This is a genomic window from Microbispora sp. GKU 823, from assembly GCF_002027145.1.
Lineage (GTDB): Bacteria > Actinomycetota > Actinomycetes > Streptosporangiales > Streptosporangiaceae > Microbispora > Microbispora siamensis.
Genome location: NZ_MWJN01000060.1, coordinates 1 through 53,869, shown reverse-complemented (window position 1 = coordinate 53,869; position 53,869 = coordinate 1). Strand labels below are relative to the sequence as shown.

General features: G+C 72.7%; 51 protein-coding genes and 4 pseudogenes. 28 read left to right on the top strand and 27 right to left on the bottom strand.

From position 1 onward, the window contains the following. Positions 1-109: 109 nt before the first annotated feature. Complete coding sequence (locus B1L11_RS27615) at positions 110-835, top strand: CoA ester lyase (protein ID WP_256862936.1); 726 nt, start codon at positions 110-112, stop codon at positions 833-835. A 6-nt stretch (positions 836-841) separates the two neighbouring features. Here B1L11_RS27615 and B1L11_RS27610 read toward each other — a convergent pair whose 3' ends face one another. From B1L11_RS27610 to B1L11_RS27600, 3 genes are all read right to left on the bottom strand, one after another. Further along, positions 842-1,570: a class I SAM-dependent methyltransferase gene (locus B1L11_RS27610; RefSeq protein WP_079317522.1), complete on the bottom strand. Its 729-nt coding sequence runs from the start codon at positions 1,568-1,570 to the stop codon at positions 842-844. Between the two features lie 48 nt (positions 1,571-1,618). Further along, positions 1,619-2,512: a LysR family transcriptional regulator gene (locus B1L11_RS27605; protein WP_079317520.1), complete on the bottom strand. Its 894-nt coding sequence runs from the start codon at positions 2,510-2,512 to the stop codon at positions 1,619-1,621. Between the two features lie 188 nt (positions 2,513-2,700). Further along, positions 2,701-3,447, bottom strand: a complete 747-nt coding sequence (locus B1L11_RS27600) for a helix-turn-helix domain-containing protein (RefSeq protein WP_079317518.1) — start codon at positions 3,445-3,447, stop codon at positions 2,701-2,703. Positions 3,448-3,510: 63 nt separating this feature from the next. Between B1L11_RS27600 and B1L11_RS55210 the strand changes: the two are divergent. The 7 genes and pseudogenes from B1L11_RS55210 (at position 3,511) to B1L11_RS27570 (ending at position 9,571) form a co-directional block, all read left to right on the top strand. Then, a pseudogene (locus B1L11_RS55210) lies at positions 3,511-4,937 on the top strand (serine hydrolase domain-containing protein). Between the two features lie 105 nt (positions 4,938-5,042). Next, positions 5,043-5,459 carry a hypothetical protein gene (locus B1L11_RS27590; RefSeq protein WP_079317516.1) on the top strand — a complete coding sequence of 139 codons (417 nt, stop codon included), beginning with the start codon at positions 5,043-5,045 and terminating at the stop codon, positions 5,457-5,459. Positions 5,460-5,643: 184 nt separating this feature from the next. Beyond that, complete coding sequence (locus B1L11_RS55205) at positions 5,644-5,721, top strand: putative leader peptide (RefSeq protein ID WP_357052223.1); 78 nt, start codon at positions 5,644-5,646, stop codon at positions 5,719-5,721. Positions 5,722-5,911: 190 nt separating this feature from the next. Next, the gene (locus B1L11_RS27585; protein ID WP_079317538.1) at positions 5,912-6,760 is read left to right on the top strand and encodes an ABC transporter permease; all 849 of its coding nucleotides are present in this window, start codon (positions 5,912-5,914) and stop codon (positions 6,758-6,760) included. A gap of 51 nt (positions 6,761-6,811) precedes the next feature. Further along, positions 6,812-7,870: an ABC transporter substrate-binding protein gene (locus tag B1L11_RS27580; protein WP_079317514.1), complete on the top strand. Its 1,059-nt coding sequence runs from the start codon at positions 6,812-6,814 to the stop codon at positions 7,868-7,870. After that, complete coding sequence (locus tag B1L11_RS27575) at positions 7,854-8,669, top strand: ABC transporter ATP-binding protein (protein WP_079317512.1); 816 nt, start codon at positions 7,854-7,856, stop codon at positions 8,667-8,669. Before B1L11_RS27580 ends, B1L11_RS27575 begins: the two co-directional genes overlap by 17 nt. Positions 8,670-8,698: 29 nt before the next feature. Continuing rightward, positions 8,699-9,571: a TauD/TfdA family dioxygenase gene (locus B1L11_RS27570; protein ID WP_079317536.1), complete on the top strand. Its 873-nt coding sequence runs from the start codon at positions 8,699-8,701 to the stop codon at positions 9,569-9,571. Positions 9,572-9,642: 71 nt separating this feature from the next. On the opposite strand, the gene B1L11_RS27565 is transcribed toward B1L11_RS27570, so the two are convergent. Both B1L11_RS27565 and B1L11_RS27560 read right to left on the bottom strand, forming a co-directional pair. Continuing rightward, positions 9,643-10,560 (bottom strand): threonine/serine dehydratase, encoded by a 918-nt coding sequence (locus B1L11_RS27565; RefSeq protein WP_256862938.1) that lies wholly within the window; start codon positions 10,558-10,560, stop codon positions 9,643-9,645. A 157-nt stretch (positions 10,561-10,717) separates the two neighbouring features. After that, the gene (locus tag B1L11_RS27560; protein ID WP_079317508.1) at positions 10,718-11,428 is read right to left on the bottom strand and encodes a TetR/AcrR family transcriptional regulator; all 711 of its coding nucleotides are present in this window, start codon (positions 11,426-11,428) and stop codon (positions 10,718-10,720) included. 114 nt (positions 11,429-11,542) lie between these two features. Between B1L11_RS27560 and B1L11_RS27555 the strand changes: the two genes are divergently transcribed. Next, positions 11,543-12,766, top strand: coding sequence for a saccharopine dehydrogenase family protein (locus B1L11_RS27555; protein ID WP_079317506.1), 1,224 nt, complete (start codon positions 11,543-11,545; stop codon positions 12,764-12,766). A 23-nt stretch (positions 12,767-12,789) separates the two neighbouring features. Here the strand turns inward: B1L11_RS27555 and B1L11_RS27550 are convergent, their stop codons facing one another. Next, positions 12,790-13,056 carry a hypothetical protein gene (locus B1L11_RS27550; RefSeq protein ID WP_143737598.1) on the bottom strand — a complete coding sequence of 89 codons (267 nt, stop codon included), beginning with the start codon at positions 13,054-13,056 and terminating at the stop codon, positions 12,790-12,792. Positions 13,057-13,260: 204 nt separating this feature from the next. Here B1L11_RS27550 and B1L11_RS27545 point away from each other — a divergent pair, with 204 nt between their 5' ends. Next, complete coding sequence (locus tag B1L11_RS27545) at positions 13,261-13,977, top strand: hypothetical protein (RefSeq protein WP_079317502.1); 717 nt, start codon at positions 13,261-13,263, stop codon at positions 13,975-13,977. A 3-nt stretch (positions 13,978-13,980) separates the two neighbouring features. Here the strand turns inward: B1L11_RS27545 and B1L11_RS27540 are convergent, their stop codons facing one another. From B1L11_RS27540 to B1L11_RS27510, 7 genes and pseudogenes are all read right to left on the bottom strand, one after another. Then, positions 13,981-14,790, bottom strand: coding sequence for a S9 family peptidase (locus B1L11_RS27540; protein ID WP_079317500.1), 810 nt, complete (start codon positions 14,788-14,790; stop codon positions 13,981-13,983). Between the two features lie 61 nt (positions 14,791-14,851). Beyond that, positions 14,852-16,627 (bottom strand): FtsX-like permease family protein, encoded by a 1,776-nt coding sequence (locus B1L11_RS27535; RefSeq protein ID WP_079317498.1) that lies wholly within the window; start codon positions 16,625-16,627, stop codon positions 14,852-14,854. A gap of 2 nt (positions 16,628-16,629) precedes the next feature. Beyond that, complete coding sequence (locus tag B1L11_RS27530) at positions 16,630-17,472, bottom strand: ABC transporter ATP-binding protein (protein WP_256862934.1); 843 nt, start codon at positions 17,470-17,472, stop codon at positions 16,630-16,632. Then, the gene (locus B1L11_RS27525) at positions 17,469-18,011 is read right to left on the bottom strand and encodes a PadR family transcriptional regulator (RefSeq protein WP_079317496.1); all 543 of its coding nucleotides are present in this window, start codon (positions 18,009-18,011) and stop codon (positions 17,469-17,471) included. The genes B1L11_RS27530 and B1L11_RS27525 overlap by 4 nt, the downstream gene beginning before the upstream one ends. Positions 18,012-18,155: 144 nt before the next feature. After that, positions 18,156-20,239: pseudogene (gene fusA / locus B1L11_RS27520) on the bottom strand (elongation factor G). A 504-nt stretch (positions 20,240-20,743) separates the two neighbouring features. Further along, positions 20,744-21,211 carry a diol dehydratase reactivase ATPase-like domain-containing protein gene (locus tag B1L11_RS27515; protein WP_079317494.1) on the bottom strand — a complete coding sequence of 156 codons (468 nt, stop codon included), beginning with the start codon at positions 21,209-21,211 and terminating at the stop codon, positions 20,744-20,746. Beyond that, positions 21,175-22,380: a diol dehydratase reactivase ATPase-like domain-containing protein gene (locus B1L11_RS27510; RefSeq protein ID WP_079317492.1), complete on the bottom strand. Its 1,206-nt coding sequence runs from the start codon at positions 22,378-22,380 to the stop codon at positions 21,175-21,177. Before B1L11_RS27510 ends, B1L11_RS27515 begins: the two co-directional genes overlap by 37 nt. 161 nt (positions 22,381-22,541) lie before the next feature. Here B1L11_RS27510 and B1L11_RS27505 point away from each other — a divergent pair, with 161 nt between their 5' ends. Beyond that, entirely contained in the window at positions 22,542-23,744 is a 1,203-nt protein-coding gene (locus B1L11_RS27505; RefSeq protein ID WP_079317490.1) for an RNA-guided endonuclease TnpB family protein, read from the top strand. Between the two features lie 19 nt (positions 23,745-23,763). Here the strand turns inward: B1L11_RS27505 and B1L11_RS27500 are convergent, their stop codons facing one another. The 4 genes from B1L11_RS27500 to B1L11_RS27485 all read right to left on the bottom strand — a co-directional run bounded on the left by B1L11_RS27500 (position 23,764) and on the right by B1L11_RS27485 (position 29,124). Continuing rightward, a complete protein-coding gene (locus tag B1L11_RS27500; protein WP_079317488.1) occupies positions 23,764-24,138 on the bottom strand; it encodes a diol dehydratase small subunit in 375 nt (124 codons plus the stop codon). A gap of 64 nt (positions 24,139-24,202) precedes the next feature. Continuing rightward, positions 24,203-26,446, bottom strand: coding sequence for a propanediol/glycerol family dehydratase large subunit (locus B1L11_RS27495; RefSeq protein WP_218671351.1), 2,244 nt, complete (start codon positions 26,444-26,446; stop codon positions 24,203-24,205). Continuing rightward, the gene (locus tag B1L11_RS27490) at positions 26,443-27,450 is read right to left on the bottom strand and encodes an acetamidase/formamidase family protein (RefSeq protein WP_079317486.1); all 1,008 of its coding nucleotides are present in this window, start codon (positions 27,448-27,450) and stop codon (positions 26,443-26,445) included. The genes B1L11_RS27495 and B1L11_RS27490 overlap by 4 nt, the downstream gene beginning before the upstream one ends. Before the next feature lie 171 nt (positions 27,451-27,621). Beyond that, the gene (locus B1L11_RS27485) at positions 27,622-29,124 is read right to left on the bottom strand and encodes an APC family permease (RefSeq protein ID WP_204048196.1); all 1,503 of its coding nucleotides are present in this window, start codon (positions 29,122-29,124) and stop codon (positions 27,622-27,624) included. A gap of 223 nt (positions 29,125-29,347) precedes the next feature. On the opposite strand from B1L11_RS27485, the gene B1L11_RS27480 reads away from it, so the two are divergent. Genes B1L11_RS27480 through B1L11_RS27470 form a run of 3 tightly spaced genes read left to right on the top strand, consistent with a single transcriptional unit; the run spans position 29,348 to position 32,722 of the window. Then, entirely contained in the window at positions 29,348-30,616 is a 1,269-nt protein-coding gene (locus B1L11_RS27480) for an aspartate aminotransferase family protein (protein WP_079317484.1), read from the top strand. Beyond that, positions 30,613-32,106, top strand: a complete 1,494-nt coding sequence (locus B1L11_RS27475) for an aldehyde dehydrogenase family protein (RefSeq protein ID WP_218671350.1) — start codon at positions 30,613-30,615, stop codon at positions 32,104-32,106. Before B1L11_RS27480 ends, B1L11_RS27475 begins: the two co-directional genes overlap by 4 nt. 1 nt (position 32,107) lies before the next feature. Further along, positions 32,108-32,722: a BMC domain-containing protein gene (locus B1L11_RS27470; protein ID WP_079317482.1), complete on the top strand. Its 615-nt coding sequence runs from the start codon at positions 32,108-32,110 to the stop codon at positions 32,720-32,722. 98 nt (positions 32,723-32,820) lie between these two features. Here B1L11_RS27470 and B1L11_RS27465 read toward each other — a convergent pair whose 3' ends face one another. Then, positions 32,821-33,168, bottom strand: coding sequence for a hypothetical protein (locus B1L11_RS27465; protein WP_079317480.1), 348 nt, complete (start codon positions 33,166-33,168; stop codon positions 32,821-32,823). Positions 33,169-33,310: 142 nt separating this feature from the next. On the opposite strand from B1L11_RS27465, the gene B1L11_RS27460 reads away from it, so the two are divergent. The 10 genes and pseudogenes from B1L11_RS27460 (at position 33,311) to B1L11_RS27420 (ending at position 41,245) form a co-directional block, all read left to right on the top strand. Further along, entirely contained in the window at positions 33,311-33,556 is a 246-nt protein-coding gene (locus B1L11_RS27460; protein ID WP_079317478.1) for a EutN/CcmL family microcompartment protein, read from the top strand. Between the two features lie 15 nt (positions 33,557-33,571). After that, a complete protein-coding gene (locus tag B1L11_RS27455; RefSeq protein ID WP_079317476.1) occupies positions 33,572-33,856 on the top strand; it encodes a BMC domain-containing protein in 285 nt (94 codons plus the stop codon). Beyond that, on the top strand, positions 33,849-34,553 hold the full coding sequence (locus B1L11_RS27450) for a hypothetical protein (RefSeq protein WP_256862933.1): 705 nt from the start codon (positions 33,849-33,851) through the stop codon (positions 34,551-34,553). Before B1L11_RS27455 ends, B1L11_RS27450 begins: the two co-directional genes overlap by 8 nt. 193 nt (positions 34,554-34,746) lie before the next feature. After that, positions 34,747-35,748, top strand: coding sequence for a phosphotransferase enzyme family protein (locus B1L11_RS27445; RefSeq protein WP_079317474.1), 1,002 nt, complete (start codon positions 34,747-34,749; stop codon positions 35,746-35,748). Between the two features lie 9 nt (positions 35,749-35,757). Further along, a pseudogene (gene fabG / locus B1L11_RS52085) lies at positions 35,758-36,521 on the top strand (3-oxoacyl-ACP reductase FabG). Between the two features lie 61 nt (positions 36,522-36,582). Beyond that, positions 36,583-37,278: a GntR family transcriptional regulator gene (locus tag B1L11_RS27435; RefSeq protein WP_218671349.1), complete on the top strand. Its 696-nt coding sequence runs from the start codon at positions 36,583-36,585 to the stop codon at positions 37,276-37,278. Then, the gene (locus B1L11_RS55200) at positions 37,184-37,378 is read left to right on the top strand and encodes a UTRA domain-containing protein (protein ID WP_372974735.1); all 195 of its coding nucleotides are present in this window, start codon (positions 37,184-37,186) and stop codon (positions 37,376-37,378) included. The genes B1L11_RS27435 and B1L11_RS55200 overlap by 95 nt, the downstream gene beginning before the upstream one ends. 445 nt (positions 37,379-37,823) lie before the next feature. Beyond that, positions 37,824-38,384: a sugar phosphate isomerase/epimerase gene (locus B1L11_RS48670; RefSeq protein ID WP_218671347.1), complete on the top strand. Its 561-nt coding sequence runs from the start codon at positions 37,824-37,826 to the stop codon at positions 38,382-38,384. Between the two features lie 105 nt (positions 38,385-38,489). After that, positions 38,490-38,870, top strand: a complete 381-nt coding sequence (locus B1L11_RS27425) for a hypothetical protein (protein WP_256862930.1) — start codon at positions 38,490-38,492, stop codon at positions 38,868-38,870. Between the two features lie 47 nt (positions 38,871-38,917). After that, positions 38,918-41,245, top strand: a complete 2,328-nt coding sequence (locus B1L11_RS27420) for a DUF4132 domain-containing protein (RefSeq protein ID WP_143737597.1) — start codon at positions 38,918-38,920, stop codon at positions 41,243-41,245. A gap of 1 nt (position 41,246) precedes the next feature. Here the strand turns inward: B1L11_RS27420 and B1L11_RS27415 are convergent, their stop codons facing one another. Next, entirely contained in the window at positions 41,247-42,623 is a 1,377-nt protein-coding gene (locus B1L11_RS27415; protein WP_218671346.1) for a cytochrome P450, read from the bottom strand. Between the two features lie 162 nt (positions 42,624-42,785). Between B1L11_RS27415 and ligD the strand changes: the two genes are divergently transcribed. Next, positions 42,786-43,985, top strand: a complete 1,200-nt coding sequence (gene ligD, locus B1L11_RS27410) for a non-homologous end-joining DNA ligase (RefSeq protein ID WP_079317466.1) — start codon at positions 42,786-42,788, stop codon at positions 43,983-43,985. Here ligD and B1L11_RS52075 read toward each other — a convergent pair. The 8 genes from B1L11_RS52075 to B1L11_RS27380 all read right to left on the bottom strand — a co-directional run bounded on the left by B1L11_RS52075 (position 43,970) and on the right by B1L11_RS27380 (position 50,628). Next, entirely contained in the window at positions 43,970-45,187 is a 1,218-nt protein-coding gene (locus B1L11_RS52075; protein ID WP_256862929.1) for a GMC family oxidoreductase, read from the bottom strand. The genes ligD and B1L11_RS52075 overlap by 16 nt on opposite strands. A gap of 44 nt (positions 45,188-45,231) precedes the next feature. After that, positions 45,232-46,473, bottom strand: a complete 1,242-nt coding sequence (locus tag B1L11_RS52070) for an FAD-dependent oxidoreductase (protein WP_256862928.1) — start codon at positions 46,471-46,473, stop codon at positions 45,232-45,234. 20 nt (positions 46,474-46,493) lie between these two features. After that, a complete protein-coding gene (locus B1L11_RS27400) occupies positions 46,494-47,615 on the bottom strand; it encodes an alpha/beta fold hydrolase (protein ID WP_079317464.1) in 1,122 nt (373 codons plus the stop codon). A gap of 80 nt (positions 47,616-47,695) precedes the next feature. Then, the gene (locus B1L11_RS52065; RefSeq protein WP_256862927.1) at positions 47,696-47,848 is read right to left on the bottom strand and encodes a response regulator transcription factor; all 153 of its coding nucleotides are present in this window, start codon (positions 47,846-47,848) and stop codon (positions 47,696-47,698) included. Next, positions 47,821-48,171 carry a hypothetical protein gene (locus tag B1L11_RS52060; RefSeq protein ID WP_256862926.1) on the bottom strand — a complete coding sequence of 117 codons (351 nt, stop codon included), beginning with the start codon at positions 48,169-48,171 and terminating at the stop codon, positions 47,821-47,823. The genes B1L11_RS52065 and B1L11_RS52060 overlap by 28 nt, the downstream gene beginning before the upstream one ends. After that, complete coding sequence (locus tag B1L11_RS52055) at positions 48,111-49,169, bottom strand: tetratricopeptide repeat protein (protein ID WP_079317462.1); 1,059 nt, start codon at positions 49,167-49,169, stop codon at positions 48,111-48,113. The genes B1L11_RS52060 and B1L11_RS52055 overlap by 61 nt, the downstream gene beginning before the upstream one ends. Further along, on the bottom strand, positions 49,169-49,432 hold the full coding sequence (locus B1L11_RS27385) for a hypothetical protein (RefSeq protein ID WP_079317460.1): 264 nt from the start codon (positions 49,430-49,432) through the stop codon (positions 49,169-49,171). Before B1L11_RS27385 ends, B1L11_RS52055 begins: the two co-directional genes overlap by 1 nt. Next, positions 49,399-50,628 (bottom strand): AAA family ATPase, encoded by a 1,230-nt coding sequence (locus tag B1L11_RS27380; protein ID WP_079317458.1) that lies wholly within the window; start codon positions 50,626-50,628, stop codon positions 49,399-49,401. Before B1L11_RS27380 ends, B1L11_RS27385 begins: the two co-directional genes overlap by 34 nt. A 117-nt stretch (positions 50,629-50,745) precedes the next feature. Here B1L11_RS27380 and B1L11_RS55195 point away from each other — a divergent pair. From B1L11_RS55195 to B1L11_RS27370, 3 genes and pseudogenes are all read left to right on the top strand, one after another. Beyond that, positions 50,746-51,711: pseudogene (locus B1L11_RS55195) on the top strand (molybdopterin-dependent oxidoreductase); the annotation flags it as partial. A gap of 98 nt (positions 51,712-51,809) precedes the next feature. Continuing rightward, positions 51,810-53,366: a molybdopterin oxidoreductase family protein gene (locus B1L11_RS55190; RefSeq protein WP_372974734.1), complete on the top strand. Its 1,557-nt coding sequence runs from the start codon at positions 51,810-51,812 to the stop codon at positions 53,364-53,366. A 104-nt stretch (positions 53,367-53,470) separates the two neighbouring features. Further along, positions 53,471-53,818, top strand: a complete 348-nt coding sequence (locus B1L11_RS27370; protein WP_079317456.1) for a hypothetical protein — start codon at positions 53,471-53,473, stop codon at positions 53,816-53,818. Positions 53,819-53,869: the final 51 nt, after the last annotated feature.

Here is a 53,869-nt window from a genome sequence, read left to right as displayed (position 1 = left end):
CCTGCTGCCGAGGTTTCTTCCGGGCCTGCTGCCGCCCCCCTGACGTGGTTGTACGTGCCCGCCCGACCGCCCCGACCGGATCGGCAAGGCCCTCGGCGGCGAGGCCGACATGGTCATCGTGGACCTGGAGACGCGGTCGCCCCGGAGAACAAGGGCGTCCGCCCGGGCCGGGGTCGTCGCCCTGCTGGCCACGCCGCAGCCGCGGGTGGAGGTCCGCGTCAACGACGTCCGCACGCCGTACGGCCAGGCCGACCTGCACGCGCTCGGGTCGCTGCTGCACGGCGGCGGCGGCCTGCGCATCCCCAAGGTGGAGTCGGCCGACGAGGTCCGCTGGATCGCCGACGCGGTGCCGGGCGTGCCGCTGCGCCCGATCATCGAGTCGGCCCTCGGGCTGGAGCGCGCCTTCGAGATCGCCACCGCCTCACCGGCCGTCGCCGGGATCGGCCTGGGCGAGGCCGACCTGCGCGCCGACCTCGGCGTGACCGACGAGGCGGGCCTGGCCTGGGCGCGTTCGCGTGTCGTCGTCGCGGCCCGGGCGGCGGGGCTGCCGGCCCCGGCCCAGTCCGTGTACACGAACGTGCGCGACCTCGACGGCCTGGCCGCATCCTGCGCCGCGGGCCGGGCCATGGGCTTTCGCGGCCGGGCGGCCATCCACCCCATCCAGCTTCCGGTGATCGCGGCGGCCTACCGCCCGACCAGGGAGGAGATCGTGGCCGCCCTGGAGGTCGTCTCCGCCGCAGACCAGGGCGCGGTCGCCCTCGCGGACGGCCGCTTCGTCGACGAGGCCGTCGTCCGCCAGGCCCGTCGCCTCCTCAGCGACGCCGGCGACCGCTGACGTGCTTCACGCCGTACGCCGCGCGACGAACACGAACTCGCGGCCCGGGCGATCGGGGGCGTCCCGCACGTCCAGCACGCGATAGCCGTTCGCGGCCAGGCTCGTCTCCACCTCGTCCCGGTCGCGGAACCGGAGGGTCGAGTCCGAGGTGACGACCGTGCCGTCCGCCAGGAAGGTGTAGGTGTAGCGGAAGGACACCAGCGGCAGGCTCACGTCGGTGACCTCGAGGCGCCGCTCCACGACCCCGGCCTCCGGAAGGTCGAGGACGACCGGACCGGGGTCGGAGGCCCACTCCTCCCACGCCCGGCGTTCGGGACGCCTGGTCTCGAAGACGAGGTGCCCTCGCGGACGAAGCGCGCCGTGGATGCCCCGGAGAGTCCGCGTCCACTCGTCGTCGGTGAGGAAGACCTGCGCCACGTTTCCCGTCATCACGGCGAGGTCGGCGCCGAACGCCGGGAGCTTGGTGGCATCGCCGTGGACCCAGGTGATGCCTCCGGTCCGATCCTTGGACCTGGCGATCCGCAGCGACGCCTCGGCGGGATCGACGCCCATGACCGTGCGTCCGCCGCCGGCCAGCAGGACCGCCAGGCACCCCGTTCCGCAGCCGACGTCGAGCACGCGCTCCGCGCCCAGTTCGTCGGCGATGTCGAGATAGGCGCCCAGATCGTCGCGGTCACCGTCGAAGGCGTCATAGACGGCGGCCAGGCGAGGGTGGGCGAAGATCGGGTCAGGCACTTCGCGACCATACCCCGCGAGCCGCGTGCCGCCACGCCCGGAGGGCGATCAGCCTCCCGAGGGGAGGGGACCGAGGTCGCGGACGACCGCGGCCAGGGCCCGGACGAGCTCGTTCTCCGTCTCGCTGCGCCACACCAGCGCGTACGGCAGCGGCCCCATGTCGGTGACCGGCAGGTAGGCGATGTCCGGCCTTACCCAGTAGCGGCTCATGTGGGCGGGAAAGAGCACGACAAGCCCGGACATACTGGCGAAAGTGATGGCCTCTTCCGCGTCCCGCACCACGGGGCCACGTTCGATCGGGCGGCCACGGCGGGTCTGGCGCGGAGCATAGGCGTCGTACCAGTAGCCGGGCCCGGTGTCGGCATGCGGATGCTGGAAATCGGCGACCATCTCCAGCGAGACCGACGTGTGCAGGGCGAGCTCGTGATCGGTGGCGACGGCCAGCACCCGAGGCTCGGCGAACAGGATCGGTCCGACGGTGAGGTCGGGCTCGTCGAGAGGCAGCCAGCTGACCAGGACGTCGACGTCCCCGCGGCGCAGCGCGGCGAAGGCGTCGCTGAACTGTGTGCTCTGGATGCGCAGCATCCACTGCGGGTGACGGTGGCGGAAGACCTCCCAGTAGTGGCGCAGGTCGTAGGCGTTGAGGGGCATCATGCCGACGCGCAGCGTGCCGGTGATGCCCTGGCCGGCCATTCGGGCGCGCTGCACGCTGTCCTGCAGCCCGGCGTAGAGAGGCTGGAGGTCGTCGCGGAGCTGCCGCCCGACCGGCGTCAGCCGTACCGCGCGATTGTTGCGCTCGAACAGCGGGGCGCCGATCTGCCGCTCCTGCTTCTGGATCGCCTGGGTGACGCGGGCGGGCGACAGGCACAGCCGGGCGGCGGTGCGGCCGAAGTGCAGTTCGTCGGCCAGGGTCAGGAAGATCTCGATGTCGCGTAGTTCCACGCCTGACCTGCTCCGTTTACTTCCACTGAAGGTGATCTTGCGGGATCCGTCGTTGTCCGGGGCGTTCACCGTACTCGATCCTCGGAACGTACGAACGGTTCGCTCGATGGAGCATGGTGATGGACATCCTCGTTTCCGGCGCCGCGTCGCAGGGCCCGCCTCGGCCTACTGGCTGCGACATCACGAGCTCAGCCCACCGTGGCCGGCGGGTCCGGGTGCCGGGCGCTGCGGGCGGCCTGGTTCTTCCGCCACTCCTCGATGACCTGCCGGAAGGCCTCGCTCACGAGGACAAGGAGTTCGGCGGAGGACTCGAAGCGGGAACCCGCGGGGGTCGTGGCCCCGAGAATCTCCGCTCCGCGCTGTGACGCGGCCGCCAGGGCGTCGTTCATCCGCAAAGACGCGAGGATCGACCGGACCCAGATCTCGTCGTCGATGACGTAGCGCTCGCGTCGCGTGCCGGGAACCCGTTCCCGCCTGAGCATTCCCTGCTGTTCGAGGTAGGCGACGGCGTGCGAGACCGACGCGGGGCTGACGCGAAGCCGCTGGACCAGTTCGGCGGCGGTGAGAGCGCCGGAGTCGGTGACGTACAGGCAGGCCAGCACTCTGGCCTCCATCCGGGGCATGCCCTGCTGGACCAGGAGAGCGATGAAGGACTCCGTGAAGTCCTCGACGGCTCGGGGGTCACGCCCGTGGCCGCCGTCGGGGGCCGGCGGGGCGGGAGGCCGAGCCTGCCCGTGCCGGCGCGCACGATGCCGCGTGGCTTCGTGCGCCCGGTCCGCCCCGTAATCGTCGGGTCCGCCGTTGCGGGTGACCTCCCGCATGATGGTCGAGGCGGGCCGCCCCAGACGCCGGCCGATCTCCGCGTATCCGAGTCCCTCGGCCAGCCCTGCGGCGATGTGCTGACGGTCCTCGCTGGTGAGTCTGCCTCCGGGCATCGGTGCTCGTCTCCTGTCTGCCGACATGCGCGGAGCCCTCCGCCCGCACACCCGCTGCACAGTATGCATTCACTCGGATCTCATTGCAATGCGTGGGCGATCGTTCATTGCGTTCAGCTTCACATTCATTGCAAAGCATGCTCCGTTGTCTCGATGTACCAGGCGAAAAGCCGTTCTTTGTCTGTTTACTGTTTTCTAAACGCAATGTACTGTCATGGACGTTCAGAGATTTCCGAACACCGAAGACTATGCGTGAGGGGATTCATGATGAACACGAGCGGCTTCTCCCCGGCAGGGCTGCGCAGGGTGCGCGAGGTGCTGGACCGGTATGTCGATTCCGGGAAGATCCCCGGGCTGGTCGCCCTGTTCAGCCGGGGCGACGAGACACACGTCGAAGCGATCGGGACGATGCGTCATGACGGTGGCGCGCCGATGCGCCGGGACACGATCTTCCGGATGGCCTCCACGTCGAAGCCGGTCACGATCGCGGCGGTGATGGTCCTGCTCGACGAGTGCCGGCTGCGCCTGGACGACCCCGTGGACCCGTGGCTGCCCGAGCTCGCCGACCGGCGGGTGCTGAAGCGGTTCGACGGCCCGCTGGACGACACCGTGCCGGCGCGGCGGCCGATCACCGTCCGGGACGTGCTGACCTCCACGTTCGGGCTCGGCATGGACATGACGTCGCTGGGCACTCCGATCATGAACGCGGTCTTCGAGCGGGGGCTCACGCCCAACCTGCCGGTGCCGATGCCCGAGCCGGACGAGTGGATGCGCCGCCTGGGCGAGCTTCCGCTGATGCACCAGCCCGGAGAGCGCTGGCAGTACCAGATCAGCAGCGACCTGGTCGGTGTGCTCGTCTCCCGGGTCACGGGCCAGTCGTTCGAGGAGTTCCTGCGCGAGCGCGTCTTCGGGCCGCTGGGGATGACCGACACCGGCTTCCACGTGCCCGCCGACCAGATCCACCGGCTGCGCCCCTGTACGCCCCCGACCCGCAGACTGGCGAGTTCCTCGTCTGGGACGAGGCCGAAGGCGGGCGCCACAGCAAGCCTCCGGCGTTCCAGGGCGGCGGCGGCGGGCTGAACTCCACCGCCGACGACTACCACGCCTACTTCCGGATGCTGCTCAACGGCGGCGTGCACAAGGGCGAGCGAATCCTGTCGCGGCCCGCCGTCGAGCTGATGACCACCAACCGCCTCACGCCCGAGCAGCAGGCCGCCCGGCACGCCATGGCCGTCGACAACGTCCACATCTCCCACGGCCAGGGACAGCACGGTGGCTGGGGCTTCGGCATGGCGGTGCGCACCTACCGCGGGGACTACGCGCCGATCGGCCAGTTCGGCTGGGACGGCGGAAGCGGCACCGCGACCTACGCCGACCCGGCCAACCGGCTCACCGGAATCCTGCTCACCCAGGTCGGGGCGTCCACCCCGGACTCGATGCGGCTCATCCACGACTTCTGGACCACGCTCTACCAGGCGATCGACGCCTGACGCCGGGCCCGCCTCCCGGTAGGCCCGCCCTCGGCCCCCGGCGGGGCGTTCCACCATTCGCCCGTTCACCCGACCCTCGGAACAGTTGTAAAGGATCACACCACCATGTCCGTCACCCTCACCGACCAGGACAAGATCACCCTGCGGACCGCCGCCTACGGCGCCGTCTCGCTGCTGGCCGCCGCCGACGCCGCCGGCAAGCCCCACAAGGTCGCCACCGAGGGCTCCATCGCCCTGGCCTCCGCGACCGGCGTGGTCGGTCACGTGCTCGCCGACAAGTCGACGGGCATGAACCTGTACGGCAAGTCCGTCGCCGAACTCGCCGACCAGGTGCTGCCGGCCCTGACGGCGGCCATGAGCCTGCTCGGGAAGCAGGATCCGGCCGAGGCCGACAACTTCCGCAGCACCGTCAACGTCGCCGTCGAAGCAGCCGCCCGGGCCCACCAGGGGGAGCCCGGACCCGTCATGGCGGAGATGGCCCGCAAGATCATCCAAGCCCTCGACGCCGCTCCGGCTCGGTAGACACGAGCACCACCGAACGGGCCACGCCAAGCTCGCCGAGCTTGGCGTGGCCCGTTCGCGTGCGCGGACGCCGGGCCGATCTCGCCGCGGACGAAGCCGAGGGGGTGCCTGCTCGGAGGCGGGACGGGCGTGTGGGGTTCGATGCCCGATTGCCATCACCCTACAAATTTGGTAGGAAATACCTGTGTATTCGGCATCGTGGTTGGTCCGGCGTCGGCACGTCGACCTGTGCCGTCTGAACGGCTCGGCCTGTCGCTCCTGAACCTCGACCTCCCGGCCTGCGCGGTCACCTTCGCCGGCCGTCCTCCCTTCCGTTGTCCCGCCGTGCCCGCGTTGGAGCGGCGCGGCCCGGCGCCCTCGCCTCCGGAGCGACCACTGTGACGTCATCCCCCTCCAGATCCGTCTCCGCCGATCCGCCCTCTCTCGCTGACGGCTCCCTCACGCCGGACGAGGTGCCCGAACCCGCCGGCGCACCGCCCGCCGAAGGGGTGCGTACCGTCTCGGCGCAGGGCCCGCGGGGCCGCAGGGCCCGCCGGATCGGTGTGCGGGTGCTGTCGCTGCTCGCCCTGCTCGCGCTGTGGCAGCTCGCGGCGGCCGCGGCGGGCAATCCGTCGTTCGTGCCCGCGCCCCGGGCCGTGTGGGACCAGCTCGTCCTGCTGTCCACCACCCACGAGGGCGTCCGCGGCTACGGCGGTCACCTGCTCGTGGAGCACCTGGGAATCAGCCTGCGCCGCATCCTCATCGGCTCGGCGCTCGGCGTGGCGGCGGGGCTCGTCCTCGGCGTCGTCCTGGGCGCCGTGCCGTGGATCCGCCTCGTGGCCGAGCCGGTCGTGACGTTCGTACGGGCCCTGCCTCCGCTGGCGTATTTCAGCCTGCTCATCATCTGGTTCGGCATCGACGAGACGCCCAAGCTGTGGCTGCTCGCCATCGCCGCGCTCCCGCCGGTCGCCGTGGCCACCGCCGCGGCCGTCCACGGCGCGCCGACCGGCCTGGTGGAGGCGGCCCGGGCGCTGGGCGCCTCGCGGTGGGACGTCATCAAGGATGTGGTGCTGCCCGCCGCGCTGCCGGAGATCTTCACCGGCGTCCGGCTGGCCGTCGGGGTCGCGTACTCCTCGGTCGTCGCGGCGGAGACCGTCAACGGCGTGCCCGGTATCGGAGGGATGGTCCGCGACGCCCAGCGCTACCTGCAGACCGACGTCGTGGTGCTCGGACTGCTCGCCATCGGGCTGTCCGGACTGCTGATCGACGGCCTGCTGCGCGCCGCGGAGACCCGGCTCATCCCCTGGCGCGGACGCGTCTGAGCCCCTGCCAAGCCTCGTCGATCCCCCCACTGCAAAAGGAACTGTCCCGCCATGTCACGACCACACCTCACGCGCCTGCTTTCCGCCGTCCTGGCCGCCGCCACGGCCGCCGTCCTGGCCGCGTGCGGCAACGGCACCGCCTCCGGCGGAGGCGGAGGCGGCGGTACGGCGGACCGCACCATCCGCGTCGCCTACCAGGCGTTCCCGAGCGGGGACCTCATCGTGAAGAACAAGGGGTGGCTGGAGCAGGCGCTGCCCGGCTACACGATCAAGTGGACCAAGTTCGACTCCGGCGCCAGCATCAACACCGCCTTCGTGGCCAAGAGCGTGGACATCGCGGCCATCGGGTCGAGCCCGGTCGCGCGGGGGCTGTCCGCGCCACTGAACATCCCCTACCAGGTGGCGTTCGTGCTCGACGTGGCCGGTGACAACGAGGCCCTGGTCGCCCGCGACGGCACCGGCATCTCCTCCGTGGCCGATCTGCGCGGCAAGAAGGTGGCGACGCCGTTCGCCTCGACGTCCCACTACAGCCTGCTCGCCGCGCTCGACAAGGCTGGGGTGCCGGAGTCGGCGGTGAACCTAATCGATCTGGAGCCACAGGACATCCTGGCGTCCTGGACCCGCGGGGACATCGACGCCGCGTACGTCTGGCTGCCCACGCTGGACGAGATCAAGAAGACCGGCAAGACGCTCATCAGCAGCCGCGAGCTGGCGACCGCGGGCAAGCCGACCCTCGACCTGGGCGTGGTGTCCACCGCGTTCATCCAGGCCCACCCCGACGCGGTCGACGCCTGGCGCAAGGTGGAGGCCAGGGCGCTCGACCTGATCGCGAACGATCCCGACGCCGCGGCCCAGGCGGTGGGCGCCGAGCTCAACCTCGGCAAGGACGAGGCCAAGGCGCAGCTCAGCCAGGGCGTCTTCCTCAAGCCGGCCGAGCTGGCCTCGCCCGAGTGGCTCGGCACGCCGGACAAGGTCGGCGGCCTGGCGCAGAACCTGGTGAGCGCGGCGCAGTTCCTCAAGGACCAGCAGAAGATCGACGCGGTGCCCGACCTCGCCACGGTGGAGCGGGCGATCTACACCAAGGGGCTTCCCGGTGTCCTCACGCCCTGACCCGGCCACCGCCCCGGCCACGGCGGACGAGGACGTCGCCGCCGTCCACCTGCACGAGGTCGAACACGTCTACGGCGGCGCGGGAGGTCCGGTCACCGCGCTCGGGCCGATCTCCCTGACCGTCCCTCCCGGCACCTTCCTCGTGCTCGTCGGGGCGTCCGGATGCGGCAAGAGCACGCTGCTGCGCCTCGTCGCGGGCTTCGAGAGGCCCACCTCCGGCACCGTACGGACCGGCGGCGCCGAGCCCGTCCCGGGCAGGGGCGCCGGGATCGTCTTCCAGCAGCCGCGCCTGTTCCCGTGGAAGACCGTGGGCGGCAACGTCGAGCTGGCCCTGCGCTACGCCGGCGTGCCCCGTGCGGAACGCGCCCGCCGGGTGCCGGAGCTGCTGGAACGGGTGGGCCTGCACGACGTGGCGGACCGCCGCGTCTGGCAGATCTCGGGAGGACAGCAGCAGCGCGTGGCGATCGCCAGGGCGCTCGCCGGCGACGATCCGCTGCTCCTGCTCGACGAGCCGTTCGCCGCCCTGGACGCGCTCACCCGCGAGCGTCTCCAGGAGGACCTGCGCCGGGTGAGCGCGCAGACCGGCCGCACGTCGGTGTTCGTCACCCACAGCGTCGAGGAGGCCGTGTTCCTCGGCAGCCGCGTCGTCGTGCTCACCCGCAGGCCGGGCCGGATCGCGCTCGACCTGGACGTCGGCCTCCCGCGCACCGGGGTGGGACCGGACGAACTGCGCGCCCTTCCCGAGTACGCCGCGCTCCGCGCCGAGGTCGGCCACGCCGTACGCGCCGCCGCCGCGTGACGCACCGCACCAACCACGAGGAGAGTGAGATGACCACAGCGACCGCCGTGAAGCTGGACCTGCGGCCCCTTGGGCCCCACTTCGGCGCCGAGGTCGAGGGACTGGATCTGGCGACCGCCACCGACGAGGAACTGGCCGCGGTGCGCGCCGCCCTGGTCGATCGGAAGGTGCTGTTCTTCCGCGAGCAGAGCCTGGACGACGACGGGCAGGTGGCGCTCGGGCGGCGTCTCGGCGAGCTGACCGCCTCCCACCCGGTCGTCGGGGGCGTCGACGAGGCGCATCCCGAGATCTACGCCCTCGACAGCGCCGACAACGGCTTCGCCGACGTCTGGCACACCGACGTCACGTTCATGCCCCGCCCGCCGCTCGGCTCGATCCTGCGCGCCGTGATCCTCCCGCCCACCGGCGGCGACACGAGCTGGGCCGACAGCCAGCTCGCCTACGACTCGCTGTCCGCCCCCGTGAAGGAGCTGGCCGACCAGCTCACCGCGGTCCACGACGGCAACCGCGAGTTCGGTTACTACCTGGCCCAGCGCCGCGGCGGCAAGGGCAACGTCTGGGACGGCGAGATCGTCACCCGGCTGGAGCCGGTGGAGCACCCCGTGGTCCGCGTCCACCCCGAGACCGGCCGCAAGGGGATCTTCGTCAACCCCGGGTTCACCTCCCACATCGTCGGCGTCTCCGAGGCCGAGAGCCGGGCCATCCTGGACCTGCTCTACGCCCACCTCACCAAGCCCGAGCACATCGTGCGTCACCGCTGGAGGGCCGGCGACGTCGCGATGTGGGACAACCGGAGCACCGCCCACTACGCCAACCGCGACTACGGTGACGCGCACCGCGTGATGCACCGCATCACCCTGCGCGGCGACCGCCCCTTCGGCCCCGGCCGTACGGACGGCTGACCGGACGCCGGGACGCGATCGGCTCAACCCCCCACAGGAGGCCCGGTCGCGGTTCCGGCCGTCCCGGCGCTTCAGGCCGCGCCGATCCAGCGGTGATAGGCGTCCATGTCGACGTTGCTGCCGCACACGATGGTGACGACGTGCCGGCCGGCGAAGCGGTCGCGGTCTTCGAGGATCGCCGCGATGCCGAGCGCGGCCGACGGTTCGACGACGAGGCCCGCGTGTTCGAGGAGCAGCCGCATACCGGCCATGATCGACGCCTCCTGCACCAGGACGGCGTCGTCGGCGACCAGGAGAAGGTCGTCCAGGACGGCCGGGATGGGACGCCGGCCGGCGACGCCGTCGGCGATGGTGTCGGTCGAGTCGGTGGTGACGACGCGCCGTCGGCGCCACGAGTGTGTCATCGCCGGTGCGCCCAGCGGCTGGACGCAGATCACCTCGACTTCTGGCGCACAGGCCTTCACCACGTGACCCACGCCGGTGGCAAGCGCCCCGCCGCCGAGGGCGATCAGGACGGCGTCGAACGACGGCACGCTGTTCACGAGTTCCAGGCCGATCGTCGCCGCGCCTTCGCAGGTCTCGATGTCCAGGCTGTCTTCGACCAGCCGGATGCCGTCGTGCCGCGCGACGGCCGCCGCCCGCTCGCGAGCCATGTCGAAGTCGCCGTCCACCAGTTCCAGCCTGGCGTCCAAGGCGCGGATGCGACCGAGCTTTGCCGCGGGCGCGAAGCGGGATGCCACGACGGTGACGTCGAGCCCCCGGCGGCGCCCGGACCACGCGAGTGCTTGGCCAAGGTTGCCCGCGCTGGCGCACACCACGTCTCGCGAGCCATTGCCGGCGAGCAGGCTCGCGACCACCTCGGTGCCGCGGGCCTTGAAGCTGCGGACCGGGTTCGCCGTTTCGAGCTTGATGCTCACCGCGCAGCCGAGGTCGGGCTCCAGGGCCTCGCAGCGGTACAGCGGAGTGTCGAGGAAAATCGGGTCGATCACCCGGCGAGCCGCCCGGATCCGAGCAGTGTCGAGGCGTGTCTCCTGCACGGCACAGCAGCGTACGCCGTCGGCGCTGTTCCATCCGGGCGGACGCCCGGCGACCGTGCTGGTAGCCGTCAGGGGAGGACGGCGGGCTTGAGGGTCTCGATCCCCGTCATCAGCACGCCTTGTGTGACCGGAGTCCCGTCGCGGCGCTGGTGAGCAGCATGTCCAGCGCGGTGGGGTAGGCGCTGTCGTTCATGTCGGCCACCAGCAGGGGCGCGACCGCCGCGATGTTGGGGTGGGTGGCGGGGGACAGGCGGGCATAGGTCGCCTGCCACATCTCCTCGTCCGCCCTGCGCGCCTGCTCCGGCAGCGCGAGGGACGCCGCGTCCAGGGCTGCGAACGCCAGCGTCATGTCGATGAAGGCGTGGTAGACGCGGACCGCCTCGCGGTCGGGAAAACCGGCGCCTCGCAGCAGCCCGAGGATCGCCTCGTCGGCGGCGATCTCGTGGGACTTGCCGCTGATGCGGTTGGCGGTGAGCACCGCGGCCTGCGGGTGTTCGAGGTAGGCGGCGTGGATGCGCAGGCCCAGCTCGCGAAGGTCGGCGCGCCAGTCGCCGGTGCCGTGCCAGCCGGCCATGGCCCGGCCGATGAGCATGTCGCCGATGGCCAGGGTCAGGTCGTCGATGCCGGCGAAGTAGCGGTAGAGCGTGCTGGGGTCGGCGCCCAGGGCGATGCCGAGCCGCCGTACGGTCAGCCCGGCGGAGCCGTGCTCGCGCAGCATGCGCAGCGCGGTCCGCACGATCAGGTCCTCCGAGAGAACGACTCCGTTCTTCGTCGGGCGGCGCCGTCGGCGCGCCGACTCCGAGACCACCGGCTTGGGCATGGTGCTCCTCCCTCTGCCGGCCACCTTATGCCAACACCATTGACCTTTCATGTGGCGGTGACGTTGGATTTGATGCACCGAAGGAGTCTTTGTCCTGGAAAGGACGGCTTTGTCATGCGTGTTCTGCTCGTCGGCGCCGGTGGAGTGGGCACGGCGATCACCCGGATCGCGGCCCGCCGGATCTTCTTCGAGCACATGGTCGTCGCCGACTACGACCTGTCCCGCGCGGAGGCGGCCGTCGCCGCGCTGGGGGAGGCGGGCGCCCGCTTCAGCGCCCGGCGGGTGGACGCGAGCGACGAGGCCGCGGTGGTGGCACTGCTGGCCGAGCACCGCTGCGACGTCCTGCTCAACGCCACCGACCCGCGCTTCGTCATGCCGCTGTTCCGGGCGGCGCTGTCGGCCGGTGCGCACTACCTGGACATGGCGATGTCGCTGTCACGGCCGCATCCGGAGCGCCCGCACGAGGTGTGCGGGGTCAAGCTGGGGGACGCCCAGTTCGCGATGGCCGCCGAGTGGGAGAAGGCGGGCAGGCTCGCGCTGGTCGGCATCGGGGTGGAGCCGGGGCTGTCGGACGTCTTCGCGCGCTACGCCGCCGACGAACTGTTCGACCACATCGAGGAGATCGGCATCCGCGACGGCGCCGACCTCACCGTCGAGGGGTACGACTTCGCGCCCTCGTTCAGCATCTGGACCACCATCGAGGAGTGCCTCAACCCGCCGGTCGTCTACGAGGCCGGCCGGGGCTGGTTCACCACTCCGCCGTTCAGTGAGCCGGAGGTGTTCGACTTCCCCGAGGGCATCGGCCTGGTCGAGTGCGTCAACGTCGAGCACGAGGAGGTCCTGCTCGTGCCCCGCTGGATCGACGCCGAGCGGGTGACCTTCAAGTACGGGCTGGGCGCGGAGTTCATCGACACGCTGCGGACCCTGCATCTGCTGGGGCTGGACCGCACCGAGCCCGTCCCGGTCGTCGCCGAGGGCGGCGCCGCCGTCAAGGTGTCCCCGCGCGACGTGGTCGCGGCGTGCCTGCCCGACCCGGCGACCCTCGGGGACCGCATGCACGGCAAGACGTGCGCCGGCACCTGGGTCAAGGGCGCCAAGGACGGCCGCCCGCGTGAGGTCTACCTCTACCACGTGGTCGACAACCAGTGGTCCATGCGCGAGTACGGCTCCCAGGCGGTGGTGTGGCAGACCGCGGTCAACCCGGTCGTGGCCCTCGAACTGATCGCCGCCGGCGTCTGGTCCGGCACGGGCGTCCTGGGCCCCGAGGCCCTGCCGCCCCGGCCGTTCCTCGACCTGCTCACCGCGTACGGCACCCCGTGGGGCATGCGGGAGCAGTAGGCGGCCTGTTCACGCTTCTGTCCTCACGGCTCCTGCGCCGAGCCAGGGGCGGACTCGGGGGCCCGCTCCGCTCCGCGCCGGCGCACCGCGGCCAGGACGAGGGCCAGGACGAGCCCCACCAGGAAACAGGCCACCCCGGCCCAGAACCGCTGCCCGGGCAGATACCACTCCGGTGCGGGCTCCACCCCGTCGGGCGTGGAGACGGCGTACAGCGGCTTCGGCTCCACCCACGCCACAAGAGCGAGCACCCAGAAGACCACGGCGCTCAGGAAGAAGACGACGGGGATCACGTACCACAAGACCCTCGATCGAGGCATGGGCCGCTGGGCGCGATGTCCGGACACGATTGACGATAACCGGGCAGGCGCGCGATTCGCGCTTACCCGAAGGCGACGAGAGCGCGCCCGAGGAGATGTCCCGTGCTCCCCGCGCACGAGGCTGCCGGTGAAACGGACCACATCGAATGTCGTAGGCGTTGGGCAGGATGAGGCCGCATGGGCCTCAACATCGTCGTCGGCATGCTCGCCGACTTGGACGAATCAGAGTTGGACGACGCGGAGCAGGACGACCTGGCGGGCGAGCTCTGCGCCGACTTCGCGGCGATCGGGCGAGTCCTGGCAGCGGCGGGGTTGCCGGCGTGGTCGGAGCCGGATGCCGCGGCCGTCGAGGCGGCCGAGTTCGACATGTACGGCTACGGCGGCCTGCACACGCTCCGTCGTCTGGCCGTCCATCTGGCCGAGAGCGGAGAGCTGCCTCCTCCGGCCCCGGTGGAGGCGGCCGCCGAGGATCCGCTGCTGAAGGACGTCTATTCGCGGGGGCCCCGCTACGGCGTCGAAGTCGACGAGGGAACCCGCCTGATCGGCTCGGGGCGCGAGGCGGACGGCGCGTACGACCATCTGGTCCACCACAGCGACTGCGAGGGCTTCTACGTGCCCGTCGACTTCGCGCCCGTGCTCTGCACAAACGAGATAACCGGGGGCTGGGTCGGCTCGTCGCAACGGTTGCTGGAGGAGTGCCGGCGCATCGCCGCACGGCTCGGGCTGCCGGACGACCTCGACCCCTGGGGTGACGAGGTGAGCGCGGCGGTAGAGGCCGACGCGGAGGGTGCGGAGGGCTGGCGGCGGTACGGCGTCGAGTCGTTCACCTGCCTGCAGGTGATGGCCGCCGCCCGGCACTCCATCGTGACGGGCGCGGCCATCGTCTTCTGCTGACCTTCAGCGGCCGAGGTGCCGGTCGAGGAAGTCGCGGACGGTCTCGGCGAGTTCGAGGCGGTGGTCGGAGAGGGCGTGGTCGGTGACGAACACGCGGTGCTCCAGGCGCGGCAGCGGATAAGCGGTGTAGGCGGCCACCACGGGATCGTGGTGCTGGGCGGCGGGGGTGACGGTGTCGCGCCCGGCCGTGCCGACGAGCAGGACCGGCCGGTCCGCGAGCTTCGGGGCGAGCGCGGACAGGCTCCACGCCTCGCCCGCCGCGACCATCTCGTCCACGAGCGCCGCGCCGCTGGTCCCCTTCAGGGGAAGCAGGTCGTCGCCGAACCCCTCGACGTACGCCGCCCGCAGCGCCGCGTCCTCCCGGCAGGCGACCGCGACAGAGCCGAAGTCGAACGCCGACACGGTCGCGACGGCGCCGACCCCCGGGTCGGCCGCCGCGGTCGTCAGCGCGACGAAGCCGCCGAAGCTGTGCCCCACCAGCGCCAGCCGGTCCGGGTCGAGGCGGTGCGCGGCGGCGAAAGCCGGTTCACGTACGGCCGCCGCGATGCGGGCGGCGTCCTCCAGCCCGGTGGCCCACGACCAGGAGCCGCCGACGCCCCAGGACCCGCGGTAGTGGAAGACGAGGGCGGCGTACCCCGCGCGGCGCAGATGCTGGGCCAGGTCGAAGTTGCGCTCGTGCCCGGGGAAGCCGTGCAGCAGCACGACGACCGGATGCGGTCCCGGCCCGGCCGGCAGGTGAAGGACGCCCAGCAGGGTCTCGCCGTCGCTGTCGAACGTCACGGCGGCGTTGGCCGCGGGAATCTCGGGGGTCATCCGTCCTCGCAGAGATCGAACCGATCGGTACGATCTAAGGCTACCGGATTCGTCGAGGCCGTCACGCGGCTTCGGCGTTGAGGACGCGCCCCGCGGGCTCGCGGGTGTGGGCCCACGCGGGGAGCGCGGTCAAGACCGCGACGGCCAGCAGGATGGCGAGCGCGGCGGTGAGCAACCACGATCCCGGGGGCGTGACCGGCGTGGCGAAGAGCCAGTACAGGCCGAGCCCGGCCGGAACACCCGCCGCCACTCCGGGCACGGCGGGCAGGAGTTGCGTGACGCAGTGCGCCGCGACGACCTGGCCGGGGGTGGCGCCGAGGGTACGGGTGATGGTCAGAGCGCGCCGGGCCTGTACGGCGGTGCCCCAGCTGAGGAGCACGGTGTTGAGCGTGGACAGTGCCACCAGTGCGAAGGTGACGGCGAGCAGCACCTGGCCGGTCTGGTCGGTCCGCACTTCGATGGGGCCGAACCGCTTGACGGCGGGGGCCGCGTCGAGCTCGGCGTGGAAGGTGAGCAGCGCGGTGACCATGATGGTGGTGGCGGCGGTGCCGGCGGAGGCCAGGGCGGCGCGGCCGGGCCGGCGGGCGAGCAACCGGAGGCCGAGCAGCAGCGAGGTGGGCAGGTAGGCCGTCACAGCGTTCAGATGCGGGTGGTGCGTGAGCATGTGCGCCGGGTCGGCCAGGGTCTGGACGGTGCTCCTGCGGGCGGCGCGCACGGCGGGACCGAGCGCACCGGTCACGGCGACCACGACGGCGAGGAAGACCGCGGCGAAGACGGTGCCGGAGTCCGGAGGGCCGACGGTGTCGAGCAGCCCGGCGCTGGGGTCGACCACGTGGGGCGCGGCCAGCGTCCCGGCCGCCAGTCCGAGCGCGGTGGCCACGAAGGTCAGCAGCAGGTACTGCGCCAGCAGTACGGCGGTGACGGTGCCGGGGCCGGCGCCGACGGCCTTGAGCAGTGCGGCACGCCGGTTGTCGCGGGCGCCGCGTGCGGTGGCGAGCGCGGCGAGGGTGACGATCGCGGCTGCGGCGAGCAGCCAGCCGCCGACGACCAGGGCAGGCTGGGTGTTCCTGATCATGGCCGCGTCCGTCTCGAGGACGGTCTGCCAGTCGTGGGTGTTGACCCAGGAGTCGCCTCTGCGGTCGTCGGTGAACACGGCGTCGCTCCATCGGAGGGACTCCGTGGGGTCGGTCAGCTTCAGGTGGATCAGGTAGACACCGGGGATGTCGCCTGCCGCCGCGCGGGCGTCGGCGGTGGTGAGCCAGATCCTGCCGCCGTAGTCGGACGGCCCGGGCCCCTGGGCCCAGTCGCTCCACGGATACACCGGGGTGGCCGCGCTGATCGCGATCCCGACGACCGGATAGCCGCGCTTGCCGATGGTGACGCGGGCGCCGACGCGCACGCCGAGTGCCTGCGCGAAGCCGCGCTCGACCACCGCGCCGCCGGGACGCACCCAGGTCCCGGAGGTCACCAGCGGCCGGTCCACGGCGGACGGTGAGGTGTCGCGCCCCTCGACCGAGGAGCGCGCGGTCTGACCGTGTGCCCGGATGGTGGTGTCGAACGCGAAGACCGGGTCGGCCTGCGTGGCCACGCCGGGCGTGTCCGCGAGGCGCTCGGCCAGGCCGGACGGGTCCGTGTCCGTCGTGATGGCGGTGATGTCGGGGCCGGCGGTGGCCACGCGGGTCTTCAGGTACGCGGTGGCCAGCGCGTTGCCGGTCGCCAGCCCGAGGGTCAGGGAGGCGGTGGCGACGGTGACGGCGACCAGGAACACGAGGGCCTCGGCGGGACGGCGGCGTAAGTCGTGCAGCATGAGACGCCATATCAGCAGCAGGTGTCCCACGGTCAGTCCTCCCAGCTCAGCAGCGCGCCGAGCCCTGTGCCGCCGTGGCCGTGCCTCCTGCCGCGGCCGTTGCCGTCCAGGCGGGTGTCGTCTGCCAGCGTCCCGTCGCGCATGGAGACGACGCGGTCCGCCGTGGCGGCGACGCGCTCGTCATGGGTGACCACGACCAGGGTCTGGCCGGCGGCGCGTAGCTCGTCGAAGAGCCGGAGGATGTCGTGGGTCGCGGCGCTGTCGAGGTTGCCGGTGGGCTCGTCGGCGAGGACGACCAGCGGATCGTTGGCCAGGGCGCGGGCGATGGCGACCCGCTGCCGCTGCCCGCCGGAGAGCTCGGAGGGCAGATGCCGGGCGCGGTGGGCGAGCCCGACCTGGTGGAGAAGTTCCGCGGCGCGGTGGCGGGCGGCTCGCGGTGAGGCGCCGGCGAGCAGCGCGGGCAGCTCGACGTTCTGCGCCGCGCTCAGCTCGTGCATCAGGTGGTGGGCCTGGAAGACGAACCCCACGGAGCGGCGCCGCAGCCGCGCCAGCGCCCGTTCGCCGAGGTGGTCGATGCGCCGGCCGCCGAGCCACACCTCGCCCTCGCTGGGCCGGTCGAGCCCGCCGAGGAGCTGGAGCAGCGTGGACTTGCCGCAGCCGCTTGGTCCGGTCACGGCGAGCGTCTGCCCGGCGGGAACATCGAGGTCGACCCCGTCGACGGCCCACACCAGGCTCTCGTCCTCCCCGTACGTGCGCGTCAGGCCGACCGCCCGCAGCGCCGGCCCGGCCGCCTCAGCGGCCGGTCCCCAGCCCGGGCTGCCGTTCGTGTCACTCCGCGACGACCGGTCCATGACCTGCGGCACGACTCTTTTCATCCGTTTCCTTCGCCTTCCCCGCGTGGGGCACGGGCGGACCAGGCCCGCTCGCACGCCTCCAACCAGCGCAGATCGGCCTGCAGCCGGAGCGCGATGCCCTCCAGAAGCAGTCCGGCCTCCGAGTCCGTGTCGTGAGCAAGGGCGGCGCGCTGGGCCTCGGCGAGGCTGCGCATCAGCTCCCGCCGCCGCGCGTCCACGAGCGCGAGCGGGTCGGCCAGACCCGACTCAGCGGCGGCCACCAGCTTCAGATGGAACTCCGCCACATCCGCTCTGGGCCCCGCGCTCTCGGCCATCCATGCGGCCACCCGCTCCTGACCGGCCGCGGTCAGCGCGTACACCTTGCGCCGCGGGCCGCGCACCGGCGCGTCCTCACGCTCCTGGACGACCAGGCCCGCCTTCTCGAGCCGGGTGAGCGTCACATAGATCTGCCCCGCGTTCAGCGCCTCCCCCAGCGGTCCGAGCGCGGCCGCCAACCGCTGGCGCAGGTCGTAGCCGTGCGACGGCTCCTTGGTCAGCAGCGCCAGCACCACGTCCTGCACGGACCACCCTCCTCTGCGACCCCTCAATAGATAGCGGTTAGCCAAAAGGGCGTCAATCCCGGTCCGTGAACCCAGCCGCGGCCGGGGAGGCGGACCGGGAACGGCCCCGCTCGCGCCGAGGCGCGGGCGGGCGCGATGAGGTGCCTACCGCGTCAGGCCCGGGGCGGAACCGGCCACCTGGGCGTAGCCGGCGGGGCGGCTGGTGAAGGAGCCCCTGCCCTGGGTGCGGCCGCGCAGCCGGGTCGCGTACCCGAACAGCTCGGCCAGCGGCACGGTCGCGGTGACCACGACGGTGCCCGCCCGCGCCGCCGAACCGGTGACCCGGCCGCGCCTGGCCGCGAGGTCGCCCAGCACCCCGCCGACGGCGTCCTCGGGCACGGTGACCGTGACCTCGGCCAGCGGCTCCAGCAGAGCCATCTCACCGGCACGCAGCGCCTCCCGCAGCGCGAACCGCCCGGCCGTACGGAACGCCATCTCCGAGGAGTCCTTCGGATGGGTCGCGCCGTCGGTCAGCGTGACCCGCAGGCCGGTCACCGGATGACCTCCGAGCGGGCCTCGGCGAGGGCGTCCCGGCAGCCGGCCTCCACCGCTCCGACGTATTCGCGCGGCACCCGGCCGCCGGTGACCGTGGACCGGAACACGAAGCCCGCGTCGTGCTCCAGCGGCTCCACGTCGAGCACGACGTGCGCGAACTGCCCGGCCCCGCCGTCCTGCTTGACGTGCCGGTACAGCAGCCCGGACACCCCGCGCACCACCGTCTCCCGGTAGGCGACCCGGGGCCGTCCGACGGCGACGTCGAGCCCGTGGGCGCGGCGGAGCTTCTCCACCGCGACCTCCAGGTGCAGCTCGCCCATCCCCGACAGCAGCGTCTGGCCGGTCTCGGGGTCGGCGCGGACCGACAGCGAGGGGTCCTCGTCGGACATCCGGGCCAGCGCGGTCGCGAGCCGGTCGGCGTCGCCGCTCCCGCGCGGCTCGACGGCCACGGATACCACCGGCGAGGCCGTGACCGGCGGCTCGAGGACCAGCGGCGCCCCGGGAGCGCAGAGGGTCGCTCCGGCGCGGGCCGCCTTGACCCCGGCGACCGCGACGATGTCCCCGGCCGTGGCGCGGTCCGTCTCGGTGTGCCGGTCGGCCTGCACCCGGAGGATGCGTCCGATCCGCTCGGTGCGCCGGGCGCCGGCGTCCAGCACGACGTCTCCCCTCCTGATCGTTCCCGAGTACACGCGCAGGTAGGTCAGCCGCCCGGTGGGGGCCGCGTGCACCTTGAAGACCAGCGCGGCGAACGGCGCCGCCGGATCGGCGGGCCGCTCCTGCTCGGACCGCTCCTGCTCGGGCCCGTCCCACGCGGCGCGTACGGGCGGCACGTCGGGCGGTGCGGGCAGGTAGGCGACGACGGCGTCCAGCAGCGGCTCGACGCCCCGGTTGCGGTACGCCGACCCGCACAGCACCACCACGGCCTCACCCCGCAGGGTCAGGTCGCGCAGGGCGGCGGTCAGGGTCGGCGCCGAGATCTCCGGCCGGGCGCAGAACTCCTCCAGCGCCGCCGGATGGAGCTCGGCCACCGTCTCCTCGAGCAGGCGGCGGCGCCGGCGGGCCTCGTCCCCGAGGGCCTCCGGCACCGGCCCCTCCGTGACCGTGTCACGGCCGGCGTCCCACACCAGCGACCGCATCCGCAGCAGGTCCACCACGCCGGTGAACCCGTCCTCGCGCCCGATGGGCAACTGGACGACCAGCGGGGTGACCCGCAGCCGCTCGCGGATCGAGCCGGCCGCCGTGTCGAGGTCGGCCCCGGCGCGGTCCATCTTGTTGACGAACGCGATGCGCGGCACGCCGTACCGGTCGGCCTGCCGCCACACCGACTCGCTCTGCGGCTCCACGCCGGCGACGGCGTCGAACACCGCCACCGCGCCGTCGAGCACCCGCAGCGACCGCTCCACCTCGTCGGAGAAGTCCACGTGACCCGGGGTGTCGATCAGGTTGATCCGGTGGCCGTCCCACAGGCAGCTCACGGCCGCGGCGAAGATGGTGATCCCTCGGTCGCGCTCCAAAGGGTCGAAATCGGTGACGGTGGTGCCCTCGTGCACCTCGCCGCGCCGGTGGACGGCGCCGGTGAGGTAGAGGATCCGTTCGGTGACGGTGGTCTTGCCCGCGTCGACGTGGGCGAGGATGCCCAGGTTGCGGATGCCGGTCGGCGGGACGAGGTGATCGCGGTTCAGGTCGGCGCGCATGGCCATGCCCTTCGGGAAGGTTCCTACGGTGGCGGGCGCGATTGGCCTGACGAGACGGGCCGGCCGGATTCAGGCCGGACGCCACCCCTGGAACGGCCATGGCCGGACCGCCGGCGAGACCGGCGGGCGGTTACGAGCGGGGCAACGCGGACTCGGCGCGCGGGCCCGCATGCGGCCCCAGCGGGGGCCGAGTGAGGGCCGAGTGAGGGCGCAGTGGGAGCCCAGTGGGAGCCCGGTGCCCGCTCCGCCCCGGCCAGGGGTGCGGAGTTCGTCAGGAACGTCCGGTGGCGGCCGCGCGGCCGGTACCGGGGAGCGACGTAGACACCAGGATCACCTCGTGCCGTGACCGGAGGACGACGACCGCGATGCGCTGGCGCACGGTCAACTCCCCTCTCTCGGTCAAGGCGCGCGCCGCGGCGTGGCGGCGCGCGTGATCAGTGGCGAGTGTACGGAAACCGCCCCGGGGCCGGAAAACGGTTTTCCGCTTCGACGAACACGCGGCCCCTACTCCCGCGGGCAGGCGCCGGTGGCCAGGCCGTAGGCGACGGCGTAGCGATGGCCGAGGACGCCCGCGACGTTCCCCCGGCCGACGACGGTGCCGGGGGGAAGCTCGCGGGCCAGCACGCCGAGCACCTCGTCGTCTCCGGCCGGACCGCCCACGACCACGACGCTCCCTCCGCCACGCCCGCCGAGGGAGTCCAGGGCGTCCAGCGCGCGGCGTACGGTGGCGCCGAGGACCTCGCGCTTGACCGCGAGACGAAGAGCGCGCCATTCGGCCGGGCTCATGGCGCTGGAGAACGGCAGCGGCCCGGCCGGGCCCGGGACGGCGAGCCAGCCGACCGAGCCGGGCGGGGCGGGCGAGTCGAGGAACACCCGCGAGCCGTCCTCCCCGAGTGAGACGTGCGGCGTCTCGAGCCGTACGCAGGGCCCGCGCTTCACCCAGTCGGCCGCGCCCCGGGGGATGCCGAGCACCGCGCCACGGACGCCGTGAGCAGGTCACCGGCGCCCGCGGCCACGACCTCGCCCGGCGGGCCGACGACGTCGACCGTGCCACCGCCCAGGTCCACGACCAGGGAGTTCCGATCCGCGCCGGGAGTGGAGAGGGCTCCCGCACGGGCCGCCGCCGCCTCGCTCGGGGCCCGCCGTACGGGAACCGTCCCGCTGCCCGCGAGCCGATCCGCCGGCGTGCGGGCGGTATCCTCGTCCGGCCGCGCCGGCCCCGGCGAGACGGCCGGGCCGGGCGATCCCACGTCGAGGCGCACGGGCGGCGCGGCGGGGGCGGAGGCCGACATCTCGGCCACCAGCAGGGACCTGGACCGGCTCGTCCCCGCGCGAGCACCGGCCGTCGCGGCCACCCGGCTCAGGTCGGCCACTGCACGCTCGATCGTCGCCTCCGGAGCGTTTGGTCCGACCGAATCGGCCTGACGATTGGCGAACCGGGCGACGACGGCACAGGACACGTCGTACAGCTCCGCGCAGATCGCCGGCGCGTCGTCCCGCTCACCGGGACGCGCGGCGACGAACAGCGCGTCGGACAGGTGGCGCAGCGGACGCCCGGGCGGGCGCACCTCCACGGCGACCAGTTCCGCGGCGGCGACCGCCGTGACGTCGACCTGGTCGGCGACGGGCAGCGGCCGTCCGATCCGGTTCGCGATCAGGCGGCCCTCGTCGCCCTCGGCCAGCACGCCCAGCAGTGGAATCCCGGCGTCCAGCGCCGCCCGGACGAGCCGGGCGGCCTCGGCGTATCCCAGGTCGCGCGGCACGAGCGCGATCACGTCCTCACCGCAGGGCAGGTCATCCGGCGTCAGGCGCAGGGGGCGGCCGACCGCGACGCCCTCCCCGCCGGGGGTGGGGCTGCCGGCGGCGACGATCCGGAGGCGTCCGGTTCCGGCCGCGACGACGGGCACCTCCACGGTCGTCGTGCGCACCGGGCGCATGGGGGCCATGACGACCTCGGCCGCGGCCTCGCCCAGCCCCCGCTCCAGGCGGCGCAGCAGGGCCGCCGCCCCGGCCAGCGACGACGGCGAGCCCTTCGGGCCGCGCGTGACGACCCTGTCCCAGGCCACCGGGACGCCGTCGCGGACGATCACGACCTCCGTGGTCGCATTGCCGACGTCCACGCCCGCGACGAGCCCGCTCACCGCAACCTCCGGAGGAAGCCCGGGCCTTCAGCTTCAGGGCCGGGAGGAATCCGGACCCCGTAAAAGTTGGCCCGGCGAAGCCCGGACAGCCTTGAGCGAGAAGCGCTCACGACTTTGCTCCTTTCGCTGACGCTCAGGCAAAGCGCTCGTAAAATGCGAACATGCGTACGGCTTACAAGGTGCGGGTCTACCCCACCGCCGAACAAGCCGCGGTGCTGAACCGCACGTTCGGCTGCGTACGCCTGGTCTGGAACACGGTCCTGGCCTGGCGGCAGGCCCGCTACCGTGCCGAGGGCGTGACAACCTCCTACGCGCAGACCGACAGGTACCTGACCGAGCTGAAACGCGACGGGGACCATGACTTCCTGTACGAGGTCTCCAGCGTCCCGCTGCAGCAGACGTTGCGGCACCAGCACACGGCGTTCGTGAACTTCTTCGCCGGACGCGCCCGCTATCCGCGGTTCAAGTCGCGGCATAGCCGTCAGTGCGCGACCTACACCCGCTCGGCGTTCCGCTGGCGCGACGGGCGACTGTTCCTCGCGAAGATGGACGAACCGATCGCGTTCGTGTGGTCCTGGCCCGAGGTCGACCCCGCCACGATCAACCCGACCACGGTGACCGTCTCCCGCGACCCTGATGGCCGCTGGTACGCCTCCCTGGCGGTGGAGGCCGAAACCGGACCCGAGCCGCTGCCCGCCACCGGCGGCCAGGTCGGCATCGACCTCGGCGTGAGCGACTTCGCCATCCTGTCCACCGGCGAGAAGATCCCCAACCCCCGCCGCCTGGAGCGCAAGGCCCGCAACCTCGCGAGGTACCAGCGGCGTATGGCTCGAAAGCAGCGCGGCAGCAACAACCGGGCCAAGGCGAAGGCGAAGGTCGCCCGCGCCCACACCAAGGTCCGGGACGCCCGCGCCGACTTCCTGCACCGCACCTCCACGCGGCTGGTCCGCGACCACGACCTGATCGTGATCGAAGACCTCAACATCAAAGGCATGGTCCGCAACCGCTGCCTGGCGTGGGCGATCTCCGACTGCGGGTGGGGCGAGTTCCGCCGCCAGCTCGAGTACAAAACCCGGCGGTACGGGCGGCGCCTGGTCGTGATCGACCGCTGGTATCCCAGCTCGAAGACGTGCAGCGCGTGCGGGCACCTGCTCGCCACGCTCAGCCTTTCCACCCGGCACTGGACGTGCCTGGACTGTGGCACCCGGCACGACCGGGACGTCAACGCCGCCAAGAACATCCTGGCCGCTGGTCGAGCGGTATCTGCCTGTGGAGCTGACGTAAGTCACTCCGGGTCCTCCCGGATGCGGTCGGCCGTGAAGCAGGAAGCCCAGCCCGCGAGGGTGGGAATCCCTCGCCTGTAGCTTTAGACGGGGAAGGAAGTCAACGGGTTAGGCCCCGCCGTACGTACACGTCGCGGGCCTGCCGGACGAGCGCGGCGTTGCGCGGGCAGCCGCGCTCCTCCAGCCAGCCGGCCAGCGCGGACAGCTCCCCGGCCGTGGCGCGGCGCGGGCGCAGCGCCTCGTAGACGCGCATCACGTCCTCGTCGGAGATGCGGGCCAGTTCGGCGGCGCGGCGCAGGTTGGCGGCGAGCTGGGGGTTGCCGTGCCGCTCGGCGGCCACGGCCTGCGCCTCCAGCGTCTCGGGGGAGATGCGCAGGTCGTCGGCCGACACCTCGCCCCGCCGCACGGCCTCCAGCGTCACCGCCTCGACCGGCCGCCCTGAGTAGGCGCGCAGGCGCGGGTCCGTGCCGGTCATCGGCCGCCTCCTCCGCCGTTCCCGGCGACCGGACGGCCCGTGAGAGCGCCCGCGTGAGCGTACGTCAAAGAACCAACTCCTCGGGCAGGGCGCCGGGCCGGCAGTGGGCGCGTTCGATGGCGACGAGCGAGACGACCTTCGTGTGGTAGCGCGCCTCGATCGCCTCGTCCGTATACGGGTTGCGGGCGGGCTCGGGGGCGCCGCCCTTGGCGTGGCGGCCCGCGTTCACGCCCATGAGCCGATAGTCGGCGGCCGACAGCACCGGGGCGATGCTGTACAGCTCCAGGTTGGCCAGCGGCGCGAGGTCACGGCGGTGGATCAGCGCGGTGCCCTTGGCCTGAAGGCCGATGCCGATGCCCGAGCCCGCGAGCCGGGCCGCCGACAGGCCGATCATGCCGAGGTCGATGGTGTCGGCGAACCGGACGATCCGGGCGGTGCAGCCCTCCTCCTCCAGCCCGGCGAGCAGTTCGCGCAGGACGTCCACCACGGGCAGCCCCGAGAGCGTGACCCAGATGTCGCGTCCGGTCGCGGGGGAGACGCCGATCACGACCTCGCGCGGGTCCCCGCCCTGCGCGGCCGGGCCCGCCGGGCGCAGCGCGTCGCGGGCGTGTGCGGCCTGCTCCCGCCGCAGGTCCTCGACCGAGCGCTGCTGCCGGATCGCGTCGATCTCCGCCTGCCGCTCCGGCGAGGGCTCGTATCCCGTGCCCGGCCCGGAGTAGTCGTTGGGATCGGTGACCAGCGACAGCACGCGCATGTCCGGCGTGAGGATGGCCGCCGTCTGCAGGCAGTCGCCCGCCACGCGCACCTTGAGCATGTCGAGCAGCCGCTCGGCCTCCGGCTCGAAGCCCGTCTCGTACAACGCCGTCACCACGTCGGCCATGGTGAGGCCGGTCTCGCGGATGGTCCGGGCGGCGTGGGTGACGGCGACCGGGTCGCCGGGGGCGAGGTCCTTCGAGCCGGCCGCGTCCACGGCGGCGGCCACCTGCTCGTCGGTGAAGTCGGCCAGGCCGAACCACTCGTACACCGCGCGCACGGCCTGCGCGGCGCGCTCGCGCAGCGCCGCGATGTCCGCAGGATCGGCCGTGCGCAGCCCGCCGTCCACCCCCCAGTCGCGCTGCATGGCCAGGTAGTCGTCGACGTCCTCGGCGTTCCAGTTGGACGGGCCGAACATGTTGTCGTAGCGCTGGATCGAGCCGAATCCGCTGCAGACGAAGTCGGAGCCCGCCAGGAAGATGGGCAGCGTGCGGGAGGTCCTGCGCACGTCCGACTCCGACATCAGCGCGTCGTTGCCGGAGCAGGACTCCAGGTTCCGCGCCATCACCATGACGTTCTCGGCCATCAGTTCGCGCACGCCGCGCGGCACGGCGCCCGCGACACTGGCGCCGTCGATGCCGCCGTTCTGCACGCCCTGCGCGCCCATCGCGCGGGCGAGCGACACGCAGCGCGACTCCAGGTAGAGCATCGACCGGCGTTCGGCCCCGCCCATCAGCACCTCGGCCCCGGCGCCGGACGAGACCCGCATCTTGATGCCCCTGGAGGCGTACGCGCCGGTCAGGAAGGCCTTCGACCACGGCGTGTCGTCGCCGTCGGTGAAGACCTGCTCGGTGCCGTAGAGCGAGACCGTCTCGGCGTACGACACGAACCCGCGCAGGCCGAGCTCCAGTTCGAGCGCCTCCTCGACCGAGCACTGTACGAGCACACCCGGCGAGCCGACCGCCGCGCCGATCGAGACGGCGACCGCGTTGGACGGCGCGTCGGCCAGCACGGGCACGGTGGTCTCCAGCTCGCGGAAGCCGAAGGCGGCGGCGGTCGCCGCGTCGGCCGCGAGCAGCAGCGGGTCGTCCAGCCGGTTGGTGACGTGCGCCTGGTTCGAGGGGGTGCGCCGGGCCCGCAGCTTGGTCATCGCCATCACCAGCTCGGCGGGCCGCAGCAGCGCGAGCACCCGGGCCAGCTTGGCCGGGGTCGTCCCCGCGCACAGCCGTACGACCTCGGCGCGGGGCACGCCCGGGTCGACCATCATGCGGGCCAGCGCGACGTCGGGCAGTGCCATCGCCTCGGCGGCCACCGCGAGGTCGAGGCCGTGCGCGGCGATGAACGCGTCGACGGAGTCGAACTCGTCGGCCCGCACGCCGTCCATCTCCACGACCACGCCGTCCTCGACGACCAGGCCGGGCTCGGGGTCGTACGGCGAGGCCAGCGCGACCAGGCCCAGCTCGGGGTTCTCGACGGCGAACCCGTCGAGGTTGACCCGCTGGGCGTCCATGAACCTGACCCGCCCGACGGGCCGCTCCTCATGGGGACCGGTCACAGGGCCGCCGCCATCGCGCGCAGCCGGGCGTGCGCCCCGCCCATGGGGGCGGCGCCCTTCAGCACGGCCTTCGGCAGCTTGGCGGTCATCGTGTAGACCGTGTCCACGACGTTGGCGACCGGGGTGAGCGCCGCCTGCGACACCAACTGGTAGGCGTCGAGCGTGGACAGCCCGGTCTCGGCGGCCAGCCACTTCGTCAGCTCCGCGTGGGCGATGCGGAACGCGTCCTCCAGCGGTTTCGCCGAGCCGGTGGTGATGATGAAGTCGTCGTTCTCCAGGCGGGGCCAGGGACAGGGCGTCCCCTTGATCAGGTCGACGATCACGACCGTGTCCATGGCCGTCTCGACCGCGACGCCGCAGGTCTCGCCCTCGCCCTGGCGGGCGTGGCCGTCGCCGAAGGAGAACAGCGCGCCCTCGACGTTGACGCCGAGGTAGCAGGTGGTCCCCGCGCGCATCTCCGGGGTGTCCATGTTCCCGCCCCAGTCGCCCGGCGCGAGCGAACTGCGCACCTCGCCCAGGGCCGGCGCCACGCCGACCGTGCCGTGCATCGGGTCGAGCGGCAGGTCCACCTCGTACGGCGACTCCAGGGCGCTGTAGCGGACGAGGCGGGCCTGCCGGTCGATCTCGTAGATCCAGGTGCGCTCCGGCAGCGCCTCGTGCAGCAGCGCGGTGGTGCCGGTGCCGGTGAGCGCGCCGAAGAAGGGCACGGTCGTGCTGACCCCGCGCGCCTCCCTCGGCTCGATGGACACGAAGTGGACGGCGAGGGTGTCCCCGGGCTCGGCCCCCTCGATGTAGAAGGGGCCGGTCTGGGGGTTGATGAACCGCGGGTCGCAGACCTCCGAGACCCGGTCGCTCGCCGACCTGACCCGGCCGGCGAAGCAGTCGCGGGTCCAGGTCGACAAGGCCGTGCCCGGTTTGATCGACAGCACCGGCGCGGCGCCGCCGAAGGTGTAGGTCAGGCCCGCCGGGTCCGCCTCGGGATCGAGGTCGTACGACACCGTCATCGTCTACTCCTTACGTCGTGTCCCGTGATCTTTCTCGCCTACTGCGGTCGCCCAGATGGCGCCTCGCTGCGTTCTCGTCGTCGCCCATAGCTCCGCTATGGGCTCCTCCTCGGCCTTGCGATGCATCCATCTGGCCGATCCTCGCTACGGCAAAAGATCACGGGACACTCCTTAGTCGCGCTCGACCGTGTCCTCGAGGACGATCCGGCCGATGATCTCGTACTTCACCGGGTTGCGGGCCCTGAGGTAGAGGGCGAAGCCGCCGCCGAGCACCGCGAAGGCGAGCACGATGTAGGGGATCAGCTTGAAGAACAGGGTGTTGGACGCGTCGCCCGCCGCCGCCTCCTGGTTCTGGAACAGCAGGAAGACGACGTACAGCATGGCCAGGCCGCCGACCAGCGGGGCGAGCAGCGTGCGCCAGAGGCTCTTCGTCTCCGGGTGCTTCTTCTTCACGTGGAAGAAGCCGATGACGGAGAACGAGCACATCGCCTGCACGATGAGGATCGCCAGCGTGCCGAGCACGGCGAGCAGCGTGTAGATGTGGATGTAGGGGTCCATCCCGGCGAAGAAGAACGCCAGCACGATCACGACCGAGATGCCGGTCTGCACGAACCCGGCGATGTGCGGCGAGCCGTGCTTGGGGTGGGTGGCGCCGATGGTCTTCGCGGTGCCGGGGAACAGGTTCTCCCGGCCGAGGGCGTAGAGGTAGCGCGAGGCGCAGTTGTGGAACGCCATCGAGCAGGCGAACGACCCGGTCAGGATCAGGATCTTGAACAGGTCGACGGCCCAGGTGCCGACCATCTCCTGCGTGGGGTTGAAGAAGATGCCGGCGAACTCCTTGGCGGCGATCTCCGGCGCCTTCACGCCGTTGGCCGCGACCACCATCCACGACACGAACGTGTAGAACAGGCCGATGCCGACGACGGAGACGAGCGTGGCCCGGGGAACGATGCGCTTGGGGTCGCGCGACTCCTCGCCGTACATGGCGGTGGACTCGAAGCCCACCCACGACCAGAAGCACATGAACAGGCCGAGGCCGACCGCGCCGGCGGCCAGGCCGTTGGTCGCGAACGCGTTGACCGGGTTGATCGAGGAGGCCATCAGCCCGTCGGGACCGCCGCCGTGGAACAAGGTCACGACCGCGGTCAGGCCGAGCATGAAGATCTCGGTGACCAGGAAGACGCCGAGGACCTTGGCGGTCAGGTTGATGTCGAAGTAGGTGAGGATCGCGTTGAGCGCCAGGCCGAGGAAGGCGAACCACAGCCAGTGGATCTCGACCCCGCCCATGGTCTTGAAGGTGTCGCTCGCCTGGTAGGCGAAGAACCCGATGATCGAGGCCTCGAACACGACGTACGCCATCGTCGCGAGCATCCCCGCGACCATTCCGGCGACCTGGCCGAGACCGTGGGAGATGTAGCCGTAGAAGGCCCCGGCCGCGGTGATGTGCTTGGCCATCGCGGTGTAGCCGACCGAGAAGATGGTCAGCACGATCGTCGCGAACAGGTAGCCCGCCGGTGCTCCGAGGCCGTTGCCGAAGCCGAGCGCGATGGGCACGTTGCCCGTCATGGCGGTGATGGGGGCGGCGGTGGCGACCGCCATGAAGATGACGCCGACCAGCCCGACGGCGTCCTTGCGCAACCGGCTGACGCCCGGGGTCTCGGCGGATGTCGTCACCGCCTGTGTCTCAAAGGTGCTCAAAGCAGTGCCTCCGGGAGACCATGGTGGGGGTGGGGGAGATGTGTGACACGTCACACAAGGTGCGCAAATCGTGCCACTCCATGGTTTGCCCAGGCAAGACCCTTGGTGTTTCGTAGTCCTCACAACGAGAACCGTTGACGTTTAAGGTGCGACCGGTGTCTTATTTGGTCCTACCGATTCACGGACCGATGGGACCGGGATGCTGGACTACGGGCTGTTCACCTTTGCGGACAAGGACGAGGTTCTCGAGAAGTCCTCGGCGTACTGGAACCCGGGGAAGACCCAGTTCTGGATCGACTCCGGTGTTCCGCTGGTCATCGACCGCAGAGAGGGCTACTTCCTCTACGACGTCTCCGGTAAGCGCCTGATCGACGTCCACCTCAACGGCGGCACCTACAACCTGGGGCACCGCAACCCGGAGGTCGTGGCCGCGCTGAAGCAGGCGATGGACCACTTCGACATCGGCAACCACCACTTCCCCTCACTCGCCCGCACCGCGCTGGCCGAGGCGCTGATCGAAACCGGGCCCGAGGGGCTGAGCAAGGTCATCTACGCCAGCGGCGGCGGCGAGGCCATCGACATCGCGCTCAAGACGGCCCGGCACGCGACCGGCAAACGCAAGATCGTCTCCATCGTCAAGGCGTACCACGGCCACACCGGCCTCGCGGTCGGCACCGGCGACGAGCGCTTCTCCCGGCTGTTCCTCTCCGAGCGGCCGGAGGAGTTCGTCCACGTGCCGTTCAACGACCTGGCCGGCATGGAGGAGGCCCTGCGGGGCCGCGACGTGGCCGCCGTCATCATGGAGACGATCCCCGCGACGTACGGCTTCCCGCTGCCCGACCCCGGCTACCTGGAGAGCGTCAAGCGGCTCTGCGAGACGTACGACGCGCTCTACATCGCCGACGAGGTGCAGACCGGCCTGATGCGCACCGGCGAGCTGTGGGGCATCACCAAGCACGGCATCAGGCCCGACATCCTCGTCACCGGCAAGGGCATCTCCGGCGGCCTGTATCCGATCGCGGCGGTCCTGGTCAGCGAGCGCTGCGCCGGCTGGCTGACCGAGGACGGCTTCGCCCACATGGCGACGTTCGGCGGCGGCGAGCTCGGCTGCTTCGCCGCCATGAAGACGCTGGAGATCTGCAACCGGCCCGAGACCCGCTCGATCGTCCACCACGCGTCCGACGTCATCGGCCGGGGACTGGAGCGGATCAGGGACGACAACCCGGGCTGGTTCACCGGCATCAGGCAGAACGGCCTGATCTTCGGTCTGGAGTTCGACCACCCCGAGGGCGCCAAGTTCGTCATGCGGCAGCTCTACGACAACGGCGTGTGGGCCATCTTCTCCACCCTCGACCCCCGGGTCCTGCAGTACAAGCCGGGCATCCTCATCGATCCCGTGCTCACCGAGGAATTGCTCGACCGTACGGCCGTCGCGATCGCACGGGCCGCGAAGGAGGCTGGAAAGTGACGTCCGGGATGCTGGAGCGGGCACGCTGGGCCGCCCGGGCCTTCGCCCGGTACGACAAGGCGAGCGTGGACCGCATCGTCGCGGCGGTGGCCAGGGCCGGCGCCGACAACGCGACCCGGTACGCCGAGTGGGCCGTGCGCGAGACGGGCTTCGGCGTCGCCGAGCACAAGGCGCTGAAGAACGTGGCCTGCTCCACCGGCCTGGTCGAGGAGTACGCCGGCCACGACTACGTGTCGCCGCGCGCGGACCCGGCCCAGAAGATCGTCTCGATCCCGCGGCCGGCCGGGGTGGTGTTCGCGCTCACCCCGTCGACCAACCCGGTCGCCACCGTCTACTTCAAGATCCTGCTGGCGCTGATGACCAGGAACGCGATCGTCATCAGCCCCCACCCGATGGCGAAGGAGTGCTGCGCCGACGCCGCGCGAACCCTCGCCGCGGCGGCGGCCGAGGCGGGCGCGCCGGACGGCGTGATCCAGGTGATCGAGGAGCCGAAGCTGCCGCTGATCGAGTCGATGATGGCCGACCCCAGGGTCGACGTGATCGTCGCCACCGGCGGCACCCCGGTCGTGCGGGCCGCCTACCGCTCGGGCAACCCCGCGCTCGGCGTCGGCCCCGGCAACGTCCCCGTGTTCGTGGACCGCACCGCCGACCTGGAGTCGGCCGCGCGGCTGATCGTGGACAGCAAGGCGTTCGACAACTCGATCCTGTGCACCAACGAGTCGGTGCTCATCGCGGAGGACGCGGTCGCCGACCGGCTCGTGTCGCTGATGCGCGGCGCACACCTGCTGTCGCCCGCCGACCGCGACCGGGTGCGCGAGGCCGTCTTCCCCGGCGGCCGCTTCGACACCCGCTTCGTCGGCAAGGACGCGACCTGGATCGCCCAGCAGGCCGGCGTACGGGTGCCGCCCGGCACCCGCGTGCTGCTCGCGCCGATCGACCGGCCCATGCCGGAGGAGCCGCTGGCGCACGAGAAGCTCTGCCCGGTGCTCGCCCTGCTGCGCGTGCCGTCCGCGCGGGCCGGGATCGACGCGGCCAGGGCCGTGCTGCGCATCAGCGGCGCCGGCCACTCGGCCGCGATCCACAGCACCGACTCCCGCACGATCATGGAGTACGGCGCGGCCGTGCCGGTGCTGCGCGTCTCGGTCAACTCCGGCAACAGCCTGGGCGGCTCTGGCGTCCACACGAACCTGCCGATCTCCATGACGATCGGCACCGGCTACGTCGGCGGTTCGTCGGCGGGGGAGAACCTCCAGCCGGGCAACCTGGTGAACTGGACGAAGCTCGCCTACCACGTGGACGCGCCGTTCGGCGACTTCGCCGGGCTCGATCCGTGGTCGCCGCCCGACGGACCGGTGCCGCGCTATCCCGAGCCGTCCAACGCGCGTACGGCTCCCGCCTCCCCGGCGGCCCAGGCCCCACAGGCCGACGTGCTGCGCGAGGAGATCAGGCGGCTCATCCTCGAAGAGCTCGCGTCGCTGGTGAGGTCGTGACATGGCCGAGCTGCGTTCCTTCATCTTCATCGACCAACTGCAGCCGCAGACCATGTGCTACCTCGGCACCTGGATGCGCGGCGCGCTGCCCCGGCTGAACCAGGCCGCGCAGATCATCGAGATCGCTCCCGGGCTCGACATCGAGCCGCTGACCGACGTTGCGCTCAAGCACGCCGACGTGAAGGCCGGCGTGCTGGTGGTCGAGCGGCAGTTCGGCTACCTGGAGTTCCACGGACAGATCGGGGAGGTGCGGGCGGCGGCCGACGCCGTGCTCGACGCGCTCGGCGCGAGCGCCGCCGACGCCGTGGCGCCCCGCATCCTGGCCTCCGAGATCGTCTCCAGCCTGGACGGGCAGCACGCCTTCCTCATCAACCGCAACCGCGTGGGCTCGCTGGCCCTGCCGGGCGAGTCGCTGTTCGTCCTGGAGTGCCAGCCCGCGTCGTACGCGATCCTCGCGGTGAACGAGGCCGAGAAGGCCGCGGAGATCAAGGTCGTGGACTACCGCATGATGGGCGCGACGGGCCGGGTGTACCTGTCCGGCCGCGAGTCCGACGTCCGCCAGGCCGCCGACGCCGCCCGCCAGGTGCTGGGCGACAGGGCGGGAGCCGTGCGATGACCGCGCTCCCGGCCGACGAGCTGCGACTGCTGGTCCGCGAGGTGCTGCGCGACCTCCTCCCCGCGATCTCCGCCGCGACCGGGCCGACCGGGTTCGGATCAGCCACGCCGGGGACACCCGGTGACGCGTCCGCGACCGGCGGGCGGACCGGGCACGTGTCCATGGCCACCGCGCCGGCCGGACACGTGCCCGGTGCAACCGCGGAGACGCCCGGCGCAGCGCCCGCGGCCGAACCTGTCGTGATCGGCGGCGACGACGACCTCAACGCGTTCGCGCTGCGGGTCCTCGACCTCGCGGCGGACCCGGCCCGCGCCGCCGCCCTGCGGTCGGGACGGCTGCGGTTCCGCCTGGCCGCCCCCGCGCCTGCCGCCCCGCCCGCTCAGCCCGCTCAGGCCGCCCAGGGGGCCGTACGGCAGGAGACCGTACGCCAGGAGGTCGTGCGGCACGAGAAGGGGCCGTCACCGAGCGGCACGTGGCGGCGGCCGCCGCCGCGGGCGCCCGGCTGGTCCTCGGCCGCCGCGCGGTGCTCACGCCGCTCGCCAGGGAACGGGCCCGGGCCTGCGGGCTCACCGTGGAGAGGGAGGACTGATGCTGCGCGGCACCGTCACGTCGAGCGTGTGGTCCACCAAACGGGTCGAGGGCATCCCGGCCGGCGCGTTCCTCGAAGTCGAACTCGACGGGGGAGCCCGGCTGATCGCCTTCGACGTGCTCGGCAGCGGCATCGGCGAGCGGGTCCTGATCGTGCAGGGCTCGGTGGCCGCCTCCTGGTTCCCCGCCCAGAAGTCCCCGCCGATCGACGCACTGATCATCGGCTCCATCGACGAAACCGTCTAACCGAAGGAGAGGCACATGGCCAACAACGCGATCGGCCTGATCGAGACCAAGGGCTACGTGGCTGCGCTCGCCGCCGCCGACGCCATGGTCAAGGCGGCCAACGTCACGATCGTCGGACGCGAGCAGGTCGGGTCGGGACTGGTGGCCGTCACGGTCATCGGCGACGTCGGCGCGGTCAAGGCCGCCACCGAGGCCGGGGCGGAGACCGCCTCGAACGTCGGCGAGCTGGTCTCGGTGCACGTCATCCCGCGCCCGCACGCCGACCTCGCCCGCGCGTTCAACCTCTCGACCGGTGAGTAGCGCCGCCCCTGCCCCCCGTTCCCGTGCGCGTGCCGCCGCCAAGGCGGCGGCCCCCGCGGAGCGGCGTACGGCGGAGCTGCGGGTCTACCTGCTGGTGGAGAACCTGCGGCGGCAGTTCACCGCGGCGATGGCCGCGCCCACCCGGGCCCGGGGCTACCCGCCGTACGAGGGGCAGCACGCGCTGATCGTGGAGGTCGCCCCCGGCCTCGCGATCGAGCGGGTCATCGACCTCGCCCTGCGCGCCGTGCCGTCCGTCGAGCCCGGCATCCTGTTCGTCGAGCGGCAGTTCGGCGTGCTGGAGGTGCACGGCTCCTCCCTGGAGGAGGTACGGCGGGCCGGGCAGGCGATCCTCGACGGCATCGGCGCCTCGGCGGGCGACCAGTTGCGGCCCCGGATCCTCTACACCGACGTCATCGAGGACATCACGGACCAGCACGCGGTGCTCATCAACCGCAACCGGCAGGCCTCGATGGTCCTGCCGGGGGAGACGCTGCTGGTCTGCGAGATGACCCCGGCGCTGTTCGCCACCGTGGCGGCCAACGAGGCCGAGGCGGCGGCGCCGGACATCACGCTGGTGGACGTGCAGATGATCGGGTCGGCCGGGCGGCTCTACATCAGCGGCCGCTCCTCCTCCGTGCGTACGGCAAGGGACGCCATCGTCCGCGTCCTCGAATCCGTCGAGGGCCGCGACCACTGACGGCATCCGCCCCAGACCGAGCGAGCCGGAGGGGCGCGCCGCCGGTCTGGACTGAGGAGCGCGCGGGGAGCGAGGGACGAGCGACTCCGAGCGACGAGGGAAGTCGGCGGACGTGAGCGCCCCGACGAGCGACGCGGGAAACACAGCGGGGAAGATCTGACGGACACTTCCACAGGACCCTTTAGGAGAACGCATGCAGGTCCACGACCTGTCCGGCGGCGACGACGTCCTCGCCCGCATCGAGGGGGTCGCCCGCCGCGCCCTTCGACACTACGACGTTTCCCCTGACGCCTCCGTAACGCTGCTCAACGTCTCGGAGAACGCGACCTTCACGGTCGGCGACGGCGGGCGCCAGGCGATCCTGCGGGTCCACCGGCTCGGTTACCACTCGCTGGAGGCCATAGCCAGCGAGCTCGCCTGGCTGGACGCGCTGCGCGACGAGGCCGGGATCGTCACGCCGCGCGTGCTGCCCGCCCGCGACGGGTCGCGCGTCGTCACCATGCGGGAACCCGGCTCCGAGCCCCGCCACTGCGTGATGTTCGAGTTCCTTCCGGGCGCCGAGCCGGCCGAGGACCGGCTGGTGGAGGAGTTCGAACGGCTGGGCGCGCTGACCGCCCGCATGCACCGCCACGCCCGCGCCTGGGCGAGGCCGGCGTCCTTCACCCGGTTCCACTGGGACCTGGACGCCGCCTTCGGCCCGCAGGCGCGCTGGGGCAGGTGGCAGGACGGCGTCGGCGTGGACCGGGAGGCGCACGCCGTGCTCGCCCGGCTGGAGGCCGAGCTGCGCCGCAGGCTGGAGCGGTTCGGCAAGGGCCCCGACCGGTACGGACTCATCCACGCCGACCTGCGCCTGGCCAACCTGCTCGTGGACGGCCAGGCGGGGACCAGCGTCATCGACTTCGACGACTGCGGCCTCGGCTGGTACCTCTACGACCTCGGCGCCGCCGTCAGCTTCATCGAGCACCGGCCCGAGGTGCCGCACATGGCGGAGTCGTGGGTGCGCGGCTACCGGTCCGTGCTCGACCTCCCGAAGGAGGACGAGGCCGAGATCTGGACGTTCATCATGTTCCGCCGCCTCCTCCTCGTGGCGTGGATCGGCTCCCATTCGGCCGCCGACGTCGCCCAGGAACTCGGCGCCGGCTACACCCAGGGCAGCTGCGAGCTGGCCGAGCGCTATCTCAGCGGATCACTCTAAGGAGTCCATGTGTTCACCCCAGTGGCCGGGCGGTCGGTCGTCGTGACCGGCGGCAGCAAGGGCATCGGCAAGGGCATCGCGCGGGTCTTCGCCCGCGCCGGTGCGAACGTCCTCATCGCGGGCCGGGACGAGGAGGCGCTGAAGGCCGCGGCCGCCGAGATCGGCGCGTCGTACGTGGTCGCGGACGTGTCCAGGGCCGCGGACTGCGAGCGCATCGCCGAGACGGCGGCCGAGCGGCACGGCGGTGTCGACGTGCTGTGCGCCAACGCCGGCATCTTCCCCGACAAGAAGCTCGCCGAGATGACCGAGGCCGACATTGACGAGGTCTTCGGCGTCAACCTCAAGGGCACCATGCTCTGCGTCCGCGCCTGCCTGCCCGCGCTGGAGGCGTCCGGCCACGGGCGGATCATCCTCACCTCCTCCATCACCGGTCCTTTCACCGGCCTGCCGGGCTGGTCGCACTACGGCGCCAGCAAGGCGGGCAGCTCGGGTTCATGCGCACCGCCGCGATCGAGCTGGCGCCGAAGGGCGTCACGGTCAACGCCGTCTTGCCCGGCAACATCCTGACCGAGGGACTGGCCGACCTGGGGGACGACTATCTGCGCGGGATGGAGGCCGCGATCCCGATGCGCCGGCTCGGCTCGGTCGAGGACATCGGCAACGCCTGCCTGTTCCTCGCCACCGACGAGGCGGCGTTCATCACCGGGCACTCGCTCGTCGTGGACGGCGGTCAGGTCCTGCCCGAATCGCAGGATGCGATGAGTGGGTTGTGATCTAATCGGGCCACCCATGCTCTGTCATGGTTCGTCCCTGTGAGACGGAAAGGGTGAGCAGGTGTCCCGCGACCTGGATGGCGAGAGCGCGGTCGAGGCGGTGCGGCGGGAGGTCCTTCGGCTCATCACGAGCGGCGAGCTCCGGCCGGGCCAGCGGCTCGGCTCGGAGCGCGAGCTGTCCACCCGCATGGGCGTCAGCCGTACGACGCTGCGCCAGGCGCTCGGGCTGCTGGAGCAGGCGGGCACGGTGCGCCGGGTGCCCGGCAGGGGCGGCGGGACGTTCGTCAGCGGCGGCAAGGTGGAGCGCGACCTGTCGAGCGTGGTCGGCGTGCCGGCGCTGCTGCGCGAGCAGGGCTTCACCGCGGGGTCGCGGGTGGTCAGGGCCACGATCGCGGGCGCGGACGAGGCGACCGCCGCGGCCCTGGGCATGCAGCCGGGCGACCTGGTGACCGAGATCGTCCGCATCAGGTTCGCCGACGGGGTGCCGCTCTCGCTGGAGCAGGCCCGGTTCCCCGCGCTGCGCTTCCCGGGACTGCTGGAGCAGCCTCTCGGCGGGTCGGTCTACGAGCTGCTCGCCGAGCGGTACGGCGTGCGCCCTGCCGACGCGCTCGAACGCATCGAGGCGGTGGCGGCGGGGGGAGGAGGAGGCGGCGGTGCTCGGCGTGGAGCCCGGCGTGCCGGTCCTGGCCATCACCCGCACGACCTCCGACGAGCAGGGCCGGGCCTTCGAGTTCTCCCAGGACGTCTTCCGGGGTGACCGCACCCGTGTCCTCGTCCACGTGAGCGGCGCGACCGGCGCCACGCACTCCGCCCGCGAGCAGGGCCGGCTCGTGCGCTTCCCGGAGGTGACGGGGTGACGGCGTACGCGGCTCCCTGGGCGGTGCGGGTGGCGAGCGCGCCCGTCAACTTCGGCGTCTACCGGCCCGACGGGGCGCCGCTGGGGCCGCAGGAGTTGCTCGCGACGATGCGCGAGGCAGGGTACGACGGCACAGACTCCGGGCCGATCGGCTACCTGGGCACCGCGCGGACCCTGCCCGAGCGGCTCGCGGCGCACGGTCTCGGGCTCGCCGGCGGCTGGGTGGACCTCCGCTACGACGACCCGGACGGCTTCCGCGAGGACCTGGCCGCGCTGGACGCCGCTCTCGACGTGTTCACCGCCGCCCGCGACGCCGCGCTCGGCGCCGCGTCCGGCGGCTCGGAGGCCGGAGGAGACGCACGGGTGGCCGGGGCGGCCGATCCGCGTTTCGCGCCGCGGCCGACGCTCGCCTGCCCGGACCGGCCCGAGCGGTTCGCCCGCCCGGCATGCCTGCCGACCCCCGGCTCTCCCTGCCCGATGGCGACTGGCCGGCGTACGCCGGGCGGATCGGTGACGCGGCGGCCCGCTGCCGCGACCGCGGCCTGGAACCCGTCTTCCACCACCATCTGGGCACCGACGTCGAGACGCCGGAGGAGGTCGAGCGGCTGCTCGACCTGACCGACGTCTCGCTGTGCCTGGACACCGGGCACCTGTGGCTGGCCGGGGGTAACCCGGTGGCGGCGATCCGCGACTGGTCCTCGCGCATCCGCCAGGTGCACGTCAAGGACGCCTCCCGGGACGTCCTCGCCCGGATCCGCGCGAGCGGCGGCGACCTGTGGGACCTGGTCGCGGCGGGCGGCTTCCCGCCGCTCGGGCAGGGCGACCTGGACCTGCCCGCCGTGCTGGCCGAGCTGCGGCGGTCGGGTTACGAGGGCTGGATCGTGATCGAGCAGGACGTCCCGGCCTTCCGCGCCTCGGACGCCGAGGCCCTGGCGCGGGCCGTCGCCGACCAGCGGGCCAACCGCACCGCCTTCGGCGAGGCACTCCGCGCCGCCGGCTTCGCCTGATCCACCCCGTCAGCCGCCGGTCGCGGCTTGTTTGTCGTCCGTCACTGCTATGAATGGCGCCATCTTCTGATCTTCACGGAAACGAGTCGTTCGATGGCGTCAGTGATGTTTCGCGATGAGACCGCGACAGGCCGCGCTCTGGCCGAGTTCTCCCTTCCGGACCTGCCCGGCCGGATCACGGCCCGTGAGCTGGTGCGTCTGCGCGTCCGCGAGGAGGTGGCCCGTCACAACGCGTCTCCCGCGCCGTACTTCCGCGGTCTGGTCACGCCGACGGACGCCGAGGTGGAGCTGAACGGCTACCGGATGCGCACCAACCGCAAACTCGACTGGGAGAGGCAGGCCGACGCCGCCGAGGCCGCCTTCGCCCGCAACGGCTTCCTGCTGCTGGTCGGCGACCGCCAGATCGAGGACCTCGACACGGAGATCGACCTGACGGCCGATCCCGTGGTTTCGTTCGTCAAGCTCGTCCCCCTGGCCGGAGGCTGACGTTGGACGCCGGTCCCCGACTCGACGATCACCAGGCAGATCCGGTCATGAACCTCCACGGCACACCCCTGTCCCCGCGGGCGCGGTACCTGCACGACCTGATGACGGGCGCCGCGAGGCTTGCCCAGCGGGTGCGGCTCCTGCCTGATCTGTTCGAGGGCGTCGCCACCGCGAGTGCCACACACAGCCTCGACGCCTCGCAGCTCAGCGCGTACGAGCTGGGAGCGCTGCTCCCCGCGGTGTACCGCGTCGACATCGAGAACGGCGATGCCGTCGACGCACGGTGGGAGGTCGCAAAGGAGGTGAGAAAGCGTCAGCCCCTGTTCACGCCCGAGGCGTGCGCCGCCCTGTTCGACGCCATGACCGGGCAACGGGCGGACATCCGGCTCGGGGCGTGCGCGCTGGTCCGGTGTCCCGCGGGCGCGCCGCTCGACCGGCTGGCCGATCCGGCCCGCGCCGTGGTGGAGCGCCTGCTCCGGGAGAATCGGCTCGACGAGCCCTTCTCGCTGCTGGCGGCCGCCGGGCTCGCCGGGCTGGACGCCGAGGTGGCCGAGCGGCTCACCGCCGGCCGCGGGCCGCTGGCCGTGGCCGAGGTGGAGCTGCTGCTCGGCTGGGACGCGGCACAGCGGGCGCTGTTCGCCGAGTTCGTGGAGGAGATCTCCCCGGGCCCGCTCTACAGGGACGTCCCGCCGCCGCTCCCCGACGCCCGGGAGCGGCTGAGCGCCCTTCCCGGCTACGTCGCCTTCGTCCGCAGCACCGTGGAGGCGGCCGCGGCCCGCGTCGCCGCGATCCACGCCGGGGAGCTGCCCTATCGGGCGGAGAAGGCGTTCGGCGTGGGGGAGAAGGGGACCATCGGCCGCGCCGTGCGGATCGCGCTCCTCCGGGACGAGCCCTGGCTCCCCGGGCCGCTGGAACGGCTGGTGCGCGGCGTCGCGGTGGCGCCCACCAAGGCCAGGACCCTGCCCTCGCAGGGAGTGCTGTTCGAGATCGCCCGCGCGGCCGAGGACCACCCGACCCCCGAGGTGGTCTCGGCCCTGCGCGCCGCCAGGGAGGAGACCCGGCACGCGGGGGTGCCCAAGCAGCTCGACCGCAAGCTCAAGCGCATCGAACCCGCGCTGGCCGACCGGGTGGAGGTCGCCTTCCGGCTGCCGGACGGGCGCGTACGGCAGGCGCTGGGCGAGCACACCGCGGTCATCTCGATCGAAGGCGAGGTCGAGCTGTCGTGGTGGCACGGGGACAGGAAGCTCAAGACGGTCCCCGCCGCGGTGAAACGGGAGCACCCCGAGGAGGTCAAGCGGCTGCGCGAGCTGGCCAAGCAGGCCCGGCGGCAGCAGGCGACCCTGGTCAGGGCGCTGGAGGCCGGGTACGCCCACCAGGTCGGGCCGCCCTACCGGCAGTTGGAGGGACACCCGGTCGCGGACCGGTTGATCTGGGACTTCGAGGTGTCGCCCGGGGTGTGGCGCAGCGAGCTCGGGCTGACCGTGCCGGACGTGCCCGTGCGGCTGTGGCACCCCGCCCGCGCCACGCCCGACGAGGTGCGGGCCTGGCGCGAGATCGTGCAGGACAAGGAGCTGCGTCAGCCGTTCAAACAGGCCTTTCGCGAGGTGTACCTGCTGACGCCCGCCGAGGAGGCGACCGGGACCTATTCCAACCGGTTCGCCGGGCATGTGGTCGGCTACCACAAGCTGTACGCGCTGTTCAAGCAGCGTGGGTGGCAGGCCGGCTATCTCGGGCCGTGGGACGGCGGCCACGAGGGGGAGGCCCGGAGGGTGCTGGGCGGAGGGGGCTGGCGGGCGACGTTCCTCCACGACTATCTCTGGCACGGGGAGGACGGATACGCGACCACCGGCGAGGTCCGCTTCCATCGGATGGCCGAGGACGGCTGGCGTGAGGCGCGGCTCGCCGAGGTGCCGCCGCTGGTGTTCAGCGAGGCGATGCGCGATGTGGACCTGTTCGTCGCGGTCGCGTCGATCGGCGCCGATCCGGAGTGGCTCGACCGGGGAGTGGACGGGCTGCGGGACTACTGGCAGTCCTACGGCTTCGGAGATCTGTCCGAGAACGCCCGGGTGCGCCGTGACGCGCTCGCCCGGTTGCTGCCGCGGCTGGCGATCGCCGATCGGTGCGCGCTGACGGATCGTTTCCTGGTGGTGCGGGGTGAGCTGCGTACGTACAGGATCCACCTGGGGTCGGGAAACATCCTGATGGAGCCCAACGACGCCTATCTGTGCATCGTCCCACGCGGGTCCGGCGACCGGGTCTTCCTGCCGTTCGAGGAGGACGGCGGCATGCTGTCGGTCATCGTGTCCAAGGCCTTCCTGCTCGCCGCCGACACCCGGATCACCGACCCCACGATCGTCCGTCAGATCCGTCCGTGACTCACTGCGCGCGGCGCAGCCTGCGCAGGAACGCCCGGAGACCGGACCTCGGGCGCCACTCGCCGCCGTCCTCCCCGCCGTCCTGCGCGCCGTCCTTCAGGGCCGGCGGCGACGGCTCACCGCCGGGTTCGGGCCGGGGCGTGCCGGGGAAGCTCCGGCTGAGCTCGTAGTGCACGGGCAGGGAACGCAGCGTGCGTACGAAGGGGGAGGGACGCCAGGGAAGCGGGCCGGCCGGGAACGCCGGCTTCAGCGCCGAGAACCGGTCGAGCAGGCGGCGCACCGCGATCGTGGACATCTGCATGGCCAGCCGCTGGCTCGGGCACCTGTGCGGGCCCGCACCCCACGCCAGGTGGGCGCGGGTGCTGCGGACGGTGCCGCGGGTGAGCGCGCCGGCGAACCGCGGGTCGGCGTGCGCGCCCGAGATGGACAGCATCACCGGATCGCCGGCCGCGATCGTGAAGCGGCCGAGCTTCACGTCCGTCCTGGCGTAGCGGAAAGTCAGGTTGGCCAGCGCGGGGTTGGACAGGGCGACGCGGTTGACCGCCTCATCGATCGCGCCGACCGACACGGTCTCCCTGAGCCGGGGGCCGGTGATCACCTCGTGGATGACGTTGCAGATCAGGCTGCCGGTGAAGTCCAGGAAGCCGGACAGCATCATCAACTCGCGGGCGAGTTCCTCGTCGGTGAGGTCCGGCTTCGCCTCGATCATGTACGACGGCAGGTCGTCGCCGCGCCGCTGCCGTTTGAGCGTCGCCAGTTCCAGGAGGGCGGCGTACAACCGCTGGTACGCCCCGGCGGAGTCGGGGCCGTCCAGCAGGCGCCACTGGTCCTCCACCATGTCCTCGCCCCGCTCGATGGTGACGCCGAGCATGTGGTTGGCGACGAGCAGCGGGAACGGCCGCCCGTACTGCGCGGCGAGGTCGGCCTGCCCGGCGGGCCCGCCTTCCGCCATCGCGTCGATGAGGTCGTCGCAGTACCTCACCATGGCGCGTTCCAGCCGCTGCGCCTGCTCGCTCCCGGGTTCCTGGAACGGCCGGAGCCCCGCGATCCAGGCGCCGCGCAGCCCCCGGTGTCTCTCCCCGTCGTGGAAACCCGAGTTGTCGGCCTGCAGGAGGGCGAGCAGCGGCCAGTCGGCGGGAACGCGCCCCTCCGCGTACGCCCGCCAGTTGTTCACGCGCTTGCTCCACACGTCGCGCGCGTTCTGCATGACGTGCAGCACCTCGTCGTAGCCGAGCACGAACCAGACAGGCACGCCGAGGAGGTCGATCGGGGCCACCGGGCCATACCTGGCGCGCAGGCGCTCGTGGACGGGCGCGGGATCGGCCTCGTAGTCAGCGGTGAGCAGGGACTCCAGGGGTAACGAGATGAGCCCTTCCACGGCCGACGAGGACCATCTTTCCGAGATCAAGGGCCTGCGCCTGCCTTTCCTGCCGCATGTCGGGTACGGGCGGCGATCTTAGAGCGTCCGCCCGCGAATGTCAGCGCCCCGGCTCCACGCGTGCCGCCGGATGGGCGCGGAGCTGCGACGTAGTGTGGCGGCATGACGCTGGAGCTGGACGGCAGGATCGTGAAGATCACGAATCCGGACCGCGTGGTCTTCCCGCGGTCCGGGCACACGAAGCTCGACCTGATCTCCTACTACCGGGTGGTCGCCGAGGGTGCGGTGCGCGGTGTGGCCGACCGGCCGGTGATACTCAAGCGCTTCGTGCACGGCGTCGACAGGGAGGCGTTCTTCCAGAAGCGCGCGCCCGCCAAGCGTCCCGAGTGGGTGGAGGTCGTCGAGCTGAGCTACCCCTCCGGCCGTACGGCGGAGGAGGTGGTGATCCGGGACCTCGCCCACCTGCTGTGGACGGTGAACCTGGGCTGCGTCGACCTCAACCCCCATCCCGTGCGGGCCCATGACCTCGACCATCCGGACGAGCTGCGGATCGACCTCGACCCCGTGCCCGGCGTCGGCTGGGAGCAGATCGTCCGGGTCGCCCTGGTCGCCAGGGACGTGCTGGAGGAGCACGGCCTGACCGCCTGGCCCAAGACCTCTGGTTCGCGCGGCTTCCACGTCTATGCCCGCATCGAGCCGCGCTGGACCTTCCGCGAGGTACGGCGCGCCGCCGAGGCCGTGGCCAGGGAGGTCGAGCGCAGGGAGCCGGACGTCGCCACCAGCCGGTGGTGGAAGGAGGAGCGGCAGGGCGTCTTCGTGGACTACAACCAGAACGCCCGCGACCACACCGTCGCCTCCGCCTACTCCGTACGGCCGACCGGCCTCGTCTCGGCCCCGCTGGCCTGGAGCGAGGTGCCCGGGTGCCGGCCGGAGGACTTCACACTCGCGTCGATGCTCGACCGGTACGCAGAGACGGGCGACCCGTGGGCCGGGATGGACGAGCGGGCGGGTTCCCTGGAGGCTCTGCTGGAGCTGGCCGAGGCCCAGGGGCCGCGGCCGGACAGGCCCGCCGCCCCGCCCAGGCAGGGGCGGCGTCAGCCCGTCATGCCGCTCGTCGAGATCGCCAGGGCCGCCACGCGGGACGAGGCGATGGCCGGGCTCGAACGGTGGAAGGCCCGCCACCCCGAGGTGGCCCGCCTCCTGCAGCCGGCCGACGTCCTGGTCGACTCGATGCGCGGGCGCAGCTCGACCTGGACCAGGATCCGGGTCAACCTCCGGCACGTCCCCGAGCCCGATCGGCCCGGCCAGGAACCGCTGGAGGTCGACTACGACCCCTACGGCAGAGATCAGCCGGGGCCGTAGACGTCCCACAGCTCCCCGAGGAAGAACCGGCAGAAGCGGGCCACGGCCGCCGCGCCGTCCGGCCCGGCCGTACGGAAGGTCGTGAGCATCCGCACGAGATCGGACGGCAGGATGCGCAGCGTCCCCGCGGCGACCACGGTGGCGTCCTCGTCCCCGTCCTCCTCGACGTGCCCCTCCAGCAGGCGGGCGTGCAGGGTGGAGGTGTCCAGCCACAGGCGGGTCGGCGCGCCCGGCAGGATCTCCTTGTGGCCGGCCAGCGTGCGGGGGCGGCCGTCGGCGTCCCAGAAGTGCAGCCGGTAGCACATGCGCCGCTGCCCGGCCGTGTCCCCGGGGACGAACAGGTTGAACGAACCCCGGGCGAGCGGCCGCCTGCCGCCGCACGGGTCGGCCTCGATCCAGCCCTCCGCCCTGGCCTCGTGCTCGGGCTCGGTGAGGAAACGGTCGATGTCGTCGATCGTGATCGTGAGGCGGAAGGAGAACGGGAACCCTCCGGCCGCACTCCCGCGAGCCGTACGGCCGGGCGAGCCGGGCGGGCCGGGCGAGCCGGGCGGGCCGGGCATCAGGAGCCCCCGCATCTCCTCCACGAACCACAGCGAGGTCCGGCCCTCGAACACGCTCGGCTCGTCCGCGGGCCCGGCCGCGAAGGGACGGCCGCCGGAGACGGCCGTCGGCGCCTCCGGACCGGCCTGTGTTTCCGGTGTTCCCGTCGTCTCCTGAACCTCCGGCGCCGCCGGCCGCGCCACCGTCCCCACCGGCACGGCCTGCGCCCCCACCTCGATCGGCGGCACGGCGGACAACTCCACGGCGGATGCCGCCAGGGACGCGCGGGTCTCCAGGATCCGGGTGCTCATGCGGTCGGCGAGCGCGGCGATCGTCAGCGACGGGTTGGCGCCGACCGGCCCCGGCAGGGCCGCGCCGTCCGCGACGTACAGCCCGGGGAAGCCGAAGACCTCCCCGTACGCGTCGCAGACCCCCTCGCCCGGATGGCGGCCCATCGGCGCCCCGCCCAGCGGATGCACGGTCATGACCCGCCTGCGCCACCACGGCGGGCTGTCCACGTACTCCGCGCCGAGCACGTCGCCGATCCTGCGCATGATCGCGCGCAGCCGCTCGTAGTAGTCCTCGCTGGTCTCGGCCGTCCAGTCCACGTCGAGGCGGCCGTCGCGCAGGCGCAGCCTCCCGTCCGGGACGTCGCGGCCCATGCCGAGCAGCGGCAGCGAGGTGCCCGACAGCTCGCCCCGGCCGATCAGGTCGGCGAACTCCGCCGACAGGTTGGTGTCGTGGGTGAGGACGTTGCGCAGCCGCCGCAGCAGGAACCGGGCGATCCGGCCGGGCCCCAGGTCGGCACCCTCGACCAGGTAGTCGACGAACTCGGGATAGCCGCCGTCCTCGATGTAGGCGCCGCGCCCGTCCGCGCCGTCGTCGAGCCGGATCGCGCTGGTGATGACCGGTCCGCGGCTGGCCCGGATGGGCCGGGTCTGCTCCGGTCGGTCGCCCGCAGCAGGAACGCCAGCATGTCCCCGTTGCCGCAGAAGCGGGTGCCGAGCGTCCCGCTCAGGCCGGGGAAGGCCGCCCGGTTCTTCAGCAGCAGGTAGGACGTGCCGTACGTGCCGGCGGCCAGGACGAGCCGGTCGCAGCTGATCGTGTGCGGCCCGGTCCACCGCGGCAGCCCGTCGGGCTCCTCACCCGCCTCGTCCCTGCGCGGCATGTGCTCGACGTACTGCACGTCGTAGCCGCCGCCCACGCGCGGCCTGATGCGCCGCACCTCGTGCAGGGTCCGCAGGTCGGCGCCGTGGTGCCGGGCGGCCGACAGGTAGGTGTGGTCGAGGCTGTTCTTCGCGCCGTCGTTGCAACCGAGGTCGCACTCGCCGCACAACCGGCACGTACGGCGCGGCATGCCGTGCAGGTTGCCGTACGCCGCCCCGGCGATCGGGACGCCCTGGCAGGGCTCCGCCCCGGGCGAAGGCGCGAAGCTGACGGCCAGCGGCGGAAGCCGCCAGTCGAGCCCCAGCTCGGCCGCCGCGTCCCGCATGGCGAGCGTCTTCAACGTGTCGTCGTAGCCGGGGTGGCTCAGCGGGTAGGGCGACACACCGATCATGCGCTCGACCGCGTCGTAGTGCGGATCGAGGTCGGCCCTGGTCACCGGCCACGACTCGTAACCGCCGCCGGGCAGCGCCTGCTCGTGGACGAACCAGTCCTCGTCCTTGCGCAGCATGATGTTGGCGTAGATGAGCGAGCCGCCGCCGAGACCGCTGGCGACCACCGAGTCGCAGTCGGAGAAGCTCCAGATGTCGAACATCCCGTACAGGCCTTCGGCCGGGTCCCAGAAGGCGCGGCCGAGCTGGGCCGGGCCGCGCGGGAAGTCGCCCGGCGCGTACGCCCTGCCCCGCTCCAGCACCACCACCGACAACCCCGCCTCGGCGAGGCGGTAGGCGGCGACCGCGCCGCCGAAACCCGAACCGACCACGACCGCGTCGACGTGTTCCATAGTGATCTCTCGGTGTCGCGTCAGCGACCGCTGTGTCGCTTCAGGAAGTCAAGGATGTGCGGGAAGACGTCCCGGTGCGCGTTCGCCCCGATGAGGGGGTCGATGTGCCCATACCCGGGCAGGATCCGCAGCTCGTGCCGCCCCGGCGCCGCCTTCGACAGGACGCGGTGGCAGACGATGTTGGAGTCGGTGAAGACGTCGTTGTGGTCGCCCGTCAGGAACAGGATCGGCGTGTCGACGTCGGCCGCGTTGACCAGGTAGTCGTCCGGCAGCGCGGCGTACCGCGGGTCGCCGGTGTCGTACTTCACCGCCCGCCCGGCCGCCACCATCTTCCGCACGTGCCGGTAGTAGTGCAGGTCGCAGGCGCCGTTGAGGTCGGCGAGCCGCTCGTGGAGGTGCGTGCTCGGCGTCAGGTTGCGGTGGCGGTACATCGCGGGCCTGCCGCTGCCCCACATGAAGCTCTGCATGTGGCAGGCCGCCTCCCGGCACTCCGGATGGAAGAAGGAGACGGCGCGGGCCAGCAGCCACCGCCGCGTCAGCGGGGGCGCGTCCCTGAACCGCGGGTCCAGGTAGGGCAGGCCCGTGCCGTACTCCAGCAGCGCGGGGCCGAGGGCGAGCTTGAGGCGGGCCCAGGGGTGCACCCGGGGCGTCAGCGCGACGCTGTTGGCGACCACGCTGGCGATCCCGCTCACGGCTCCGGAGAACAGGCTCATGTGGAAGGTCACCGATCCCAGGCAGTGGGCCACCACGTGGATCCGCCGCGCCCCCACGTGGCGGCGGATCTCGCGCAGTGCTGCCGGGTGGTCGTACTGGGCGATGTCGTCCAGCGTGTGCCTGCGGGTCTCCATCGTGTACGGAAACCTGTTGCTCATCCGGAAGTCCAGCGTCCACACGTCGCCGAACCCGCTGTCGTGCAGGAACCCGACCAGGTTCGTGTGCTCCGGCATGATGAACATGTCGCTCGACGAGGTCAGTCCGTGCACGAGCAGCACGACGTCGTCCGGCGCCCCCTGCGCCGGCGTGTCGTCGCGGCGGAACCGGGTGAGCTGTAACCCCAGCTCGTCCTCGGTGGCGAACGGATGAACCGTGACCTCGGCCTCCCGCACGCCGTCGAGCGTGAACCGGGGTATGCGGTGTTCCATCCGATCGCCTTTCTGCCGGGTTTACGATCCCAGGACCACCCGTACCGGCGGCATCGTGGAAAACCCGTACTTACCGGCACTCACCGCGTGAGGGCGGTCGCCACGCCGACCCGGGAGGTCACCTCCAGCTTGGCGAAGATCCGCGACAGGTGCGTCTCCACCGTACGGACGCTGAGGAAGAGCCGCTCGGCGACCTGCTGGTTGGTCAGCCCCTCGGCGACCAGCAGCGCCACCTCCAGCTCCCGCGGCGACAGCCCGAACCTGGCCGCCTCGCCGCCCGCGGCCGTGGTCGCGCCGCCGCCCGCACCCGTACGCCGAGGCGGCGCAGTTCTCGCTCGGTGCGCGCCTTGAGCGCGCGGGCGCCGCAGGCGTCGAAGACCTCGGCCGCGGCGCGCAGATTCTCCCTGGCGCGGCTCCGGCCGCCCGGCGTCGCGAGATGCGCGAGCCCGGCGGTGAGCAGGGCCCGGCCCGCGTCGAGCCGCCGCCCGCCCGCGTTCAGCAGGCGGGCCGCCTCCTCCGCGGCCCCGGCCGCCGCACCCGGGTCCTGACGGGACAACGCGTGCGCGCGGGCGAGCGCGGCGAAGCCGCAGTAGGCCGGCAGGCGCGGCTCCTCCAGCCGCACGGCGAGCGCCGCCCACTGCGCCGCCCGCGCGGGCCCTCCGCGTCGGCCCCCTCCGCGTCGGCCTGCGTGCTCGTCTCCCGGGCGGCGTCCGCGTAGGCGAGCGTCTCGCACGCCTGGAGCAGCGTCCCCGGATCCACCCGCGGCGACTCGAACCGATTGCACGCGTCCAGCACCGCCTCGACGCCCTCGGCGAACCGGCCCGCGTTGACCAGGGCCTGTCCCCGCGCGTAGCGGGCCGTGGCCTCCCAGGTCTCGCCCGCCCCGACGCCGCACCGCACGGCCTCCTCGCCGGCGCGCAGGGCCGCCTCGTCGTCGCCGCTCCACGACTCGGCCAGGCAGACCTGGGTGAGCGCGAAGACGAGCTGCTGCCCGGAGTCGAGCAGCCTGGCCCCCTCGACGGACTCCTCCGCGGTGGCCCTGGCCTCCGCCAGGCGGCCCGTCGCCACCAGCGTCTTGGCCCGGCCCGCGAGCAGGTTGGTCAGGATGTAGGTCTGCCCGGTCGAGCGCGCGACGGCCGCCGCCCGGTCGAAGTGCCGCAGCGCCTCGCCGTACCGGCCGAGGTAGGACTCGGCCCAGCACAGCCAGGCGATGGCGTCCAGCCACTCCGACAGGTGCTCGTCCGGCGCGTCCGCGAGCAGCTTGCCGGCGATCTCGGCGTAGCGCAGCGCGTCGTCCGTACGGCGGGCGGCCAGGGCGGGCATCGGGCGCAGCGCCGCCACCGCGACCGCGAGCCCCGGCTCCCAGTCGTCGGCGCTGTCGGGCATCAGGTCGAGCACGGCCTGGGCGGCCCGGAAGTCCACCCGCATCATGCTCTCGGCGACCAGGCGCATCCGCATCGGCACGGCGGCGGCCGCCCGCGGGTTGGGCATGCGGCTCAGCTCGTCCAGCAGCAGCGCCCTAGCCTCCTGCGGGCGGTCGAGCTGGCGCTCCATCAGCGCGCAGACGCGGGCCGCGCGGCCCCTGCGGGGGTAGTCGTCCTCGGGCAGCCTGCGCAGCAGTCGCGGGCGGTGTCGCGGCCCTCGGCCAGCCTGCCGCTGATCCCCTGGGCCCAGCTCAGCTCCAGCATCAGGGCGAGCCGGTCCTCCCGGTTCGCGGCGTCGTCCGGCATGAGCCGCAGCGCCGCCTGCAGCCAGTGCGCCGAGGCGGCCGGCGCGTGCGCGGTCACCGCGCGGGCCGCGGCCACCAGCACCTCCACGGCCCGTTGGTCGCCGAACGACCCGGAATGCTCGACGTGGTGGGCCTGTACGGTCGCCGGGGCGCCCAGCTCGGCCAGGTGGGCCGCGATCCTGGCGTGCGCGCCCAGGCGCCAGCCCGCCGCCGCCGACTCGTAGACGGCGCGTCGCACGAGGGGGTGGCGGAAGCGGAACCGCCCGCCCGCGCTGCGGACGATGTCGCGCTCGACCAGCTCGTCCAGCGCGGCCAGCGTGGCGGCCGGCGGCACCTCGGCGGCCACGGCGGCGACGGCCGGTTCGAACTCGTCGGCGGCCACGGCGGCGGCCTGGGCCACCAGCAGCGCGCCGGGGGACAGGTCGCCAGCTCGGATCTCGGGAGCGCGGCGAGCACGGTCGGCGGCAGCTCGGCCACGTCGGTGCCGCCCATCCGGGCCAGCGCCTCCAGGTAGAACGGGTTTCCGCCGCTGGCCTCGTACAACGCCATGCCGCGTCCCCGGCTGACGTCGGGGCCGAGGAACTGCCGGACCTCCGTCGCGCTGAGGGGACCGACCACGACCTCGTGCCCGCGCGGGCCGGCCGCCGCGGCCAGCCGCGCCACGCGCGGGGCGGCCTGGGCCGGGCGGAAGGCCACCGCCATCAGCACCGGGCCCGCGGGCGGATGCCGTACGACGTGGTCGAGGAACTCGAGCGTGCCGTCGTCGGCCCAGTGGACGTCGTCGAGGACCAGCAGCAGGCCGGTGGGCCCGGCCAGCGCGCCCACCAGGTGCCGTACGGCCCGGTAGAGCCGATATCGGGCCAGACCGCTGCGGTCGTCGGCCAGCGTGGGCTCGTCGCCGGCCGGGCCCCCGTCGGCGGCGAGCCCGGGGAAGACGCCGGACAGCAGAGCGGCCTGCCCGGACCCCACGGCCCGGACGACCTCCTCGCGGCGTGCGTCGAGATGGTCGTCGAGCGCGTCAACCAGCGCGCTGTAGGGGAGCATCTGCTCGTACTCGGCGGCGCGTCCCCACAGCGGGGTGAAGCCGTCCCCGCCGGCCATCGCCGCGAGCTCGCCGAGGAGCCGGGTCTTGCCCGCGCCCGGCTCGCCGACCAGTGCGAGGAACTGGAACCCGTCGCGGCGGCTCGCGGCCATCGCGCCCCGCAGCGCGGTCAGCGCGTCCTGCCGTCCGACCAGTGGCGCGGAAGTGCCCGTGACGACCGGACCGGCCGTACGTCCATCCATCCGCACCCCACACGCGAACGCGCGGGCCGCCCCCGCCGGCCGCGCCGACAACACCCAGTAACTGCACTTTACAGATCACGGGACCCTTGCAGGGGACCGGTCCGGCATTGACACCCTATGGAAAGTATTCGAAAAGGAACCGGTCAGTTCGGGCGATTCCGGGATCAGGGGTGCATGGCACCGGGTACGGGACGCCTCGTTCACACATCGTCACCGCGGAGGTGCCAGGTGCTGGACCGGAGTGCCGATCCCAGGGGGCGGCGCACGCCGTACGGACCTCCCGACGCGGTGGAACGGCTCGCCGCGGCCCTGCCGAGCCACATGCGCGACGCGCTTCCCCCGGTCATCCGCCTCGGCAGCCCCTGGCCGGTGCGCGTGGACGTGTTCCCGGAGGATGGCGTCGCCGGGCCGGACGCCGAGCGCTGGGTTCCCGCCGTCTCCGCGGCGGGTTCCAACGGCGACGCCCTCGACCTGGCGGTGCGCGGCGGCCGGGTCGTGGGCGTACGCGGCCGGGCCGGCGACCGCGTCAACCACGGCAGGCTCGACCCGCGGGAGTGGCAGGCCTGGCAGCCGCGCGCGGGCCGGCTGACCCGCCCCCTGGTTCGTGAGGGCGGAGTTCGTGAGGGCGGGCGGCTGGTCGAGACGACGTGGGACGTCGCGATGGACCGCGTCGTCGCGAGGTCGCGGGAACTGCTCGCCCGTCCCGGCGGCTGGGGCCGCCTCGCCTTCTACACGGGCCCGCGGCTGTTCCTCGAGGAGCACTACACCCTCGCCGTCATCGGCAAGGCGGGGATCGGCACCCCGCACATGGACGGCGACACCCGCTGGGGCGCGGCGGCGGCCGCCGCCGCGCTCGCGGCGAGCTTCGGCACCGACGGCCAGCCCGGCTCGTACACCGACGTGGACCACTGCGACGCGCTCGCGCTGTGGGGACACGACTGCGCCGCCACCCATCCGGTGTTGTGGGAGCGCATGCTCGACCGCCGGCTCGGATCCAGGCCGCCCGCCATGATCGCGGTGGGCCCGGAGGGGACGGCGGCGGCCAGGGAGGCCGACGTCCACCTTGCCGTACGTCCCGGCACCAACGTGGCCCTGCTCAACGGGCTGCTGCACGAGCTGATCGCGGGCGGCTGGCACGACGCGGCCTACGTCGCCGCGCACGCCGTGGGGTTCGAACGGCTGTGGCGGGTTGTCGAGGCCTATCCCGCCAAGCGGGCGGCGGAGATCTGCGCGGTGCCGGTCGGCAGATCGAGCAGGCCGCCGAGATCCTGGGCGCGGCCGAACGGCTGGTGTCGACCGTGGGCCAGGCCTTCCTGGGCTCCAACCAGGCGACCGCCGCCGCCTGCCAGGTCAACAACGTCCACCTGCTGCGCGGCATGCTCGGCCGTCCGGGGGCCGGGCTGTTCCAGCTCGGCGGGCCGGGATGCGACGCGCTGGAGGCGGGCTCGGCCGCAGACCTGCCCGGACTGCGCAACTGGGCCGACACGGGGCACGTGCGCGAGCTGGCGGACCTGTGGAACGTCGACCCCGCCGTCATTCCGCACTGGGGGCCCGCCACGCACGCGACCCAGATCCTCAGGTACGCCGAGGAGGGCTCGGTCGGGCTGTTGTGGATCACGGCGTCCGATCCGGCGGCCACGATGCCCGGCCTCGACCGGATCCTCGCGAGGGAGGACCTGTTCGTCGTCGTCCAGGATCCGTACCTGACCGAGACCGCGCTGCTGGCCGACGTGGTGCTTCCGGCGGCTGCCTGGGGCGAGAAGACCGGCACCGTCACCGGGGCCGACCGCACGGTGCACCTGTGCGAGAAGGCGGTCGAGCCGCCCGGGGAGGCCAGGACGGACCTCGACATCCTGCTCGACTACGCGCGGCGGATGGACCTGCGCGACCGGGACGGCCGGCCGCTCGTGCGCTGGACCGACGCGGAGTCGGCGTTCGAGGCGTGGAAGGCGTGTTCCAGAGGCCGTCCGTGCGACCACACGGGGATCACCTACGAGCGGTTGCGGGCCGGCGGGATCCAGTGGCCCTGCATGCCGTCCAGTTCCCACGGGGTCGAGCGTCTGTACGCCGGGGGACGCTTCGCCACCGGGCCGGGGCACTGCCAGACGTTCGGGGCCGACCTCGCCACGGGGGCCGAGTACGGCGAGGAGCGATACCGCGCGGAGAACCCCGGGGGACGGGCCTTCCTCCACGCGGCCGACTGCGAGCCGTCTCCCGAGGTCGCCGACGACGAGTACCCCCTGGTGTTCACGGTTTCGCCGCGGCGCTTTCCGGCCCGGCCGGCCCGTCTCGGCGACGCCCCGCCCGAGCCGTTCCCGGGCCAGCCCCACCTGGAGCTCCACCCTGGCGACGCCGTGGCGCTCGGCGTCGAGGACGGCGACCTCGTCCGGGTCGAGTCGCCCCTCGGCGTGCTGGAGGCCGTCGCGCGCCTGTCGGGCGTACGCCCGGGAGTCGTGCTCCTGCCGCTCGACGGGCAGGACGAGGCCGTGACGAGGGCGGCCGCGGAGCTGACGCTCACCGCGTGGGACCCGGTGTCCCGCAGGCCGCTGCGCACGGCGGCGGCGGTCCGGCTGGTGAAGGCCGGGCGGTGCGGGGACGCGCCCGTGGGGGACGCCCCCGTGGGGGAGGGCCTCTACTCGGCCGCCGCCACGCGCCTCGGCCGTGGCGTGACCGCGCGGCCCGAGGTGACGACCGCGGCCGGAGGAGGGGAGGCGCCGGAACGGTACGAGGAGGTCTGACGTCCGCGATCGCCGGAGATGAGGTGGGGTCGGCCTACCGGAAGGAAGCGACGACATATGGCCCTTGCAGGTTGGGGGGACGCCGCCCGCGGGTGGGACGACGCGTGAGCGAGCATCTGGCGCGCTACCTGGAGACGCTGTCGCGCACGCAGCACACGCTGTCGTCCGGGTTCCGCGCGCTGCGGCGCGGCCATCCCCGCGAGCCGGACCTGTGCGGCGTCTGCGAGCGCCTGGCCGCGCAGTGCGACGATCACGCCGAGCGGCTGGAGCCCTTCCAACGGCGGTACCGCTCCGGGGGCTCCCGCGACCGAGTCTTCGACGCCGGGGGTTTCGATACCGGGGGATTCGACACTGCGGATTTCGGCGCCGGGGGTTTCGACGGCGGGGTTTCGACGGCGGGGTTTCGACGCCGCGAGTATCGACGGCGGGGGTTTCGACGCGACGGGCCTTGAGCCGGCGGACCTCCAGCGGGTGGTCCGCGGGGCCGTGGAGCGGGAGCGGGC

Excerpts from the sequence above, each read along its gene's own strand:
- B1L11_RS27615 (WP_256862936.1), top strand. The coding sequence starts at position 110 with ATGGTCATCGTGGACCTGGAGACGCGGTCGCCCCGGAGAACAAGGGCG.
- B1L11_RS27600 (WP_079317518.1), bottom strand. The coding sequence starts at position 3,447 with ATGCCCGGAGGCAGACTCACCAGCGAGGACCGTCAGCACATCGCCGCA.
- B1L11_RS27590 (WP_079317516.1), top strand. The coding sequence starts at position 5,043 with ATGTCCGTCACCCTCACCGACCAGGACAAGATCACCCTGCGGACCGCC.
- B1L11_RS27580 (WP_079317514.1), top strand. The coding sequence starts at position 6,812 with ATGTCACGACCACACCTCACGCGCCTGCTTTCCGCCGTCCTGGCCGCC.
- B1L11_RS27570 (WP_079317536.1), top strand. The coding sequence starts at position 8,699 with ATGACCACAGCGACCGCCGTGAAGCTGGACCTGCGGCCCCTTGGGCCC.
- B1L11_RS27560 (WP_079317508.1), bottom strand. The coding sequence starts at position 11,428 with ATGCCCAAGCCGGTGGTCTCGGAGTCGGCGCGCCGACGGCGCCGCCCG.
- B1L11_RS27555 (WP_079317506.1), top strand. The coding sequence starts at position 11,543 with ATGCGTGTTCTGCTCGTCGGCGCCGGTGGAGTGGGCACGGCGATCACC.
- B1L11_RS27545 (WP_079317502.1), top strand. The coding sequence starts at position 13,261 with ATGGGCCTCAACATCGTCGTCGGCATGCTCGCCGACTTGGACGAATCA.
- B1L11_RS27540 (WP_079317500.1), bottom strand. The coding sequence starts at position 14,790 with ATGACCCCCGAGATTCCCGCGGCCAACGCCGCCGTGACGTTCGACAGC.
- B1L11_RS27530 (WP_256862934.1), bottom strand. The coding sequence starts at position 17,472 with ATGAAAAGAGTCGTGCCGCAGGTCATGGACCGGTCGTCGCGGAGTGAC.
- B1L11_RS27505 (WP_079317490.1), top strand. The coding sequence starts at position 22,542 with ATGCGTACGGCTTACAAGGTGCGGGTCTACCCCACCGCCGAACAAGCC.
- B1L11_RS27500 (WP_079317488.1), bottom strand. The coding sequence starts at position 24,138 with ATGACCGGCACGGACCCGCGCCTGCGCGCCTACTCAGGGCGGCCGGTC.
- B1L11_RS27490 (WP_079317486.1), bottom strand. The coding sequence starts at position 27,450 with ATGACGGTGTCGTACGACCTCGATCCCGAGGCGGACCCGGCGGGCCTG.
- B1L11_RS27480 (WP_079317484.1), top strand. The coding sequence starts at position 29,348 with ATGCTGGACTACGGGCTGTTCACCTTTGCGGACAAGGACGAGGTTCTC.
- B1L11_RS27470 (WP_079317482.1), top strand. The coding sequence starts at position 32,108 with ATGGCCGAGCTGCGTTCCTTCATCTTCATCGACCAACTGCAGCCGCAG.
- B1L11_RS27460 (WP_079317478.1), top strand. The coding sequence starts at position 33,311 with ATGCTGCGCGGCACCGTCACGTCGAGCGTGTGGTCCACCAAACGGGTC.
- B1L11_RS27455 (WP_079317476.1), top strand. The coding sequence starts at position 33,572 with ATGGCCAACAACGCGATCGGCCTGATCGAGACCAAGGGCTACGTGGCT.
- B1L11_RS27445 (WP_079317474.1), top strand. The coding sequence starts at position 34,747 with ATGCAGGTCCACGACCTGTCCGGCGGCGACGACGTCCTCGCCCGCATC.
- B1L11_RS48670 (WP_218671347.1), top strand. The coding sequence starts at position 37,824 with ATGCCTGCCGACCCCCGGCTCTCCCTGCCCGATGGCGACTGGCCGGCG.
- B1L11_RS27425 (WP_256862930.1), top strand. The coding sequence starts at position 38,490 with ATGTTTCGCGATGAGACCGCGACAGGCCGCGCTCTGGCCGAGTTCTCC.
- B1L11_RS27420 (WP_143737597.1), top strand. The coding sequence starts at position 38,918 with ATGAACCTCCACGGCACACCCCTGTCCCCGCGGGCGCGGTACCTGCAC.
- ligD (WP_079317466.1), top strand. The coding sequence starts at position 42,786 with ATGACGCTGGAGCTGGACGGCAGGATCGTGAAGATCACGAATCCGGAC.
- B1L11_RS52075 (WP_256862929.1), bottom strand. The coding sequence starts at position 45,187 with ATGGGCCGCGACGTCCCGGACGGGAGGCTGCGCCTGCGCGACGGCCGC.
- B1L11_RS52070 (WP_256862928.1), bottom strand. The coding sequence starts at position 46,473 with ATGGAACACGTCGACGCGGTCGTGGTCGGTTCGGGTTTCGGCGGCGCG.
- B1L11_RS27400 (WP_079317464.1), bottom strand. The coding sequence starts at position 47,615 with ATGGAACACCGCATACCCCGGTTCACGCTCGACGGCGTGCGGGAGGCC.
- B1L11_RS52055 (WP_079317462.1), bottom strand. The coding sequence starts at position 49,169 with ATGGAGCGCCAGCTCGACCGCCCGCAGGAGGCTAGGGCGCTGCTGCTG.
- B1L11_RS27380 (WP_079317458.1), bottom strand. The coding sequence starts at position 50,628 with ATGGATGGACGTACGGCCGGTCCGGTCGTCACGGGCACTTCCGCGCCA.